The organism is uncultured Gilliamella sp. (genome assembly GCA_945271295.1).
Classification (GTDB): Bacteria; Pseudomonadota; Gammaproteobacteria; order Enterobacterales; family Orbaceae; genus Gilliamella.
This window is the reverse complement of sequence record CALYPG010000016.1, coordinates 1-57,671: the sequence shown is the minus strand read 5'-3', so window position 1 is coordinate 57,671 and position 57,671 is coordinate 1. Positions and strand designations below refer to the sequence as shown.

The window sequence follows — 57,671 nt, the reverse complement described above, 5'->3', positions numbered from 1 at the left end:
ATAAAAGAATCTAACCATACAACCATAATTTCGACTAACTATTATTTAGTTCATATTTTGTAATACTCTTTCCATTTTAAAAAATCCAAATCCCGTAATTATCTTAATATTTCTATATTAGTTAGCATGTTCTTTTTCAGCTACGCACATTATGCGAAGCCTTATGCTGTTAAAACCCGATATTATTACTCTCTTTAATTTAGCGACATCAAGCAGGTTTGCCACTATAATTGTGGATTTAAATCAAATCATTAAAAGTAGACTTAATTATACATAGTTATTATGCGACATTGAGAGAGTTATGAATCGAGAAAATAACGATAAAAATCCAGCCAATCATTATCAAGATAATGGTAATGATATTAGCCATATTCAACCAAAATCAAAGCGTACATTACTATTTTCAATCATCCATAAATTAATACCTTTTTCAATGCTTTGGGTGAGTTTGATATTAATGTATGGAGTAATTTGTATGTATACTAATGCCGTTGGCCAAGATGAGTTTTATCGATTTATCTTTTTTTTGCGTCATCCAATAGTTGTTGCTATAAATAGTTTAGTACTATTTGTTGCTCTATTACACTCTATACTATGGTTCAATTCTACTACTAAAATATTACCTTTAAATCAGGGTAATCAAAAATCACGGGCATGGTTAATGTCTGCTGGTTTGTGGATCGTGACAATAGCAATATCAATTTTTTTACTTCTATTGGTATTGAAATAAGTGGTATTTAAATAATGAAAAATCAACAATCAGAAAATAAACAATCAAATAGTAAAGTTGCTAAGGGATTATTCATACTTGGTGGGACCTGGGCAGCAATTTTTTCACCAATTGTAATTGCTATCATGGCGTTTATTATCCCATATGGAAATGCTCCAACCCGTTCTTATATTCTTAAATTAGTTAACACTGAACTGGGTAAAGTGTTTTTATTACTAATGATTACATTGCCAATTTGGTTTGGATTACCAAGAATATTAACCATATTGCATGAATTTAAAATTTATCCAAAACGCGAAAAGTTACTTATTTATACATTAGCACTCGCCTGGACAACGCATGCAATTTACATTTTATTTATTCGAGCCTAATAGGCTTAGTTGAGATATAAACACCTACAATAGTGTTATAAGAATAATACAACTAGTTTAATCAATTAATAATAGGTCAGTTCTCTAACAATATTAATGTGTTTATTTTCTTGATTCGCCCTGACTTTACTAGCTGTAAGCCAATCATGTTTATCATTAAAAGTTAAAAATTGCGTAATATATTCTGTCTTGTCATTATTACCAAAGAGATTTACAGAATGTATCGCCGTTAATTGTTTATTTTCATCATAGTGATATAAAAAGGTACTTTCATTTTTTGTATTATTACTAAAATTATACAATACGCGACCTAATTGGTTATTCTGGTATTCAAAATTATAAGTTGATGATCCCTTTTGATTTGTTCCAGTAAATTTGCCATGTGTATCAATTTCTTTAAGTTGCCATTGAACATTTTTGTTAATAAGGCAATTATTATCATTATAATTATATGTATCTGTTTCAACAAAAACGAAATCTACAGACCTTTTTGCTTGTTGTGACTCAATAATCTTGCCTTGAGTATCTGTCTTAAATTGGATAAGACTAGTGGTTTTATCTTCGACATCTTCAATGAAATTTTCCCAACCTAAATTATTTTTTCGCAGATTTTCAGAATAAAGCTTCTTATTTTCTTCTGAATAAATATCATATTTACTTTTGATAATCTGCCCATAGCGATCATATTCAAGCTTTTGTATAACTGTTGAATTTGGCACATTATTCGCTAAGGTTGTCGTTGTAGTTCTAACCTCTTGTTTAATTCCTTTAGCGGGTGAGTCGATATAATCAACTATTTGAAAAATATAATTATTCGCTGAGACGATATTTTGGCTTATATCATCACCACAGGTTAACGCCATTACCTTAATTGAAAACAAGGATAGACAAATCAATATTAAAAAGGGAAATATTCGTTTTTGCATAATTGACCTACTCAGTAGATTAATATATTTACTCATAAAAATAACTCATTTACTATGCTGTATTAATAGTTACTTAAATTACTATTGTATTTATTCCTTGCGCATTAATAAGGCATCCTCCCAATTGATATTTCTTGTCTGTTTTTGATCCTCTTTTAAATCAATTTTATCCTGATATATCAGCGATTCAGTTGTAACTTTAGATCGGCGTGGTTTATCTAAAAATGACAGCAAAGTCTTGGTATACTCATTTTCAGGTGAATAAAAGATCTTTTTACGCGAACCCTGTTCAATAATTTTGCCATCTTTCATAACAACAACTTGATGACACATGGAATAAATTACTGACAAATCATGGCTAATAAACAGATAACTAAATTGGTACTTCTTCTGCAATGATTTTAACAAGTTAATTATTTGTCGTTGAATAGTGTGATCTAACGATGATGTTGGTTCATCTAAAATGAGTAATTCCGGTTGTAAAATAAGTGCTCTGGCGATCGCTATTCGTTGACGTTGCCCTCCTGAAAATTCAGTAGGGTAACGAAATCGCATATCAGGATCTAGACCAACTTCTTGCATAATATCAACAACAGCTTTTTCGCGTTCGGCTTTACTGAGTTTTTTATGGGTAACTAATCCTTCACTAATTATTTGTTCAACATTAAAACGAGGGTTAAGTGAAGAAAAAGGATCTTGAAACACAACTTGCATACGTCTACGAAATGGTAATAGTTTTTTTCCTTTTAGATTTTGTATTGGATGGCTATCAAATAAAATATCTCCTCGGGATTTAATCAAACGTAAGATTGCTAATGCTGTAGTACTTTTCCCCGATCCAGATTCACCAACAATACCCACTGTTTCGCCTTGATGTATAGCAAAACCAATATTATCAACAATTTTTTTCTTTTCACTGCTAAATAAACGTTTTTTGCTAATTACTTCTACATTAAGATGATTAACATTCAGCAGTATTCCTGGGGTATCAGGTAATGGCACGGGATCACCGGTTGGTTCAGAATTTAATAGTGTTTTAGTATAATCATGTTTAGGACGCAAAAATATGCGTTGCCGATTATTATACTCAACAATTTGCCCTTGTTGCATTACTGCCACTTTATCAGCTAACTTTTTAACAATGCCTAAATTATGCGAAATAAACAACATACTCATGTTGAGTTCATTTTTTAATTCCTTAAGCAACTGGATAATTTGTGCTTGTACCGAAACATCTAGTGCGGTAGTGGGTTCATCAGCAATCAATAATTTTGGATGAGTTAAAATTGCCATTGCAATCATCACTCGCTGCCTTTCACCACCAGATAATTGATGTGGATAAGCAGATAATTTATTTTTAGGCTGTTTAATCCCAACACGATCTAGATACAGTAAAATCTCGCCTCGTGCAGCATTACGCCGCATACCACGATGTAATGACAAAACTTCATAAAGCTGTTTTTCAACTGTATGTAAGGGATTAAGTGATACCATAGGTTCTTGAAAGATCATACTTATATGGTTACCACGTACTTTACGTAGTTCTTCCTCTGGTGCATTAAGTAGCGATTTTCCTTCAAACAAAATATCACCGGTTGGATAAATAACTCTTCCTTTAGGCAATAAGCGCAATATTGAAAGTGCAGTGACACTTTTACCTGAACCAGATTCACCAACCAATGCAAGTGTTTCTTGCTCATATAAATCAAAACTAACATTAGTCACAACTTGTGATTGTTCTTTTGCATTTTTGCTAAACGCAATACTCAAATTCTGAACAGACAATAAAGGAGAACTCATTGATATACTCCTTTGTTTGGATCAAAAGCATCTCTTACTGCTTCACCAATAAAAATAAGAAGTGATAGCAATGTGGCTATAATTAAAAAAGAACTAATGCCAAGCCATGGGGCTTGCAAATTATTTTTGCCTTGGAGTAATAAACGACCAAGCGAAGGTGAATCAATTGGTAGACCATAACCTAAAAAGTCTAAAGAAGTCAAAGCGGTAATTGAACCACATAAAATAAATGGTAAAAAAGTTAGTGTTGCCACCATTGCATTAGGTAACATATGACGGAACATAATTTTACTATCACTCACTCCCATAGCTTTTGCAGCACGAACATAATCAAAGTTACGGGTGCGTAAGAATTCAGCACGCACAATACCCACTAAGGCCATCCAACCAAAAAGAACGGTGATACCAAGTAGCCACCAAAAATTAAGCGGTAAAATACTAGCCAGTAAAATAATCACAAATAATTCAGGTAAGCCACTCCAGATTTCAATCAGTCTCTGACCAATTAAATCAACTTTACCACCATAATAACCTTGAATAGCTCCAATTATCACTCCAATAATAGAGGTTATGAATGTTAGGAAAATAGCAAAAAACATTGAAATACGAAAACCATACAAAATATTAGCTAACACATCAAAACCAGCATCGGTGGTCCCTAGCCAGTGAGTTGTAGATGGAGGGGTTGGAAAAGTACTTGAAGCATCAGTAATTAACGTATTATAACTATAGCGAAATGGTGCCCATAAAATCCAACCATTCGCTTCTATTTTACTTTGGATTGCCGGATCTAAAAAATTGGTTTGGGTTTCAAGTTGCCCTCCAAATTCTGTCTCAGGATAAAAATGAAAAATAGGCGAATAATAATTATTCTGATATTTAATAAATATCGGTCTATCGTTAACAATAAAATCGGATAACAAACTAATTACAAATAAAATAGAAAATAGCCATAAAGAATAATAACCACGGCGATTATATTTAAATCGTTGCCAACGTTGCTGGTTAATAGAATAGTTTGTGGTCATCAATTGCGAGCCTCAAAGTCAATTCGTGGATCTATCAACATATAAGATAAATCTGATAATAACTTAGTGATAAGACCAATTAAGGTAAAAATATACAGTGAACCAAAAATTACCGGATAATCACGTTGAATAATAGCTTCATAGCCTAATAACCCGAGTCCATTGAGTGAAAAAATAATTTCAATCAATAATGAACCTGTAAATAAAATTCCAACAAATGCTGCAGGGAAGCCAGACACAATCAATAATGTGGCATTACGAAACACATGTTTATACAAAATTTTCCGTTCACTTAATCCTTTGGCGCGTGCAGTAATAACATATTGTTTGCGAATTTCATCTAAAAATGAGTTTTTAGTCAACATTGTTAGTGATGCAAAACCACCAATAACCATAGCTATAGTAGGCAAACAGATATGCCAGGCATAATCTTTTACCTTCCCCCAAAAATCAAGATGTTCAAAATGGCTGGAAATCAGTCCACGTAATGGAAATACATCCCAATAGCTACCTCCAGCAAATAATACGATTAACAAAACAGCTAGTAAGAAAGGCGGTACAGCATAACCAATAATGATTAAAGTACTTGACCAAAAATCAAAAGCTGAACCGTCTTTTATCGCTTTACGAATACCTAAAGGAATTGAAATTAAATAAACAATGATAGTACTCCAAAGTCCTAATGAAATTGAAACGGGTAAGCTTTTAGCAATTAACCCAAGTACCGATTCATTTTTAAAAAAGCTATTTCCAAAATCAAAAAGCACATACTTTTTAAGTGTTTCAATATAACGTTCAATAATTGGTTTATCAAAACCATATTGTTTTTCTATCATTGCCACAATTTGCGGATCAAGACCGCGAGAACCACGATAATTAGATTCGTTTTTAGGTTGCTGTAATGGTACCGCTGAACTATCCCCTCCGAGTAATAATCCCTGACCAGTTTGCGGGCCGTTCTCAATCATGGATAATGCTTGGTCAACCGGTCCGCCAGGTGCTACTTGCACAATAAAAAAGTTGATCGTTAAAATCACAAATAAAGTAGGAATAATCAATAATAAGCGACGAATAAGATAATTTAGCATATTAATGTTCCCGATTCTTTGACAGGTTGGCTGCTTTATCAAAATCATACCACCAACTATCGATGCCAATACCATAAGTCGGTTTTATAGTAGGTTGACCAAATTTGTTCCAAAATGCGTAATAAGTTTTACTGTTATACCACATCGGGATCATTGGATATTCTTGAGTTAATATTCTATCTAATGCCCGCCCAAGCGGAATTAATTCTTCTTGGTTATCCAAATTCTTAATAATTTCTGTAATGATGTTATCAATAGCTTCATTGTGTAAACCTGAACCATTCCAAGATGAATTAAGGTATTGGCTACCCCAACTGATCATTAAGTTTGAAGTTGGGTAATTCACCGCATAATAATTACGTGGCGCCATATCATAATCTCGTTCACGCAAGCGACGAATAAATTGCGCATGATCCAAGGTTGTAATTTTCATGGTGATCCCTAAACGAGCCAAATTTTGCTGAAAAGGAATAGCATATTTAATGTCATCACCAAGATCAGCAATTAATTCAAACTCAAAAGGCTGCTGTGTTTTAGCATCGATAAGTTTCCCCCCTTTAATAATCCACCCAGCTTGTTTTAATAGTTCACTGGCTTTCAGTAAATTGTCGCGGTTAAACCCCTTGCCATCACTTTTGGGTACATAATAAGCATTACCAAACACGCGCTCAGGAATAATATGCTTATAAGGCATTAACCATTTGAGTTCTTGTTCAGTTGGTTTACCGATTGCGGCATATATAGTATTTTCAAAAAAGCTGTAAGGCCTTTTATAGCTTTCATAATAAAAAGCCCGGTTTAGCCATTCAAAATCAAAAGCTAAAGTTATTGCTTCGCGAATTTTGATATCTTTAAATAGATCTTTTTGCAAATTGAAAGCTAACCACCGACTATCTATAGCTGTTTCAACGGGTTTTTCTTGTTTTATAATCTCGTTGGCATCAAAATATTTACCTTGATATTGAGTAAACCAATTTTTAGGTTGACTTTCACCACGGAAATCATATTCACCTACTTTAAACGCTTCCAAAGCAATACTATTATCCATATAGTACTCAATACGTTTTTCATCAAAATTATTTAAGCCTTTATTAATCGGTAAATCAGTAGCCCAGTAATTAGGATTACGTTTATAAACTACGTATTGCCCCATTTTATAATCACTAATATAGTAAGGACCACTACCAATTGGTGGAGTGCTAATTGGTTCCGAAAAATCATGATTTTGCCAAAAATGTTTGGGAATAACCCACAGATTACCAACAAAGGAGAGTAATTTTTCTCGGTCTGTTATCGGCAAATCAATACGAACCCGATAAGTATCAATCGCTTTAACTGTAATACCCTGATTATAAACACGATACTGTGAAACCCCCTCAGTCATAAATTTATGAAAAGTAAAAGCCACATCTTCAGCAGTAATTGGTTTACCATCTTGAAAACGCGCATCGGGGTTAATAGTAACTTCCGCCCATCGATAACTATCTGAATATGTTATCGATGTGGCTATAAGTGGATAAAAGCTAGTAATATCGTCGGCAGTATTGGTAAAAAGACTATCGTACAAAGAGGCCGAATTTCGTTCAGGAACACCTCGACTAGCAAATCGATTAAAATTATCAAAATTACCTATTTCAGCTAGTTTAATGATTCCACCTTTGGGTGCATTGGGGTTAGCATACTCTAGGTGCTCAAAATTATCAGCATATTTAGGTTTACCTAGTAGTGAAAAAACTTTTTGATGATAAATTTTCTCTGTTGTTTGGTGTAAACCCGTGTTTGCAGATGATAAAGTTGGTTCCGTTGTATCTATTACTGGTTCTAATTCAGATGAAATGGGTGGTTCTTGATCAGCATAAACTGGCACAGAAAAAATGACTAATCCACTCATACTACTCAATATGAGCAATGCTTGCATTATTTGTTTAATTTGACTAATCACCCTAAATTTAATTCCTGTTTTGATCAATAATGAAATGTTTGTTTTATTATTCAGATTTTATCAATAATTATTGAAAACGATAGTACCAACACCCAATAATTTATCTATTTTGCCAAACTTCAATCGAATGAGCAAAAACAAATTGCTTAGTTTGACAATTAGCGGGGATGATACACCTGTGGTAACGTTGGTTTATTAAAACCCCAATAGCTTAGCTCAACTGAACGTTAATTTATGTAAAGATGTTTCAGGTTAAGCATACGTTTAAGTATAAAATCAATGCTGAATTCAACATCTAAGTATGAATCCAAGCTCGATGGTTTTTGTTACATTTCAGTTCCCGATAATTGGTTAATTCATACCTTTTAAATATTTAAGCAATGACTTTTTTCTTAAAACCCTACTCTTTTTAGGCAAATAATCTGGTATCCTTCTTTACCAATAAGTTGTTTATATTCCATGATGCTATCTCAACTTTGAGCAGTGACAGATTAATCATCATAAATGTTTTAATTTTTTATTATCACCATGATTTTTTTTATCAAGATTCGCTTTTGATATTAGAATTTAAGAAATAAAATTGAACAAAATCTTTTAAGATAAATTTAATATTTCTTTTTATCTTAGAACAGATTATATTAATTCATAAAAAATTTATACCTATTAACCATAAATTTGCAATTTGACGGATAAAATCAAATTAGAGGTGATAACATGATCAAAATTGTTCCTTTTCAAGCATGCTATCAAGCGCAGTTTAGAGCATTAAATGAAGAATGGATAAAAAACTATTTTGAAATGGAAGAATCAGACTATAAAGCACTAGATAATCCACAAGAATATATTTTGGATAATGGTGGTTATATCTTTATTGCTTTATTAGAAAATATACCTGTTGGTAGCTGCGCTTTAATCAAAATGCACAATGATAATTACGATTATGAGCTAGCTAAAATGGCGGTATCACCTAAAGCCCAAGGTAAACAAATTGGCTTTCTTTTAGGACAAGCCGCATTAAACCAGGCCAAAAAACTTGGAGCTAAAAAAATTTATTTAGAAAGCAATACCAAATTAAAACCAGCAATAGGCCTCTATCGAAAATTAGGATTTAAAGAAATTATTGGCTTACCATCACCTTATCAACGTTGTGATATTCAAATGGAGTATGTGTTGTAAAAAACGTTTTGCTTAAAAAGTAGTAAAAAGTGAAATTTTACTGACTAACTTAAATAATACTATAAAACCTAAGATTACGACTGTTTAACTAAAGTTAATATATTCAATATTGCTGTTTTCGCCTGATGACTGTTTTTCCAACAACTAGATCCTGTTAGTAATGCGCCTTTGTTAAGAATTTCTTCTAATGAAGAGTTGCGTAATTTAGCAAAGGAATCGAGTTCCATTTGTTCAAGGCGCTCGATTATTTTGGCTCCAACAAACTTTAATGCCACCAGTTGATTATATTCCTGTTTTGAAAAAGCCATAATTTCCCTCTTCAACAATGTTGAATTAAACTGTCTAACATTATCTCAAATTGCGGTATTTAATTTTTTCCATTTCCTAATTTTGGTTCTAAATGATTTAAACGGTGCGACTGAATTAATATGAATAAACTTTGCAACAGTCCATGCTTCAGGATAGGGTTTAGTCCAATTGCGTTCATCTTTGATAAAGAGCGTTGCTTCACTTAAAGATTCAATCCAATCATTCCATATGTTAATTTGTTGTTTAAATGACAGGATTAATTCTTGTAAGGAGAACCCTTGATAGGTTTTATAAAATTCTTGATAGAGATCACCTAAGCGATTCCATTTATAACCGGGAGCTGGTAATACCGGAGAATTGCCAGCAAGCTCCTGATCATCCCAAGATTTAACTAAATTTAACCAGCCGAGTTGATAAGCAAGCATTTGTGAAGGTGTTCGATCGACGCCGTCAACTAAAACATCTTTTTGCGACTCAGGGATCGAACTAAATTCATCGATAAATAATTGTGCTGTTTTATTAATTTCATTTAATAATTGCTGTTTATTAATATATTCCATGTTCAAACTCTATTTATTGTTCTTTATCATTAAAATATTTTAATTCTTCATTAATAAAATATCTAACCAAATCGGCATAAAGGTCTTTAATAATATCACCATTTAATCCTAACTCTATAGCCCACTGTTTGCGCTGTTCTAGCATGCTATTAAAGCGCTCTTTTGCTTGAACTTCGGTAGTATTTTTTTTGAATTTACTTGCAGCTTTCACATAGGTAAATCAAGTAGCCAATAGTTGGATAACACTATGATCAATGTTATCGATTTCAGTACGAATCTCCGTCATATCAAGGCATTGTTCTGGTGTTTTCATAATATTGTATTTCCTAGTAATGACCTGTAATTGTGTCTAAATTAATTAGCAAAACTAGTTTTGACACAATTATTTACATTAATGAATATTATTCACAAAACAGTTTTTTAAATTCCTCATCGGAAAGCATTTCACCTTTTAAGCAAGCTGACGGATTATTTTTCCAGTAAGGGAGCAACGTCATGTTTTTTCTAACGACTTTTTCAGCATATTCTTTAGAGAAATTTTCTTCATTAATAAAATACTGTACACCACCTTTAAAAATATCCTCACATGACTTTACTTGTTTTTGGTCATCAACACAATAAATGCAAAAATCGCCATCCGTATTATGGAGTGCTATAAATTCCTCTTTTTCAAGAGGCATTGAACAAGCTGCACAAAATTTCATCTTCATTCCCTTTTTAGTAATTAGCTATAAACTTGATTTATGGTTATACAAAATTATATAAATAATAACACTATTGCTTATATAACAAAATTCATTATTTTAATTAAAATATTTAGATTTTTATTAAAAATATATATCACGCTATTTTTGTATATATTTATTGTGAATGTATAATTATTAAAGTTGTAACAGTATTTTCTGATTTCACAATTAAATATCGTTTCAAGTATCCCAAAAACGCAATTTAGCGATTTTTTTATCAATAAACAAAATGTTGATGAGCTAACTATTTAGCAAGTAGAGGAGCGATAAGTGGCTGTTAATGATGTTTACCGAGAAGTATATAAAGGATTGAATGATAGGATATATGCGGATTTTGATAATGAGCGAGTTATAGACTTAGATATTGTTGGTTTAACCCAGACAGATGAAGTAATCAACTTTCTTGGCGATACTGTTTTTTTAAAAGACGGTGACTATATATATTTATATATGCCAATTGATGAAACTTTGCCAGAATATGTTTTCTCTGAAGGATATGTTATTCCTAATCCCTATAAATTTAAACCCTATAAATGGTGTTGTAAGTTGACATCAAAACTTGAATATATTGAAGATTATGAATTTTCATGGTTTCGAAAAACCGATGATTACCCTTGGTGAATTAGCGAACAGGCAATTTGATAAGTGGTTGTCATTTGCAAAATCTAGAGGTTGGCAAATAGTTTAGCAAAGAGACTTATAATCATTATTTAGAAGTAATAGCAAGTCATTTAATTATTTTCAATCCGAGAACATATATTCTACTGGTTATATTTTATTGGTTGTTTTGCAATCAACACAAATTTTGCATTAACAAGCATGCTCTCAACTTTTAAGGTATCTAGTAAGTGTAAAAAAGCGATTATTTTGCCTGATAACAGGAAAATTATATTATGTATCAAGAATGGAGTTTTATTAATTTGCCAGATATGAATTGGATCTATCAACAAATATTTGTTGAGGATAATCGATTATATGTTGTTTTTGGCGTTATTGGCGATCAAGATTTTGAACTATCTTTTTACAAAGACTATAATTCTTATAATGCTATGGAGAAATCATTTTTAGCGTTTAGAGCCTTTACCGATAAAAAAGAAATCAAAGAAACTCCGCCTTTATTTAGAAATATTCGAAGGGCCTCAGACAAAGCACAATGCGAAGCTCGGTTAAATTTAATTGAAAAAGCGATAGATGGTCAGCTAGATTTACCCGACGAAGGCATAGGGTTTTACATGGTAGAAAACGTTGATCTTGAAGCTTGTCGTAATTCATGCCTTAAAGATTTAAAAGATTTAGAATGGAGTTTTTTAAACTTGTCAGATATGCCAAACATTGATCAACTAATATATGTTAGAGGCTATAGATTATTTGTGGAGTTTGGTGTAATTGGAAATAATGATTTCGAAATTTCTTATCAAAAAGATTATGACAGTTATGATGCAATGAAAAAGTCATTTTTAGAATTTATATCCCATATAGATAAAAAAGCAATTCAGCCTCCCCATTCTCTATTAAAAGATTCGAACACTAAAACAGTGAAAGTACAATTAAAAGCACAGTTAGATTTAATTGAAAAAGCAATAAATGGTCAATTAGATTTACCGGATCATGGTAATGGTTTTTATTTAATGAATAATGATCTGGAATATCGCCGTAAATGGTGCCGTGAAGATTTAGAAAAATTAGCTTAGCAATAAATTGCGGTTACAAGATATGGTGTGGTTTTTCTAGCCATAATTAGAATCTTTTAGGTATACGGTATATAGATATACCATATCAATATAACTAATCATATAACTAAAAAATATGAATGTAAATGTATCTTACTGATACTTACGGAATACTAAAATAACCTTTAAAGCTTGTTATTACTGGGTTTGGTGTGCTTTAGTGGGTTTAAAAGAATCTTGCGAAATAGTTAATTGGTGGTCCAATATTAACCGCATAGAACATAATTTCATTAATGCGCTGACAAAGTCTTTTGATTGTTTCTAACTTGCCGTTAGCCCTCAATGGCTCCATTGTTTTCATAAAGTCTTTGGCTTTTAATTTAAAAATAGACTTGTCACCAATATAAGGGAATAGATGTAGTTCTAATGATTCCCACGTTCTTTTTAGTGTACTTTCTGTTAACCCTTTACCACTTTTGACCTGAAACCAATCAGTGGAAATCTTTCTAAAGGTGCTACTTATTTCTTCTTGTTTTCGCTGTTTCTGCTCGGCTTTATGCTCTTGTGGGTCTATGCCTTGCATAATTAACTCGCGTGCTTCGTCGCGTTGTTTTCGCGCTTGCTGTAGTGAAACTTCGGGATAACTACCAAAACTGACCGTATTCCTATTATTCGTTATAGGACGATAATATCTAAATTGCCATATTTTTGTCCCTGTTGACTTGATAAGCAAAAGCAAACCATTTCCATCATAAATAGGATAATCCTTACTTTGTGGCTTGGCGTTCTTAATTTGTGTATCAGTCATTGGAGCTATTTTTTAGGCATACTTTCACCTTTTAGGACTATGAAATTATAGGACTATGTCCGCGTAGTCCTTAATATAGTCCTAAAAAATATGAATGTAAATGTATCTTACTGATACTTACGGAATACTAAAATAACCTTTAAAGCTTGTTATTACTGGGTTTGGTGTGCTTTAGTGGGTTTAAAAGAATCTTGCGAAATAGTTAATTGGTGGAGCCAAGGGGGATCGAACCCCTGACCTCAACGCTGCCAGCGTTGCGCTCTCCCAGCTGAGCTATGGCCCCAATAAGAAAGGAACAAAAACTGCGACTAATAATATGCAACAAGATGAAATGTGTCAATCTATTTGATTTTATTTGTTTAAAATGCAATCAAATAACACTCTGCCAACTAAAATGGCAGAGCATAAAAAATTAACGCAAAATAGAAGGTTGATCAGCGCCTTCTGCTTCAATTTTTGGTGGCATAAAGTGTTCGCGCTTGACACCTAATTTAAGTGACATGTATGCAGCTACATAAATTGAAGAGATGGTACCAAGTAAAATCCCAACGCCTAATGTCTCAGAAAACCCTTTTAACATAGAACCACCAAAAATATAAAGAATAATAACTACAGCAAGTGTTGTTCCTGAGGTCATTAATGTTCGATGTAATGTTTGGGTTAATGAAATATTAATTACATCATAAGGTGAAGCTCGACGAATTTTTCTAAAGTTTTCACGAATACGATCAAATACCACAATAGTATCATTAAGTGAGTAACCAATTATTGATAACATTGCAGCAATAATAGTAAGATCTAACTCTCGACCAAACAGAGACAAATAACCGGCAGTGATAACTACGTCATGCGCTAACGCAACTACAGCACCAGTACCAAATCGCCATTCAAAACGGAAGGCTATATAGATCAAGATACATACTAACGCAGCACAAATCGCCAAAATACCGTCTTGAGCAAGTTCGGCCCCAACTGTTGGCCCTACAAATTCAATGCGTTTAATTTGGGCATTAGCATCAATATCTTTATGTATCAAATTGGAAATTTTAGTACCTAAAGCATTATCAATTGTTGATGATACCGTTCCGCCTTCTTGTTTGTCTGTAGCTAAACGAATAATGACATCTTTGCTGCTACCATAATATTGAACAACAGGCTCATGATAACCTGCTTCACGTAGACTTTTACGAAGGTCATCAAGGTCAATTGATTTTGTCACTGTCAATTCGACAGTTGTACCACCTGTAAAATCTTGGCCTAAATTAAAACCTTTGATAAAAATCACAACAAACGATGCCACAACTAATAACATTGAAATAACAAACGCAATGAAACCAAATTTTAAAAAATCGAGGACTCTGCGACCATGATTTAAATCTCTAACATCATGATTTTCTTTTTTATTAATAACCACAATAAACCTCTAAATTGATAACTTATTAACGCGACGACCGCCATAAATAAGATTGGCTAAGGCACGTGTACCAACGATTGATGTAAACATCGATGTTAAAATACCAATACCTAATGTAATTGCGAAGCCTTTTATTGAGCCGGTACCAACAGCATAAAGGATAACAGCAGTAATTAACGTCGTAATATTGGCATCAAAAATACTACTCCACGCGCCAGCATAACCCTCATTGATTGCATGCTGCACACCGCGGCCATTACTTAGTTCCTCTTTGATTCGTTCATTAATTAGTACGTTAGCATCAACCGCCATACCTACTGTTAGTACAATACCTGCAATACCTGGCATACTTAATGTTGCGCCAGGTAATAAAGACATCGCACCTACAATTAAAATTAAGTTAGCTACTAAAGCAAGGCTAGCAAAAACACCAAATAAACGGTACATAACTAACATAAAGATAACAGAAATTAATAGTCCCCAGACACAAGACTCTAAACCTTGGGTTATATTTTCTTGCCCCATAGAAGGCCCTACTGTTCGTTCTTCTATAATTTGAATTGGTGCAATTAAGGCTCCTGCGCGTAATAATAGTGACAAGTTTTTAGCTTCATCAATATTATTAATTCCTGTAACTTGGAAACGATCACTAAAAATACCTTGAATAGTCGCAACATTAATAACTTGCTCTTGTTTTTCTAGTATTGGTTTATCATTTTCGTCACGTTTACCTGTATCTTTGTATTCGACAAATAGCGTTGCCATCGCTTTATGAAGATTTTTTTGAGTAAAGTTAAACATGGTCTTACCACCAGCACTATCAAGCGTAATAGAAACCTCTGGTTGGCTATATTCATTGGCTCTAAATGAAGAGTCAGTTATATGATCGCCTGTTAATACCGTACGTTTATACAATAAAACCGGACGACCATTTGCCATATATTTAATTTCAGAACCATATGGTACACGCATCTCACCATTGATAATGGCAGCTAAATTTGGAGTGTTATCTTCATTTACTTGTCTAAATTCAAGTGTTGCAGTTGCACCTAAAATACGTTTAGCTAAAGCAGTATCTTGAATACCAGGTAACTCAACCACAATTCGATCGGCACCTTGACGTTGCACAATGGGTTCAGCTACACCTAACTGATTGACACGATTACGTAAAATCGTGATATTTTGTTGAACTGCATCACTTTTAGCTTGTTGTAAACGTTGCTCGCTTATAATGAGTACAATGCTATTCTCGCTTTGAGAAGTAACTTTAAAATCCTGTAAACCATTAATCTTTGTAATCGCCTTATTACGATCATCACTGTTATCAAATTGCATGATAATTTGTTGATTAATGTCTTTATTTATTGCCTTATATTTTAATTTACTGTTAGTAAACTCAACTTTTAAATTTTCAATAGATTGTTCTGTGAGTTTATTTAATGCTGTGGTCATATCCACTTCCATTAAAAAGTGAACGCCACCTCGTAAATCTAAACCCAATTTCATTGGTTCTGCACCAAGCATAGTAAGCCATTTCGGGGTTGCTGGGGCTAAGTTTAACGCCACTGTGTATGCATCACCTAATTGTTCTGAGATTAGTTCTTTGGCTTTAAGTTGCGTATCGTTATCGCCAACGCGAATTAAAATAGATTTATTTTCAAAAATAAACGACTTGATTTCAATATGATTATCAGCTAGTAATTTTTTTACTTTATCTTGCGTGGTTACAGTAATTTCGGCACCAGTTGCGCCGGAGATCTGTATAGCGGGATCTTCACCATAAATATTAGGAAGTGCGTAAAGTAGGCCGACGCAAATTACGGCGACCAACATAATGTACTTCCACAAAGGATAGCGGTTTAACACGACATATTCTCTTGTGGGTTTAGGTAATTAATACAATGAACTATAATAGATAACATCTTATTATAGCGATTTCATTGTTCCTTTTGGTAAAACTGAGGTGATAAAGTCACGTTTAATCACAACTTCAGTTGTATCATTTAACTCTAAAGCAATGTAGCCATTTTCATTAACTTTTGAAACTCGTCCAATAAGTCCACCATTAGTTAACACTTCATCACCTTTAGAAATCGCTGCCATCAATTCACGATGTGCTTTAGCGCGTTTTTGTTGTGGACGCATAATCATAAAATAGAAAAATAACCCAAACACTACTAGCATAATAGGTAAGAAATAAGGATTGGTTTCAGATGCTTGACCGGCATCGGCATAAGCTTTAGAGATAAAAAAGTCCATACTTGTCCTCTTAATTCAAATTCATTTTTAAAGTTCGGAATTATAACACAATAAATAAATCTATTATTAACTATTTCTTGTCAAAATGTTTCAGGATAACTATATGTTTAAGTATAAAAATATAATTTAATAAGGATTAATTCGTCGATAATATTAATTAAATTATCCGGATTAAGTTGTTAAATATTGTGCCATACTCACTAAATTAAATAACCATTTAGGATAAATACCACAAAGCATAATTATTAATGCAGATAAAACAATAAACAGTTCACTTAAACCAATAACTCGCCAATTCAATCGCTCAACTTGTTGATCATCTCGACTAACCGGTCTGATATAAAGGTTTATAATTAAACGGGTATAGAAATAAAGACCTAATGCACTACCAATAACAACAGCACCAATCAACCACCATAACTCAGCGGTTACCCCTAATAATACCAGTAAAAAGCGACCAACAAATCCAACAGTTAATGGTGCGCCTGCTAGCGATAACAATCCAATGCCCATTGCTAATGCAAGAATTGGACGACGCCAAAATAATCCAGACAAATCAATTTCATTTTCGTGATCTTGTAATTCTTCTGAATGTGATTCTAGGCTAATTACACCTAAAATACAGATATTGGCCAAAATATATCCAATTAAATACACACCTATTGTTTCTAATGCTAGCACTTGATACTGCACTGCAATTAGAGCAATTAATAAATAACCAAAATGTGCAATTGATGAGTAAGCTAATAACCTTTTCACACTACTTTGCATTAATGCTAATGAATTACCCCATAAAATTGAACAAAATGCCATAATTACTAAAATAATGCGGATGGTTTCATTATTCACTATAGGCGCAAGTAAAAATAACCTTGCTACAGCACAAAATACCGCCACTTTCCCTATTGCCGAAAATAACAGTGCAACCACTGTAGGCGAACCTTGATAGACATCGGGAAGCCAAAGTTGAAAAGGAACTAATGATAATTTAAAACCAATTCCCACTAGCATTAAACAAACGCCCATTAATAGTAATGTGCTTGGATAAGACATGGTCGATAATTGATAACTCAATCCACTAAAAGTAAGCTCACCGGTGCTGGCATAATAAAAAGCAATACCCAATAATAAAAATGCACTGGCAACTGCCGATAAAACCATATATTTAATGGCGGCCTCAAGCGAGTGAGTTTGTATATATTGATAACCAATTAATCCGACAAATGGAATTGATAATAGCTCTATACCAATAAAAAAAGACATCAAATGGCTAGCATACACCAGCGTGACACCACCTAATGTCATAAATAATAAGATGATATAAAATAAACCATGATGGTATTGTTCTTGCTTAAACCAACGATAAGCAAAGCAAGATACTATAATTGAAATCATCAAAATCAAACTAGTATAGAGCAATCCATATTCATCACAGGTAAAAAGTGCCGTAATATGGCTGGCTTTCCAATTAATTGAAAAATGGTCAAGTATTGAAATATTAACTTCGCCATCAAAAATTTGACTCTCTTCGGGTTGTAACGATTCTGTAGGAACGGCATCAATAGCGACAGTTGCTTCACTAGGTGAAGTCGCCTCAATGGGTTGGGTTGGTGTAGTGACAGATATTTGCATATTATCACTACTTATATCATTAATAACTTGAGAATTAACTGAAATTTTATATCCAATTATAAGAGTAAATATCAAAGCACAAATTAAGCTAACTATTGTCAAAATAGCACACCATTTCGTGTCTATTTTAAAAATTAATACTACGAACAATAATACTACAATAGCTAAGGCTAAAATAAACAAAGGCGATAGAGCAACCGCATGTGAGATTAACATTATGATAGCAAAACTTAAAATATACACAGACGATAAAGCAATCATATGTTATTAATCTCCCACTCGTTCTGCAACTATATATTGTTGGGTTTGATTCATAACAGAGTAAGACATATCTAAAACCTCTTGAGGATATAAACCAATAAAGACCAACAAACCTAATATACTGACTAATAAGAAAATATCTTTTTTAGCTAAAGAATGTTTTACGACTAATTCATTATCAGTAACACTGTAAAAAATCGGCTGCATTCTTACAATCAATGAAATGGAAAGCAATAACAAGCCAATAATAAGTAAAATAGTATAATAAGAAAATGAATCGTAACTACCAATTAGCATCATAAAATTACCCACAAAATTGGCAGTACCAGGGATGCCTAAAACAGCTAACATAAAAAACAATGTGAAAGTGGAAAGATATTGTACATGCTCTTTCAGACCAGTAAATTGGCTGATATTACGTGTTGAATAGCACTCAACTAATAATCCACTAATGATAAACATACCTATTATGGCAAGATTAACCGCAATCATCTGTATAACTACACCTTGAAAAGCAACCACAGAACTACTGTAGATTATCGCTGTAACAAATCCCATTAAAGCTATGTGGACATAAGCTATTAATTTTTTAATATCTGTCTGATTAAAGGCAAGTAATGCAGCATAAATAACCGTAAGTACAGCAAGTAATAGCATTACTGGCATGATAATCATTGACGCATTGGGGAAAAGAGGAATAACTATTCTTAATAGGCCATAGGTTGCAGTATTTAGTAATAAACCACTTATCATCATTGAGCCTGTTGTAGAAGATTCTATATGAGCTTGAATAAACCAACCATGAAATGGCACAAATGGAATACGTACGATAAAGGCAGCTAAAAATCCAAGCATCAATAAAAACTCTACATAACTTGAAATAGGCGTTTTAGTCAAAATTTGATAATCAAAAGTCCAATGGCTTGTCAGATTCCAATTAATTAACGCTAACGATACGATTGAAATTAACATTAATAAACTACTAATTTGAGTATAAATTAAAAATTTACTAGCTCCATTAAAACGTAATTGCGAACTTGAATCTCGCCTTCCCCATAGCGATATTAAAAAATAGATTGGAATTGCCACTGCTTCCCAGAAAAAGAACAGCAAAAATAAATCAGTTATCACTAATAGCATTATGACAGCTGATGTCATAAATAATACACAGAGATAAAATAGACCTAAATTACTCAGGTTCTCTTTTGTGGAATAGATAAGTGTTAACAATACTACAAATAGACTTAAAGTAATCATAATAATCGAAAAACCATCTAATACTAGATGGAAACGAATGCCTAATAATGGAATCCATTCGATGTCAAATTGTTGTAACCAACTAGCACCTTGTCGCAAAGCAGCTATTGCATCAACCCATAAAATTATTGCTATTAAAAGCGAAAGCACAATTGTTACAAAAGCAACAACGGTTGGTAATTTATTCCAACGAGTTATGGCGTGAGCAGACAGTTCTATCCGCTGTATATATACATGGCATAACCAAGCCAAAAGTCCGCCTATCACAGGTAAAAATACAAGCAATACCAACATCGATAAATCACACCTTTATTAAATAAAAACGAGTAACATTAAAATTATAATACTACCTATTACAATAGATACCATATACCATCTAAGATGACCATTTTCTAAGCTAACAACACTGGTATTTATTTTCTTAATCCCTTTTAAAATCCAGTTATCCCATATAGCTAGAGGATCTCTTCTGAAAATATTAGCTAAATAAGTATAAGGTTTGACAAATACAGTATGTAATAAAGCATCAAAACACCAATCACTACTACACAAACGCATAAAATATTTGACCATTGGTGTATTTAATATTTCTTGTACTTCACTATTTGGATGGGCATAGAAAGTATAAGCAATTAAAAAACTTAACAAAGTAACTGCTGCTAATAACAACTGAAATGGCAACTGGCCATCAGTTTTTAAATCTGCAATCGGAATAATTCCTTGTATTGGTAAAGGAAAATAGATAAACGTAGCAGTAGTAAATATTATTAATATAATCAAGAATAAATAACTTATCCATTTAGTATCGGATAAATCGCGAACCTTTTGTTTATGGTAAAATACCATAAAAATTAAACGCCAAATACTTAAGCTTGATAATAAAATGCCAAGTAAGCCAATTGTTCCTGCCACTAAACTTTTTTGAGTCATCACGCCCCAAATAATGTCACCTTTAATATAAAATGATGCTGAAAGCCAAGGCATTGAACTTAATGACATCATTATCAATAAAAACACCGCATATAAAAATGGAAAAGTTTTAGCTAAACCACCTAGTTTATTAATATCTCGTTCGCCATTACATTTTTTAATTAAAATCGCAGATGCCAACACCAGCAACGTACTTGTCATAGCATAATTAATCAAGCAATTAAGTGATAAACGCCAACTTTGAGTTGAAAAAGCCAAAAATAGATAACTAATTTGCGCTAAGTTAATATAAGTAACAATGCGTTTGATATCATTTTGCACTAAAGAAATAGTGCTAGCAAATAGTACCGTTAATGATGAAATGGCAGTCATAATAACTAGAGTATCACTCGACATCATAAACAAATTACTTAATCTTAAGATTAAATATACTCCTGCTAGTATAACAGTAGAAGATTGCATTAAGGCAACTGCTGGCATTGGCGCTAAAATTGTTTCAGTAAACCAAGAGTGCATAGGAAAAAGAGCTGATTTACTTATTGCACCTAACAATAACATTAACGTTATCCAAAATATAATTTCAGAATCAATCGCTAAATTATCATGTGCTTGGGTAAGTACATCACGGATATTTAAAGTAGCTAAGGTTTGATAAATTAAGAAAATACCGACAATAAAAAAAACATCAGTTAAATGCATAAGAACAAATGCTTTAACTGCTGCAAAACTATTACGCAGTTGTTTATAGTAAATACCAATCAATAAATAAGTACTTAAACTTACCCCTTCCCAACCAATTAACATAACAAAAAGGTTATCCACTAAGACGATAGTTAATATGCTAGTGATTAATAAATTACTATAAGCATAAAAAGTATAAATATCTTTTTTCGAGGTTAAATAACAAGCAGCAAAAAAATAGATTAACAAACCAAAAAAAACGATCATGACTAAAAAAGCTAATGATAGACCGTCTAGAACAACAGTAATAGGAATAATAAAATCACCAATCGAAAACCAGTGCCACAATGGTCGAGTGTAGATCAAAGTCATATCCGGCACACTATTAACACTATAATCAATACAGGCAAACAGGGTAATTAACGCAACCATCGACATAGTACTGATGCCAATAATAATTACATTAATTGACCGAATATGGCGTCCGAAGCAAACTAATAATAAAAAAGAGAGCAATGGAACAATAATTATTAAATAAAGTAAATTCATCCTTTCATTTCACTCAAAGAATCAATATTGAAGATCTTTCGACGATAGAGTAATTTCATCAACAGAGCAAGTCCAACACAAACCTGACCTAACACAGTAATCATAGCTAAAATAACTAACACTTGACCATCTGATTGTTGCCAATAGCTACCGGCCGAAACTAACGCAATAATTACGCCATTATTCATAATTATCAAGCTAAGTAACAAAAAAAAGAAATTACGGCGAATCATTACACCCAATAGACCTATCACGAATAAAACCGACGCAAAAATAAGACTATGCATAAGTGGAATCATATTACTACTCCGATAAAAGGCGACGCATAAAATGATAAGCAATAACAATTGCACCAAATAATAGAAAAATAGCAAGTTCAACCATCAAGATATATGCATATAAAGACATTTCATGCAGTAATTCATGTGTATCTTTTAGGCTTGTATAGTCAGTACTTACTATACCATAAATAAGGGCAACGAATAGAATAAAGGCTAAGATTAATGGTCCTAACCAAATTTTTGGGCTAATGCCTCGCTTACTATCTTCAACATTATCAACATGGATTTTTAGAATGCTTGCAACAGCCAAAAATAGCGTGGCTGTACCACCAATAAATAAGATAATATACAACAGAGCAGAGATGTAAGTACCAAGAAGAATAAATATTAAGGCTGATGCAAAAAGTGAAATAACAAGGTACAAAATAGCCTTATCGACACGTAAACAACTAATGACTTTTATACTCGAAAAAACTGCAATAATTGACGCGATGTAAAAAACAACGACCATTAAATAACCCAAGTTATATTTCTCATATTGTTAGTATATACTCAAATTACGGCAAGATACAATTTACTTACTACTTATCCATAAAAAAACAATTATAAACAAAATAATACACTAAAAAATTTTAAGTCAATGAGCCGCTTTTAGTATTTGACATATCACTATTAATATAATTAAAACAATTAAAAAAGTTAACAATATAAAATTTTATGATTTAAATTCAATGTAGTATTGTTATAAAGTATCTATCTTAGATACTGTGACATTCTATTATACTCAAACTACGTAAAAAAAAACTGCAATTGTAAGTTAAAAGCTACAAAAGCATACAACTGCGTGACTTTAGTATAATAAAAACAAGAAAGAGAACATAATGAACACCGAATACTCCTCTATGCGAAGCAACGTCAATATGTTAGGTACTTTGCTTGGTGATGCAATCAAACGTGCTACCGGTAATGAAACATTTGAGCTAGTTGAACAAGTCAGGCAATTGTCAAAATCAGCCCAACAAGGAAATAAACAAGCTCATAATGAGTTATTAAATTTAATCGAGAATCTCAATGATGATGATTTGTTACATGTCGCTCGAGCATTTAATCAATTTTTAAATTTAGTTAATATTGCAGCAGAATATTATGGTATTTCCCCGCATGGAGAAGCTTCTAATAGTCCGCAAAAAATGAAGGAACTATTTGCCACCTTAAAAAGCCTTAATTTTTCAAATCAGACCATTTACCAAGCGATTCAAAATTTATCTATTGAACTAGTTTTAACTGCTCATCCAACTGAAATCAATCGCAGAACGATGATTAATACCTATACGGCGATCAATAATTGCCTGTCACAACTTGATCATAACGATTTAGCCGATTATGAAATTGATCGTATTATGCGACGCTTAAAACAGCTTGTCTGCCAAGCATGGTATACCGATGAAATTAGAAAAAAACGACCTACTCCAATTGATGAGGCAAAATGGGGATTCTCAGTTATTGAAGATAGCCTATGGGAGGGTGTCCCATTATTTTTACGAGAATTTAATGATCAATTAGTTGATGCATTTGATGAGCAATTACCCGTTGATCATGTTCCGGTAAAATTTACTTCCTGGATGGGGGGGGATCGCGATGGCAATCCGAACGTAACAGCAAAAGTAACTGGCAAAGTTCTGTTACAAGCCAGATTGAAAGCTATTGAATTATTTTTAGCTGATATTCAAATATTGGTTCGTGAATTATCCATGACAGAATGTAGTCAATCTGTCATCGATTTGTTAGATGAACATAATAAATCAGCCTCTGAACCCTACCGAGCCATAATGAAACAACTTCGAGCTCGCTTGGTTAAAACGCATAGTTATATTGTATCTCTACTTAATAATGAACAAGTATTAGCACCTGCCGATATTTTAATTAAGAACGAACAATTATGGACGCCACTCTATACCTGTTATGAATCATTAATAGATAATGGCATGTCGACTATCGCTCATGGGCCTTTGCTCGATACACTACGACGTATAAAAAGCTTTGGTCTCCAATTAGTAAGACTAGATATTCGCCAAGATAGCTCTGTTCATACTGAAGCCTTAGATGCCTTAACTAAAGAGCTTAATTTAGGTAGCTATGCCAAATGGTCAGAACAAGAAAAACAAGAATTTCTATTAACCGAGCTGCAATCTAATCGCCCTTTATTACCGTATAATTGGCAACCAGATGAATTGGTTCAAGAAGTATTAGACACTTGTCGTGTTATTAAAAAAGCAGGCGAAGAATCCATTGCTTGTTATGTTATCTCAATGGCTAAAGCACCTTCAGATATATTAGCTGTTTATTTATTATTGAAAATTGTCAATTGCGAAAAGAATATTCCCGTTGCTCCATTATTTGAAACATTAGATGATTTAAATAATGCTAAAACTGTGATGCAAAGGCTTTTAGATATTCCTTGGTATCGAGAAAAAATCCAAGGTAAACAAATGGTCATGATCGGTTATTCTGATTCAGCCAAAGATGCAGGAACACTTGCAGCATCTTGGGCACAATATCGATCACAAGAAGAATTAGTAAACTTGTTTGAAAAATATAATATTAATCTTGTATTATTCCATGGTCGTGGCGGCTCAATTGGTCGAGGCGGAGCACCAGCTCACGCGGCCTTACTTTCACAGCCACCAGGTTCATTAAAAGGTGGACTTCGTGTGACTGAGCAAGGTGAAATGATCCGTTTTAAACTTGGCTTACCAGAAGTCACACTGAGTAGTTTAATGCTTTATGCTTCAGCAATTTTACAAGCTAATTTATTGCCACCACCAGAACCAAAACAAACATGGCGCGAAATTATGGATGAAATGTCAGATATTTCATGTCGTTGTTATCGTAGCTATGTGCGTGAACGTGCTGAATTTGTGGATTACTTCAGAGCAGTAACGCCTGAAGCCGAATTAGGAAGATTACCTCTCGGCTCAAGACCGCAAAAACGACGAACTGGTGGAGGTATTGAAAGCTTACGAGCTATCCCATGGATTTTTGCTTGGACGCAAAACCGCTTGATGGTACCATCCTGGCTTGGTGCGGGTAGTGCACTAAAATTGATTATTGATGAAGGTAAAAAAAATCTACTGCAAGAAATGTATCATAAATGGCCTTTTTTTAATGCTCGTTTAGGTATGCTTGAAATGGTATATGCAAAAGCAGCGCCTCACATCCATGAATATTATGAACAACGATTAGTCGATCCAATTATGTGGCCTATCGGCGAAGAGCTTCGTAATTTATTAACCCAAGATATCAATACTGTGTTAAGTATTACTGATGATATTAGTTTGATGGCAGACTTACCGTGGATTGCAGAATCAGTAGCTTTACGTAATACCTATATCGAACCTTTAAATTTACTACAAGCTGAATTATTAAGTCGTTCCCGTCAACATAATTACAATGAAAATACAACGGTAGAACAAGGATTGATGATTACTATATCAGGTATTGCCGCAGGTATGCGTAACTCAGGATAAAATAAAAGGGCATTAGCCCTTTTATTTTATTGTTAATAGTTCATCCAAATAAGCTTTAGCATCTATATCGCCCTGCTCACTGGCTTTGGTAAACCAATAAATGGCACGTCTTTCATTTTTCTCAATACCTTCACCTTCTAAATATTTCACCGCCAAATTATACTGCGCATCAGCACTTCCTTGCTCAGCAGCTTTAATATACCATTCCACCGCTTTTTCAACATCTTTTGGTACGCCACCACCCACATCATACATCACACCTATATTATACTGTGCATCAGGATTGCCTGCTTCGGCAGCTTTAGTAAACCAATGTGCAGCTTGAACATTGTCAGGTTTAGTTCCTGTACCTGTCGCATACATAATACCTAAATTATACATAGCAAGTACATTCCCTCGTTCAGCAGCTTGAGTATAAAAATAGTTGGCAGCGACGTAATCTTGAGTCAAACCATCACCATGTTCAGACATTAATCCTAAATAATATTGAGCTTCAGGATTATTACCCTTCGCGGCTTTGCTAAACCAATCTGCTGCAGTCATACGATCTTGCGTTACCCCATCGCCGAAGAAATACATAATGCCTAAATTAAGATAAGCATCAAAAATTCCTTGATCTCCTGCTTTAATAAAATACTCAATCGCTAGTGTAGTATCTTTTGGAACACCTTCACCATTTTGGTACATCAACGCTAAATTATATTGTGCGAATGCATAATTTTGATCAGCTGATAACTTGAAATATTTGATTGCTTCATTTAAATCAACATGGGTACCTAAACCATTTTGATACATATAAGCTAAATTATTTTGCGCTTTAGCTAAACCTTTTTCAGCTGCTTTTTTAAACCAAAATATTGCTCTGATATCACTAACTTCAACGCCTAACCCTTGTTTATAAATATTTCCTAAGGAGTATTGAGCATCGGCATTACCTTCTTCAGCTGATCTTCGCAAGGAAGGAATCAACGAACTAGGATCGGTAACAAACAACTCTGAATCTGATTGCGTTTTAGTTTCACTAGCCATCACACCATAACAAATGACCAGTAACAAAAACCCAAAAATTTGAAATCTTTTCATATTTTTATATTTATCATGTATTGAGTATTAATTATACATAATTGAGCTAGAAGGGAATAGTTTTGTTTGTTAAAAAATTTAATGTATTACTTGATTAGTATACTCAGATACAAAATACAAGTTATAAGCCAAGTTTATCCCAAATTTCATTGATATGAGCAACTATTTGAGGATCTTTTTTTATAGTCTTTCCCCATTCGCGTGTTGTTTCGCCCGGCCATTTATTAGTAGCATCTAGACCCATTTTTGAACCTAAACCAGATATAGGTGATGCAAAATCTAGATAATCAATTGGCGTATTATCAATAAAAGTTGTATCACGATGAGGATCCATACGGGTTGAAATCGCCCACATAACATCTTTCCAATCGCGAGCATTAATATCATCATCACACACAATCACAAATTTGGTGTACATAAATTGACGCAAATAAGACCAAACTCCCATCATCACGCGCTTAGCGTGACCAGGATATTGCTTTTTAATAGTAACAATAGCAATACGATAAGAACAACCTTCAGGCGGTAAATAAAAATCAACAATTTCAGGAAACTGCTTTTGCAAAATTGGGATAAATACCTCATTTAACGCTAATCCCATAACTGCAGGTTCATCTGGTGGACGTCCTGTATAGGTTGAATGATAAATAGCATCTTTCCGATGAGTTAAATGAGTTACCGTAAAGACCGAAAATTGTTCGACTTCATTATAATAACCAGTATGGTCGCCATATGGGCCTTCTTGAGCGATTTCATTTGGATCAATATAACCTTCAAGAATAATCTCTGCTGTTGCCGGTAAATCTAAATCATTTGATAATGCTTTAACAACTTCTGTTCGTTTGCCGCGTAATAAACCAGCAAAAGCATATTCAGATAATGTATCGGGCACCGGAGTTACCGCAGCTAAAATTGTCGCCGGATCCGCACCAACAGCGACAGCTATTGGGAATTTTTCATTGGGATGGACTTGCTGCCACTCAGCAAAATCAAGGGCTCCACCGCGGTGCGACAACCAACGCATAATTAACTTATTTTTGCCAAGTAATTGCAGACGATAAATACCTATATTTTGCCGATCTTTATAAGGTCCTTTAGTAATAGTCAATCCCCATGACAACAATGGCGCGACATCTTCAGGCCAACAATGCATAATGGGCAAACGGGTTAAATCTACCTTTTCATCTTTATATACTATGTCCTGACATGGTGCAGATGAGCGATGCTTAACCGGCATATTTAAGATCTGTTTGTATTTTGGTAATACGTTAAAAAATTGTCGAATACCTTTCGGGGGATCAGGTTCCCGCAGAAAAGCCAAAAATTCTCCAACTTCACGTAATTGAGAGATATCTTCTCTACCCATTCCCATAGCGACTCGTTTAGCGCTACCAAATAAATTACAAAGAACAGGCATATCGAAACCGATTGGATTTTCGAATAATAAAGCTGGACCTTCACGACGTAATACCCGATCAGCAATTTCAGTCATTTCAAGATAAGGATTAATAGGGTAAGTAATTCTTTTTAACTCACCTTGCTGCTCAAGGTGAGCAAGGAAATCACGGAAATTTGCAAAATTCATCAAAATAACTCCTTACTACCTAGTTAACTTCTTTTAACATAAGACTAAAGTAGTTTTGCTATCCTATCTATTATAGTTTTTAGCCTTACTAACTAATCAGCTTCAAAATTTTCACTGTATATAGGTACTAGTTTATTTCGGTTACATTCAACAATTTTTGGTAATAAAGTTTGAAATTGTTTTTGGTCTATTTGGATAAATTCATTTTGATCTGCTTGATAAAATAAATATTCTTTTTGTTGATCATCGAACTGGAAAGAAGCAAGCCAATAGTTACGATCATCAGCATTCTCATTAGCAAAAATTTTAATGACAGTGTTTTCACGTTCTTCAAGCTGGTCGTGTAATTGGTAATCAATTAATTTTTCGACCAGGTTAGAATCACTTTCATCAAAAAAAATGTAACTACTCTCACTAGCTTGGCATTTTTTTATACTTATATCAGCGCTACTACTATTAATAAAGAACAATAAGCTAGATAGAACGATGGCACATTGACTCATTTTCATTTTTTACCTCCTTACTCATTTTAATCAAGTATTCAATTTTACCAATAGCCTCACTATTATTTGGCGATAAGGTGAGATTGGCTGCATCACCAAACTTCAACCATTGATAAGCTAAATGTTCAGTCAGTGTTGGGGTTATCTCATATAAAAGAGGAAGATAAAACCAATGTTCTTTATTTTTTTTTACATCTGGGGCGTATCTATGCCGGAACTGTGGAAAAATCTCAAATTCAACAATATGATTGGCATCTATTAACGTTAGATCTTGCCTAATAATGTCAATTCCTGTTTCTTCAAAGACTTCACGAATCGCTGTACTATATGGCAATTCATTATCTTCCAAACTCCCTGTAACAGATTGCCAAAAACAAGGGTCATCCTGGCGTTGTAACATAAGACAACGCATTGTTGTTTGGCAAAAAATAACCACCAAAACTGATTCTGGTCTTTTAAATTTTTGCATTAAACCATCACTGTTTTTTGCTAACTTCAATTCCCAGTTCGGATAAGGCGACTGGATTTGCTGGACTTGGAGCATCAGTTAACAAACATGTCGCAGCCGTTGTTTTTGGGAAAGCAATGACGTCGCGAATATTATCAGTTCCAGTTAATAACATGGTTAATCTATCTAAACCAAATGCAAGTCCAGCATGTGGTGGCGCACCATATTTTAACGCATCAAGTAAGAAGCCAAATTTTTCACGCTGATTATGCTCGTCAATACCTAAAATCGAAAAAACCGCCTGCTGCATTTCGGGTTGATAAATACGTACTGAACCGCCTCCAACTTCATAACCATTAATGACCATATCGTAGGCATTAGCCACCGCATTTTCTGGATTTTTGACCAGATCTTCCGGAGTAAAATCCTTCGGCGAAGTAAAGGGATGATGCATAGCACTGAGTCCTTCGTCAGTTTTTTCAAACATCGGGAAGTCCACTACCCAAAGTACTGCCCACTTACTCTCGTCAGTTATACCTAAATCCTTACCAACCTTCAAACGCAAAGCGCCTAACGCGTCACTCACAACTTTATAGCTATCGGCACCAAACAGCAAAATATCGCCATCTTTAGCATTCGCACGATTAAGTAGCGTTTCCATTTGCGATTCATTAAAGAATTTAGCTACAGGGCTTTGAACACCTTCAAGACCTTTGCTACGTTCATTTACTTTGATCCATGCCATACCTTTGGCACCATAAATTGAAATGAACTGAGTATACTCATCGAGTTGTTTACGGGTTAACTGAGCACCATTTGGCACACATAACAACGCAACACGACCATTGGCATCGTTTGCCGGTGTTGAGAACACCTTGAAATCAACATCTTTAACTAAATCAGCAACATCAATGATCTCAAGAGGGTTACGTAAATCAGGCTTATCACTACCAAAACGACGCATTGCCTCAGCATAGGTCATGATAGGGAACTGACCTAAATCAACGTTTTTCACATGTAACCAAAGCTCACGAATCATTTGTTCCATCACTTCACGTACTTGTGCTGCGGTCATAAATGAAGTTTCAACATCGATTTGAGTGAATTCTGGTTGACGATCAGCTCTTAAATCTTCATCACGAAAACATTTAACTATTTGATAATATCGGTCAAAACCCGACATCATGAGTAATTGTTTAAACAGTTGTGGTGATTGTGGCAGCGCATAAAATTCACCTTTATGAATCCTACTAGGTACTAAATAATCTCTTGCCCCTTCTGGTGTAGCTTTGGTTAGCATTGGCGTTTCAATATCTAAAAAACCATGCTCATTCATAAACGAACGTACAAAAGCAGTCACCTTAGCGCGAGTTTTAAAAATTGCTGTCATTTCAGGACGACGTAAATCAATATAGCGGTATTTTAAACGCTGTTCTTCACTGTTATTTTGATTAAAATCAAGTGGTAAGACGTCACTACGGTTAAAAATCATCAATTCTGTCGCCAAAATTTCAACTTCACCTGTCGCCATATCTTTATTAATTTGCTCTTCTGGCCTTGCTCTTACTTTACCTTTAATTTGGATACAAAACTCATTACGTAGTTCACTAGCTAATTGATATGCTTGTTGGTAATCAGGGTCAAAAAAGACTTGTACAATACCCTCACGATCGCGCATATCAATAAAAATCATACCACCTAAATCGCGGCGCTTATTGACCCAACCACATAATGTTACATCTTGATTAATATGAGATGCTTTTAACTGCCCACAATAAATCGAACGCATAAAATATCCTGTTAAATTTAACCCAATAAAAATTGTAGGTATTATAAATCAAATAAAACCCTTATAAAGGCATTTATTGTGATTTATTCACTAATCGTTTGAATAATTTTATTTATAACTTCAATATTGTTACCTGTATTATTAAAACAATTCATCATTATTGACGCTTCTATTCTAGGTTATGTATAGTAATGAGCTTAAAAAATTACTGGTTATAAATCATTTAATCATCAATAGTTTTCCAGCTGAAAATTTAATAAAGGAGTCTTTAAGTATGGAAATTTTAAAAGACTATAGAGTGCACTTACTTGCTCTCATAGTTGTGCTTATCTGTGAGTTTATTGGGCGAACGACAATCTGGATAGTCACGCTTTATCCAATGCTATATGCCATGATTATTGGTGGCATTATTAGCCTTCCAAAATTAAAAATCTTAAAAGAAAAAAATATGCACAATGCCAGTGCCGTGATGATTGTGACTTTAATGCTACTTATTGCCAAACTTGGGGTTGCAGTGGGTCCTAAAATTAATGATATTTTAAACGCCAAATTAGCACTAATTTTTCAAGAAGTTGGACACTTTGCCGGTACTATTTTATTGGGTCTGCCATTTGCTATGCTATTAGGTATGGGACGTGAAGCCGTTGGAGCAACTTATTCAGTAGCGCGTGAACCGAATATTGCTATCGTTGCAGATAAGTATGGCTTAGACTCACCAGAAGGGCGTGGCGTAATGGCAATGTATGTTTGCGGAACTTTATATGGCGCAATTTGGATGAGTATTTTAGCTAGTGTAATAGCAAAATTAGATATCATTCATCCCTATGCTCTAGCGATGGGCGCTGGTGTTGGTAGTGGTAGTATGATGGCAGCTTCACTGGCGCCAATTAGCGATCTTTACCCTACCATGGCTGGTGAAATTAAAGCCTATGCAACGGCCGCCAACTTAATGTCTAGTGTACTTGGTATCTATATTTATATTCTATTTTCACTACCATTTGCCTCTTTTATTTATAACACCCTTGCTCGTTTTCGACGTAATAAAACTGGAGCCTAATAATGAAAATTTTAGAAACAATTTTTTTACTTGTTTTAGTCGCTATTATTATGGCTGCTGGTAATACCGTGGGCTATAAAGTCGATTTTATTATCTCACTGCAAGCACTTGGTATCTTAGTGGTTATCTCAATTGTTGGGTTATTAATTAGTAAAATACCTGGCTTAAAAAAATTACCGGTAATTTTATGGGTGTCTGTAGTAGCAGCGGTAGCTTCATCACCTATTTTTCCTTATCACGAAATAATAGTATCAATTACAGATCAAGTTTCATTGCTCGCTGTGTGTACCCCTGTACTTGCCTATGCAGGACTTGCTATTGGTAAAGATTTGGCATTATTCAAAAGTATTTCATGGCGAATTATTCCTGTCTCTTTAGCGGTATTTTCAGGTACCTTTATTTTTGCAGCATTAATTGCCCAAATCACATTACATTGGGAAGGTGTTATCTAAGTTAGATAAGGAATTAATTATGACTAAAGAAGAACTCAAAATAATTGTTTGTCAGGCAATTGCCGCACGAAAATCAGATATAAAAGCTATCGCCGAAGCGATCTGGTCCGAACCAGAGCTTGGCTATAAAGAAACTAAAACAGCCAAAAAAGTTGAAGATGCATTTGAAAAATTAGGTGTGCCGTTTAAAAACAAATTGGCGTTAACAGGGGTTAAAGGCCGCTTAAAAGGTGGTAAAGGTAGCCAATATAGTGTGGCCGTTATTGGTGAGCTTGATGCCATTATTTGTGCTGATCACCCTGCTGCTGATGACTTATCTGGTGCTGCTCACTGTTGTGGTCATAATGCCCAAATTGCTAATATGATGGCTGTTACCATGGGACTGATTGATTCTGAAGCTATGCAATATTTAGCTGGTGATGTAGTTCCTTTTGCTGTGCCTGCAGAAGAATATGTAGAAATCACTTACCGTAATCGATTAATTGAAGAAGGTAAAATCAAATATATTGGTGGCAAACCTGAATTAATTTCACGAGGTGAGTTTGATGATATTGATATGGCATTGCAAATTCATTTAACTAGTGTTCCTATAGAGCGTGATAATGGTTTTATTGAAATATCGACTACCAGCAATGGATTTATTGGTAAATTAATAAAATACAAAGGTGAAGCAGCACATGCGGCGGCGGCACCTCACGCTGGTGTCAACGCATTAAATGCAGCCATGATGGGAATGATGGGCGTACATGCCATTCGTGAAACATTTCAAGAGAAGGACTATATTAGATTCCATCCGATTATTACTCAAGGTGGTGATTTAGTAAATGTGGTACCAAGTGATGTTAGAATGGAAAGCTATGTACGTGCAGGTAATGTACCAGCAATGATTGATGCCAATGAACGAATCAATCAAGCGCTTAAAGCTGGTGCTATGGCTGTGGGCGCAACATGTGAAATCAAGGATTTACCCGGTTATTTACCTTTACAAAACAATCCTACACTAAATGATCTATTACAAACCAATGCTAGTAATCTCATTGGTGAAGAAAATGTTTGGGTCGCCCCCCATATGACTGGTAGCACCGATACCGGTGACTTATCACATATTATGCCTGTTAGCCACCCATGGATTGGATCTATTCGAGGTGTATTACATGGAAAAGACTATAAAGTATTTGATGAGGATATGGCTTATATACGTCCGGCACAAATGATGGCGTGTACCATTATTGATCTGCTTTATGATGATGCCGAGCAAGCAAAAACATTAATGACTAACTATAAACCATTAATGACCAAAGCAGAGTATTTAACTTTTTTAGCTGGTTTTGATAAATAATTCTCATAGCTTGGCACCTTGTTGTGCCAAGTTTCTGCTATAATATAGTGTTTTTTAATAATAACTGTGTCTACTCCATGCAAGAGCTTAGTGATCAAGAACTTTTACGTTATGATAGGCAAATCACTTTACGTGGTTTTGATATTGATAAACAACAAACACTGAAAAACAGTTCAGCGCTCATTGTTGGCTTAGGTGGACTTGGTTGCTCCGCTTCATTGTATTTGACTTCAGCCGGAGTCGGAAAACTAACCTTAGTTGATTTTGATACAGTATCAAAATCAAACTTAAATCGGCAGATTTTATATACTGAAAAATCAGTAAATCAATATAAAGTCGAGCAAGCTAAACAAACATTAATCAATATCAATACTAATATAATCATTGAAACGGTTAATCGCAAGCTTGATGATATTGAGCTAACCTCACTTATTGAACAACATAATATTGTGATTGACTGTACTGATAATTTAACTACCCGCGAACAGATTAATCGTTGCTGCTTTACAGCAAAAACACCGTTAGTTTCAGGAGCAGCTATTCGTATGGAAGGATTATTAGCGGTCTTTACCTATCAAGATGACGAGCCTTGCTACCACTGTTTAAGTCGATTATTTGGTCAAGAGCAACTTACTTGTGTTGAATCAGGGGTAATGGCACCCTTAGTTGGTATGTTTGGTTCAATGCAAGCATTAGAAGCCATAAAAGTATTAACCAATTATGGCAATCCACTATCTGGCCGTTTGCTTATGATTGATGTCATGAATATGCAATTTAATCAAGTAACCATAGTTAAGCAAGCTAATTGCCTAATTTGTGGTTGTAACAGTAACAACTCGCCTAAGATCTCATTATGAAAAATAAGAGAATTATTTTAGCTCCTATGGAAGGGGTGTTGGATTATAATGTCAGACAAATTTTAACTGAAATCAATCAATTTGATTATTGTGTCACCGAATTTGTACGTGTCACTCATCACAAACTCACTAACCGGACTTTTTATCGACTTTGTCCTGAACTATATAATAAAGGTCAAACCACATCAGGTACGCCAGTTCGGGTGCAACTTCTTGGGCAATCACCAGAGTGGATGGCGGAAAATGCTATTAGAGCGATTGAATTAGGCTCCTTTGGTGTAGATATTAACTTTGGTTGCCCAGCAAAAACCGTAGTTGGCAGTCAAGGAGGTGCTTATTTATTAAAATACCCTGAGCAGATATTTAATATTGTCAAACAAGTTAGACAAGCTATTACTAAAACGCATACCTTATCAGTAAAAATTCGTTTAGGTTGGGAAGATAAATTACACTGTTTTGATATCGCTGATGCCATCGAATTAGCCGGAGCGGATGAAATTGTGATTCATGGCAGAACCAAACAAGATGGTTATCAGGCAGATAAAATTGATTGGCATACTATTGGACTAATTAAACAACGATTAACGATTCCGGTTATCGCCAATGGCGAAATTTTTTCAGAAATTGATGCACAAAATTGTATTAACCAAAGTCAAACTAATCATATTATGCTTGGTCGGGGTATTTTAACTATTCCTAATCTAGCTAATATGATTCGTTTTGATGAAAAGGCTTTTGACTGGCAAGCCGTAATGCAAATTCTTACCCGCTACGCTACGACTAATATAAAAGATGTTAAACCCCTCTATCATTCCGCGCGAATTAAACAGTGGCTTACTTACTTAAAACAGCACTACCAACAGGCGTCAACGTTACTTCAACAGATTCGAGTTTTAAAATCGCAATCAGAAATTTGCAATTTTTTAAACAATAATAGATAACAATAGTAAGTAATTTACCAACCACTAATATGTTGCAAAGCAACTCTAAGTGTAAATTTTATTTTGCTCATCCATATCTGCCTTTGGAGCAAGGGAAAAATGAAAATACTAATGGATTAATCAGACAATATTTCCCTAAGAAAATGCTATTTACTATGATTAGTCATAAAGAGGTTTTAATGGTTATGGCTCGATTAAATCATCGCTCACGAAACTACTTGGATTTAAAACACCTTATGAAGCCTTTTACTGACTGGATTCGCACTTAGATGTTGAATGTAGGTATTATTTTATACTCAAACGTTATGCTTTCCTGAAACTTTTTAACATGTTTTATTTCACCTATATCCTATTGTTATTTAGTCAATACGCTTAATGAAATGCTTTATTTTGAATCCCATTGCAATAAGTGAACCAAAATAGACCAAAATACCAACAATCACCAATAACAATAATCGTGCAATACGCATCAACATTGAACCAGTTGACCAATCAGGTAGTAACTGTGCACCAAACCATAATACCACTGACATGAATAAAACGGCTATAATCACTTTAATTAGGAATCCTCGCCAGCCAGGTTGTGGTTGATACAGTTGTTTTTTACGTAGTTGCCAAAACAATAATCCGGCATTAAAACAAGCAGCAAGACCTATTGATAGTGAAAGCCCAGCATGTTTTAATGGACCGATAAAAGCCAGATTCATTAATTGAGTCAAAATTAGAGTTAAAATAGCGATTTTTACCGGTGTTTTAATGTCCTGACGAGAATAAAAAGCTGGTGCTAATACCTTAATTAGAATTAGGCCAAGCAGTCCTATAGAGTAAGCAACTAATGCTCGTTGTGTCATTAATGCATCATTTAAAGTGAACTGACCATACTCAAATAGTGTAGATATTAATGGCCTTGAAATGACCCCTAAAGCAACTGTGCTTGGTAATGCTAATAAAAAGCACAGTTTTAATCCCCAATCAAGCAGTTCTGAATATTGCTGATGATCACCTTTAGCAAAGCTTTTAGCTAGCGATGGTAATAAAATAGTTCCTAATGCCACGCCTAGCACACCAGCAGGAAATTCCATTAGACGATCAGCATAATACATCCAAGATACTGAACCGGAAATTAAAAATGAAGCAAAAATAGTATTAATTATTAATGATATTTGGCCCACCGATACGCCCAAAATGGCCGGCCCCATTTGTTTTAATACACGCCAAACCCCACTATCTTTAAAACTAATACGCGGTAAAACTAACATACCAATCTTTTTCAAAGACGGTAACTGATAAAGTAATTGTAAAATGCCACCTACGCCAACTGAAACAGCCAACGCCAATACTGGAGGATTAAAGTATGGTGTTAGAAATAACGTAAACATAATCATACTGATATTTAGTAAAGTTGGCACAAAAGCCGGTACCGAAAAACGATTCCAAGTGTTTAATATTGCACCAGCTAGCGAGGCAAGAGAAATAAAAAAGATGTAAGGGAATGTAATTTGTAATAAGGTCGTAGCCAGTTCGAATTTTTCGGTTGATTCTTGTAAAAATCCTGGAGCAGTAATCATAATTACAAAAGGAGCAGCAACAACACCAATCAGCGTTACAATTGCTAAAACTAAGGTTAATAACCCTGCCACATATGCTACAAATGTGCGTGTCGCTTCCGGACCTTGCAGATTTTTATATTCGGCTAAAATTGGCACAAATGCTTGTGAAAAAGCGCCTTCTGCAAAGATACGTCGTAACAAATTTGGCAATTTAAATGCAACAAAAAAGGCATCAGTTGCCATTCCCGCACCAAAAAAACGAGCAATGATGGCATCACGCACAAAACCTAATACACGTGAAACCATAGTCATTGAACTAACTGTAGCTAAAGATTTTAGAAGATTCATGAATAGAGCCTAAAACACACAATGAGGTATAGTCTACAAATTATTCTTTTAAATCACCATGCTTTTTTCAATAAACTTAAGATTTTATACATCAAGGTAAATTGAAAACATGGTCACTTATAAATAATAATGCATGCAAAAATATTTAAAATTAAGCATACGTTTAAGTGTAAAAAATGATGCTAATAGTCAGTTTGCTTGCTTTAAAATTATGTGCTAAATTGTCGTTCCGAACAATATTTACACTAATCTTTATATGAATCAAACAACTAATTTGTCACCGGCAAAAAAAGGTGGCTTTTTAAATACAATAGAACGAATTGGCAACAAAATCCCCGATGTTACAACGCTTTTTTTCTATGCTCTAATTATTTGTTTTATAGCATCTTTATTACTTTCATTTGTGAGCTTTAATTACATTAATCCAGTTACCCAAGAAAAACTAACTGTGGTTAATATGTTAGCACCCGATCATTTGGTGACCTTTTTAACCAAAATGGTACAGAATTTTGTGACATTTCCCCCTTTAGGCATTACTATTGTTGCCACACTAGGTATCGGTATTGCTGAAAGCAGTGGTTATATTCATGTTTTGCTTAAAAAATTACTTGCGGTTACTCCTAAAAAATTAGTCACGCCTTCAATCATTTTTGTGAGTATGGTTTGTCACATTGCTTCTGATTCAGCTTATGTAATCTTGATGCCTGTTTCAGCAATGATGTTTTATGCGACAGGCCGTCATCCACTTGCGGGTATTGCCGCCGCGTTTGCAGGTTTAGCCGGTGGTTTTAGCTCTAGTTATACCCCATCGATCATCGATCCAATAATGCAAGGTTTTACACAAAGTGCAGCACAAATTATTGACCCATCCTATCAAGTTAATGTGTTATGTAATTACTTTCTAAGCTTTGGTGGTACTTTTTTCGTTTTGTTAGCTTGTTGGTTTGTTACAGATAAAATTGTTGAACCACGTTTAAATGCAACTATGCCTTTGAATAAGGATTTAAAATTGGATAATATTGCTGATTCTCCTGCAATAAGTCCTATTGAAAATCGCGCGTTTAAATTCGCATCTATAGTGTTTCTTATTATCGCCATTGGTCTTGTTTTATTATTACTACCAGAAAACTCATTATTACGAGCACCAGACGGCAGTATGACAAGTAATAAAGCACCTATTATGCAAATTATTGTGCCATTATTATTTCTATTTTTTTCTATTCCTGGTTTGATACATGGTTTTATAACCGGTACATTTAAGTCATCGCGTGATATTGTTAAATCAATGGAAAATATCACTAAATCATTAATTCCATTTATTGTCTTTGCTTTTTTCTGTGCTCAATTTTTATATGTTTTTTCACATTCACAAATTGGCACATTAATTGCGATTGCCGGTGCTGAATTTTTAAAGGCATTAAATATGCCATCAGTGGTAACGATTTTTGGTGTTATTATTTTAACGAGTATGTTAAATGTATTGATTACCTCAGCCTCTTCTAAATGGGCCATTTTAGCGCCAATTTTTGTACCAATGCTGATGTCTGTTGGCATTTCGCCTGAATTAACCCAAGCGGCTTATCGTATTAGCTCGGCAGTTAATGTTAGTACTCCGATGTTTGCCTTTTACCCATTAATCATTGCGTATTGTCAGCAGTATTGCAAAGATACTGGTGTTGGTACCTTAAGCTCAATGATGATTCCGTACACCGCAGCTCTACTCATTGCATTAACAATAAACCTACTATTATTTTGGTTCCTAGGCTTGCCAATTGGTTTTGATAGTGGTTATGTTTATCCGCCGGCAAATCTTTAGTTATAAAAGGAGTCATATATTATGAATATTACCGAACAATTAGTTAATCGTTTTCTACGTTATGTCAGTATCCCAAGCCAAAGTGCACTTGGGTGTGCTCATGTTCCTTCGACACCAGGGCAAACCGAGTTGGCTAAAGTGCTCAAGCAAGAATTAATTGAGCTCAATTTACAAGAAGCTCACTTAGATGAACACAGTATTGTGACCGCTAAATTAGCAGGAAATAATCCTAATGCCCCAAAAATTGGTTTTGTGGCACATCTTGATACTGTTGATGTGGCGTTATCGGATAAAATTAATCCTCAACGAGTTAAATTTACCGGTCAAGATATTTTATTGAATAAACAAAAAGATATTTGGTTTAAAGTTTCTGAGCATCCAGAACTGAATAAATACCTCAATGAAGAGCTTATTGTGACTGATGGTACAAGTGTACTTGGTGCTGATAATAAAGCAGCAATTGCAGTGGTAATGACAATGTTAGATCAACTACAACAGCAAAAGTACACTCATGGCGATATTTATGTTGCCTTTGTTCCGGATGAGGAGGTAGGGTTAAATGGGGCTAAAAAACTAGATTTAAATCGTTTTAAACCTGATTTTGCTTATACAATAGATTGTTGTGAACTAGGCGAAGTGGTTTATGAAACATTCAATGCAGGATCTGCAATTATTGAAATAGCGGGTGTATCAGCCCATCCTATGTCTGCAAAAAATGTGTTAATCAACCCTATCCGAGTGGCAAACGATATTATTAACTGTTTTGATAGCTTTGAAACACCAGAACATACTGAAGGTAAAGAAGGTTATTTCTGGTTTAATGACATTGTCGGAAATCAAAGTACTACAACCTTGAAGATGAATATTCGTGACTTTGATCTGGTAAAATATGAAGCTCGTAAAAAGTATATACAAGAAGTTGTTGATTTTATAAGCCGTAAGTACCCTCGAGCAAAAATTGAATGCAAAATTACTGATACTTATAGCAATATAGCTAATTATTTAGGTAATGATCGCCGCTCAATCGATTTAATTTATCAATCATTTGAACAATTAAATATTCAACCAAATACAATTGCTATGCGTGGTGGTACAGACGGTTCAGCACTTTCTGCAAGAGGATTAACAACGCCTAATTATTTTACAGGTGCACATAACTTCCATTCTTGTTTTGAATTTCTTCCTCTTTCATCTTTTCATAAATCATTTGAAGTTACGATGAAAATCATCGAATTAGCTGCAAAAATAAAATAATTCTTATAAAAAAGGGATTCCATTCCCTTTTTTCCTAACATACAAACTCATAATCTTAATCTTGTAGATGAACTCACGGGTAAGTTAATAGTTTATACGCTAATATTTTTAGATATTATTAATAATGATATAAAATTAAATAGTTATTATTTTTACTATATATTAATAAAGAGGAAATATTGGCTTGTGAATCTGATTATTGAGTATATTATCGCTTATCTGAAAGGTTAAATTATAGATTAGCATAAAACTTAGTGTATAGTTAATTCAATTTATCGGCAACACTTAGCTTTAAGCATAAAATTTAACTTCACTACATAAATGTTTTGTTCTTGGAAAATGTCCCTAATTTATGGTTTATCACACTGCAAAGAATACCGTTACATACAACTATGAGATTAAATAAAAAGAGTTAACTTGATAGTAACTTTACATGGTATAATATCAGAAAATAGATTAAATAATACGATTAGTGAATAATAAAAAATTAATAAATACAGTAGAACTTAACAGATTATTATAGAGTAAAATCAAATATGCCTAAGCTTAAAAAAAGAAAACTCTTTATAAGCCATGCGTGGTCTTATGATTATCATTACAATCAATTGGTCTCATGGCTTAATCTCACATCAAACTTTGACTGGGCTAACTATAGCGTGCCAAGTACAGACCCATTGTCAGATAAAACAAGAAAAGGTCTGAAAACAGGAATTACAAATCAAATTAACCCTGCTCAAGGAGTAATTATTCTTGCAGGAATGTATGCAGCTCATAGTGAATGGATTAAATATGAAATAGATGAGGCTGTACATTTAAAAAAAGTAATTATAGGTGTTAAACCATGGGGGCAGAAAAGAGTGCCAGCGGTTGTATCAGATAATGCAACAGTTATGGTTAATTGGAATAGTTTAAGTATTATCGATACTATTAGAGCTTATGTATAATGACAGATACTAAAAAAAAATGTTTTGTTGTGATGGGTTTTGGTAAAAAAACCGATTATGAAACAGGTAAAGTTGTAGATTTAAATGAAACATACTCAGAAATTATAAAACCAGCTGTAGAGGCAGCTGGTTTTAATTGTTTTAGAGCAGATGAAATTTCAGGTTGTGGTAAAATAGATATTCCAATGTACAACATGTTATTAAATGCTGATTTAGTTATTGCTGATATATCAACTGGTAATGTAAATGCTGTTTATGAGCTTGGTGTTCGACACGCTTTGAAAAGAAACCGAACAATCATCATGAAAGAATCAGATTGTAAACTCTCTTTCGATTTAAATCATATCTCAACATTTAACTATAGACATTTAGGTGAAGAAATTGGAGCAAAAGAAGCTAGACGAGCTAAAACAGAACTATCAGAACTTATTACGAATATTTTCAATGTTGATGAAGTAGATAGCCCTTTATATAGTTTTTTGCCAAACTTAAAAATGCCAATTTTAACTGAAGAAGAAATTGAAGAAATTATTGAAGATGCAAACGATATTGAAAACAATTTACTTACGTACATAAAGCAAGGTGAGCATTACTTCAAATTGTCGGAATTTACCAAAGCTGTAGATAACTTCAAATCAGCACATGAATTACGACCAAACGAAAGCTATATATTACAAAAATTAGTATTAGCCACATACAAATCAAAAGAACCATCCGAACTTGAGTCTCTACTTACTGCAAGAACTCTTCTGTCCAAACTCTCTCCAGAAATTTCAAATGACCCAGAAACAACAGGGTTGGCTGGTGCGATACAGAAACGATTATGGTTATTAACAAAAGATCCAGTCCAATTAGATAAAGCTATTGAATATTACTTTCGCGGATTTATTATCAAAAAAGACTACTATAATGGTGAGAATTTAGCCGCTTGTTTTGATTTAAAATGTGGAGTCGAATCTAACTCAGAACAAAAAACTTTTTACACAATAGCAGCTTTAAAAACCAGAACAACTTTATATGATCTACTTTCGAAATTAATAAATTCTTCCGATTTTGATGATAGACATGATAAAAAATGGATTTATGCGACAATGGCAAACATTTGTTTTAAATTAGAATATAAAGAAAAAGCAACTGATTATGAGAACTTATTTTACTCAATGACTCCAACTCAAGAGGAAGTAGAAACTTACACACAGGGGAAAACAACATAATAAATAAAGATTATTTTTAATAATTAATATCATTTCTATTTTTTCGTTTAATTAAAGTAATTTGTTTATTTGCAAACGAAAAGATTGATTTTGATTGTTCAATTGGTCATTTAGTTGACTCAATTCGTTGTTTTGTTTGCTCAATATTGATATCAGCTTGGTTAATTGATTTTTTTTGTATTTGTAACATCTGAATGATTTTAATCTGTTCAATCAAGTTGAATACGTTGCTCACATTATTGATGCTTTTAACTTTGATGAACATATTTCGCTATTTGATTAAGATTGTCACCAATTTTGGCTAAGCTAAGTAGTAATACCGATGCTACTTTTAGTAAAGGTTTAGACCGTTTAACTCCTAAGCACGTTTCATGCATCCATATTGCTAAACATGGTCTTGTTTTACGTGCGAGTAAAGCGAGATATTCGTCTAGTAATATTCAAAAAATAAGCAGCTTACTTCTTTTCATCTTCACCTTAAAAGAGTCAGGTAAATTTCCATGCAAGTTCACGTCAACGATAGCGATGTGTGTAATTACACTATGACTTTTTCAAATAGAAGTATAGCTAAATTATTAAATTGTTCTAACTTATGATTTTGCATTGTGAAAGGATATGAATATAAAATAACAAAAATAATTAATACTTAGATATTAAAAATGTTAAGTTTTCTCTAAAAGATATTGGTTGTATATTGTTGATGATAAGAGTATGCCAGCTCGAGAAAGATCTGGAGTTTCATTAACAGATAAACATATCGAATTAGAAAGTACAAAATCAGATACTCATGAATATTTAGATTTATTTCAAATCGAAATTTTACAAGAAGACTTCATCAAATTTATTTTTGACCAAATATAGCAATAAAATAAATGAGGATATTCTCTTTAGCTCATAAGATAGAGAGAGTTAACTCTATTCCTTATGTTACACGTAGCCAAGAGCCCAAAAATAAGCTTTCGCTGGCTGCCTAAAGAACAGGCTAATTATTTAATTGATAATTTATAGCTCCCCTGGATGAAACAAATTTGCTCTTTTGCTCGGTTAACTGGGATTAAGATCAGTGAAATTTTCACATTAACGTGGACAAATTTTAATTTATCAAATCGGCTTGCTGTAATAACCCATACAAATGCTAACAGGTAAAGCAAGATCACTTGTTTTGAATGAGTAAGCGATGCAGTTAATTGCTTCTTTATCACGTGATAGCGACTATGTATATACATGAAACACATAAACGGATATACGATATTGATGGACGTGATTTTAAAAGAGCATTGCAATTAATCCGAATTGATAATTTTCATTTTCACGATTAGTGTCATACGTGGGATAAGTTAGCATGTACAAGCTGGAACGCCTCTTTTTATTTTGAAAGAGACATATGACTGGGAGCCATTAGTAATGGGCAGAAAGTACGCTAATTTAAATGCTAGTCACATGCTTGATTTTACTTATAATATCACATTTACGTTATAGTCAATGTGTCATAATGAAATTGGGAAAGAGAATTTAGCAGTAAGTTATAATAATTTAATAAGATAAATGGTGGGTCGTGAGCGATTCGAACGCTCGACAAACGGATTAAAAGTCCGCTGCTCTACCGACTGAGCTAACAACCCATTTTGATTTGATTTACTATCACCTTAATTATTAAGGTTACAAGCAATTTCGGGTTGCTATAATACTTATAATTATCTGGCTACGCAACCATTTTATTACTATTTTTTGTTAAAAGATGGTAAATTAAACATTTTTTAAAGGGAAGCTAACTTTTTTTTGGCCAAATTAACCGTTTTTTTGTCTTTTGCGTATTTATTTACCACTTGTTGGAAAACAGCTTTAGCATTTTTTTTATCGCCTTTACTGAGTAATATTAATCCAACTTTATAAAGACTATCAGCAGCTTTTGGCGAAGATGAATAATTTTTTACAACTGTTGCAAAATGAAAGGATGCATTGTCTTTCTTACCTTGTTTAAAATACAGTTGACCTAGCCAATAGTTAACATTAGCTCGATAACGAGACTTTGGGTAATTTTGTAAAAACTTTTGGAAGGCAGCAATTGATTCATTAGGCTGCTTGTTTGTATTTATAAACTGCATTATAAAGTTATAATCTTTCTTGTCATTACCCGATGTTGTCCAATTTGCCAAATCTGAAGAAGTAGAGGATGATTTAGAAGACGACGAACTTGATTCCTCTATTGAAGAATCATCGTTCGTAGTTGATGAAAATGTAGAACCATTTGTCATCTGTTGCAAAATCATTTTTTGACGTTCAATCGTTTGATTAAGTTGGTATTGAGTTTCCTCTAATTGACCACGAAGTGCATCTACATCTGATTGTAAATCATTTATCTTTTGTTGACTTTGAATTAATAATTGCCCTTGGGCCTGAACAGTTCGCTCTATCTCTGAACTATCTGTTGCACAACCATAACCGGCAAATAAAAGAAACAAGAATAATGTAAATATTTTTTTATACATATTTGTAGACTCAGAGTGAACATGAAAACGAACGGCCGATTAAAAATAATCAGCCGTTATTGATGTAATAATTAATATGTAATTATAGCTCGACGATTTTTAGCATAGGCTGCTTCATTATGACCTAACACAGCTGGTTTTTCTTTACCATATGATACAATTGCCATTTGATTTGCTGAAACACCATTACCTTGTAAGTAAGATTTAACAGCAGAAGCACGACGTTCACCTAAAGCGATGTTATATTCTGGGGTACCACGTTCATCGGCATGACCTTCAATAACTACTTTTAAGAATGAATGCGCACGTAAAAATTCTGCATGAGCATCTAACAATTTTGTATAATCAGATTTAACATTATATCTATCATAATCAAAATATACAGTACTCATTTCTTGTAATTGTTGAAGAAGTTGTTGTTCTGCCGCTGTTAGCGAACCATTATTTGCAACTGTGCTACTACTTTTGGTAGTTGAACACGCAGTTACAGCGATTAATGGTAAAGCAATCGCAGCGATTTTGATAAATTTAGAAACTTGCATTGTATTAACTCCTTTATGTTTGAATAAATTATTTATCACTTATATTATATGTATCTAACTGACTGAAGTAACGTTAGGTTACCAAACAGTAAGAATAGATACATATATTATAACGACCTTAAACTTTGTACAATTTTAATATTAATAATATTGATTAAATTTAAACCATTCCTTATAAATAAGGAGACCATGCAGGAAATTTCACCTGCCCATCAGTTGCTGGTAGTTTAGCTTTAAAATTGCCATCTGTTGAAACAAGATTTAAAATCGTTCCTAATCCTTGTGAAGAACTATAAATTATCATAGTTCCATTTGGTGCAATACTTGGGGTTTCATCTAGAAATGTATCAGTTAATTGTTGATAAGTACTAGTTTTCACATCATATCGAGTAATATGTTGTTCTCCATTATTAGTTGAAATTAATGCAATAAATGACCCATCAGGAGAAACACGCGCATTTTGATTTTGTGTGTTATCCCATGTTAACCTTTCTGGTGTTCCACCATTTACATTAATGGTATAAAGTTGTGGGCGACCAGCTTGGTCAGAAGTATAAACAATTGTTTGATTATCTGGCATCCAAGATGGTTCAGTATCATTAGTCCGTCCAGAAGTTATTTGCGTAATTTTTTTAGATCTTAAATTCATCATATATAAATTTAAACTTCCACCCTTAGATAAAGCAAATGCCAATTTACTCCCATCTGGAGAAAAGGCTGGAGCACCATTGTGTTGCGGGAAAGACGCAATTGTTTCAACTGTTCCGCTATCTAAAGTCTTTAATACTAATGCTGAATGATGTCCTTCAAAAGTAACATAGGCTAATTTTTTACCATCAGGTGACCATGTTGGTGACATTAATGGTTCTTTAGAACGATGAACAGTAATTTGATCATAACCATCATAATCTGCAACACGAAGTTCATGGCTATATGGCTCGCTATCAGTTCTAACTACATATGCAATTCTAGTTCTAAAGGCTCCTTTAATACCAGTTAATGATTCAAAAATTTCATCACTAGCGGTATGAGCGGCAAAACGAAGCCAGCGTTGTTCAATAGAAAACTGATTCTGCGTTAAAATGGCACCTGGACGATCAACTATATCAACTAATTGATAGTTAATAATGTATTTTCCAGAAGCATCGGGTTGAATATTTCCTACAACCACTGCGGACACACCTAGTTTACTCCACATACTTGGCGAAATATCTGAAGCTGTGGTAGGTCTCTGGGGCATATTAGCAATGTCAATAGGATTAAATTTACCACTGTTTCGTAAATCAGAGGCAATAATTTCTTCGATAATTTGTGGCGGTTTACCTGAACCAGTCCATTTAAAAGGCACTACAGCAATGGGTTTAGCAGAACTAATGCCATCAGTGATAATAATATGAACTTCTGCATTACTACTCATTGCATATAATAAAACAAAACAAGTTATCAAAAAGCGAGATGCAAATTTGATCATTTTAAATTCCTTAATAAAAACCGAGTTTAAAAGTCTAAAAATATAAAATTTAGTAAATGATAGGTAAAAATTTCGAATTATTAATATGTTACCACTAATTAGCATGGCAAACTAGATCTCATAAAATATAAATACTATTTAACTAGAAAGATAGCTGATATAGCCTAACAAGTCCATAACCCCAAAAGCAAAAGATTGGTTAAATATTAACTAATCGCATCATTAATGAATACGTTGTAACTAACCATTAATCAACTAATATCTATATGCATTATGCACAAATAAAAAACAATTAAGCCAATTAAAGATATTTTCTTTTTTTTACGAAATGACTAAATTACATTGTCAATTTAAATGAACAGTTGCTAAAAGCAATTAATAATTACTGTTGACAGACCTCACAATAAAAAGTGTTACGCTGTCCAATTTTTTGCGATTTTATTTCGTATTGACAAATTAAACAGGGTTGACCTGTTCGACCATATACTTGAAGTTTTTGAGTAAAATAACCCGGTTTTCCATCCGATTGAAGAAAATCTTTAAGTGTTGTTCCACCTTGTTCAATTGATTTTGTAAGTACTTGTTTAATCGCTTTAACTAATTTTTTCAGTTCAAACAATTGTAACGAACTGACTTTACGGCTTGGATTAATGCCTGCCATAAATAGTGATTCAGAAGCATAGATATTACCTACACCAACGACAATATGGTTATCCATAATCCAACTCTTAACTGGTACTTGTCGATTTTTTGTCTTTGATAATAAATACTCTGCTGAAAACTCATCACTCAAAGGTTCTGGTCCCAAATGCTTTAATTGAGATACATCTTCAATGGAATTAGTCCAAAGCCAACAACCAAAACGTCTTGGATCAGTATAACGAAGCGTGACACCGTTACTTAAAACAAGATCCACATGATCATGCTTAGTTATTTCCTGCTGATTTAATAAAATGCGCAAACTGCCTGACATGCCTAAGTGAATAACAATCCAATTGTTGGTCAATTGCAATAATAGATATTTAGCACGCCGTTTGACATCTAAAATAACTTGTCCTTGTGCTTGTGTTATCTCTTTAACAATAGGCCAACGTAACTTAGGTTGTCGAACAATAATTTGTTGAATAGTTTGCCCTTTTAAATAAGGCAAAATACCTTGACGACTTGTCTCAACTTCTGGTAATTCAGGCATTTTGTTTTCACTTAATTATTCAAAATATCAGTTAGCCAAGTTGGGGCTTGTTGACTAGATTCTGACTGACCACTAAATGAACATAAACTATCTGGGTTGATTGTCCATGCCGGTAATATTCGCGCTCCACTGCCATTACATTGCCAATGACCATCACTATCAATTGATAACATAAAAATATTTTGTGGTACAGGGAGTATCAATTTTTTAGGTGGATTATTTTGTAAGTATTCACTATAAATTTTCAATGCACCAGTTGCACCTGTTAATTTCATCGGCGAATGATCATCAAGCCCAATCCAAATAACTGCTACATTTTTGCCATCAACGCCAGTAAACCAACTATCTCGTGAATCATTACTTGTTCCTGTTTTAGCAGCTAATTTAAATGTTCCATATTTTGCTTTTAAAGAACGTGACGTACCTGATTCAACCACTTGTTGCATTGCATAAGTCGTCAAGTAAGCTGATTGTTGCGAAACCGATTGAATTTGTTGTGGATAACTCTGATAAACCAGTTCACCTTTCTCGGTCAAAACATATCTTAAAATGGTCAAAGGGGAACGTTGACCATTATTGGTAATAGTTTGGAACATCTGTGCTGTTTCTAATGGCGTTAATTCAAGGGCACCAAGTAATCTTGACGGTAAATTAGGAATACGATCAGGTGGTACACCCAGTGCTTGTAGCGTATTTTTGGAAGCATCAAGCCCAAGTTCCATACCTAGATTAACTGTTGGTACATTAAGTGAAAGGGCTAGAGCATCAACTAACATAACTCGATCACGGAATTTACGATCGTAGTTTTTGGGTTGCCAATAACTACCATTATCAAGTTTAATCGAAAGAGGACTGTCATTAAGCCAGGTATTTAACTGATAATGATCTGGTTGTCCAAGTGCTGTCAAATAAGTCGAAGGTTTAGCTAGCGAACCTATTGCACGCCGTGTTAACCAAGCCCGATTATATCCAGGATAGCGCGGTTCAGCACTACCAATAATCGATCGAATTTCTCCAGTCTCTCGACTTACAATCACCATTGCAGTTTGTAGATCTTTATTGGTTGATTTTCGAAGAATTTCAATTTCGTTAGTTACTGCTTGTTCTGCTGCAGCTTGTGCAACAGGATCAAAAGTAGTGAAAATCTTCATACCAGAAAGATGATCAGCTTTGTCACCTAATTGTTTACGTAATTCACTTCTAACTACTTGCATAAATGCTGGCTGTGGTGAAATAACTCCACCTTTAGGCAGAACAGAAAGTGGACGCTGAGCTAATAAATTATATAATTCCTCATCAATAATACCTTGTTGTTGAGCAAGCTTTAATACCACATTGCGTCGTTCAATGACTTGTTTTGGTTGTGTCCATGGGTTATATAATGAAGCTCCTTTAACCATACCAACTAATACTGCTTGCTGGTCTAATGAAAGTTCATTTACTGGACGACCAAAATAATAAAGACTAGCTAAAGGAAAACCGTGGATCTCTTCGCTACCAGCCTGCCCAAAATAAACTTCATTTAAATAAAGTTCTAAAATCCGCTCTTTACTATAACGAGCATCTAAAATTATAGCCATAAAGGCTTCGTTTATTTTTCGCCTTAAACTACGTTCATTTGTTAAAAAGAGATTTTTAACAGTTTGTTGCGTTAAGGTGCTGCCGCCTTCTGTACGGCCGGTCGTTAAATTAACAAAAATTGCCCTACCTATGGAGTATAGGCTTACACCATGATGCTCATAAAATCGTTTATCTTCTGTTGCAACCAACGTTTGTAGCAACGAATCCGGAAATTCTTTTAATGGTACAAATAAGCGCTGTTCGCCATTAGGTGAATGCATCATAGTAATCAATTTTGGATCAATTTTAAGTAAACCAAAATCACGTTTTGTATCTAAATTGGTAATACGGTCAATTCGATTATCATAGAAAGTAATTTTTACACGAAATGCTTGTTCTTCACCATCTGGAAAAGTAAAAGGTCGGCGATAAATTTCGACGCTATTATTGCTAACAATAAATTCTCCAGGTCTGGTTGCTTTGATATCTTGTTGACGATATTGCGCACCAACTAAAATAGTTACAATATCATTCAAACTATATTCACTATCAGGTTCCAAATCAATAATTTGACCATAGACAGCTGCAGGCAACTCCCAAACATTCCCATCAATTCGTTCTTTAATTTGTTGATCAAGATAAATACCATAAATAATGGTTATAGCGGCAAGAATCAAAAAAAGTTTCAAACACAATGAGAAAATTCGTCTCCAAAGTGTACGTTTTTTAATTTTTTTTGTTTTTTTTGCGTTTTTTTTGGGGCTTGATTTAGTTGATGTATTCAAACTTCACACCTAGTAAACATTATTGAATAAAAAATGCCTTATAATAACACAATTTATAAAAGATACACTGATGATATTTTTGTAAAGATGTTTCAGGTTAACTATACGTTTTAGTATAAAAAGTTTTATAAACTAAGTTTAGACTTCACTTCTTTCGCTTTTTCTAAAAATACATTTTTTGATTTACCGGTTAAACCTTCTGAAATAGGTAAACTTGCCGTTAAAGGGTTGACCGGTTTATTGTTGATATGCAATTCGAAATGCAAATGAGGACCTGTAGATCGTCCAGTATTTCCAGATAATGCGATTTTTTCCCCTTGCTTAACTTGCTGTCCAGGTTTTACTAAAATTTTGTCCAAATGCATATAAGTAGTCATATATTGACGACCATGCCTGATAGCAATATAGTTGCCTGCCGATCCACTATATTTAGCAATCACAACTTCTCCATTACCAACAGAAAGCACAGGGGTACCGCGCGATACCGCAAAATCGACACCATTATGAGGGGTTACTTGACCTGAAATTGGATGTAAACGCCTCGGGTTAAAATGTGAGGAAACACGGGCTTGCTTCATTAATGGATAACGAAAAAAACTCTGAGATAAACTGTCACCATTGATATTATAATATTTACCATCATCGGCCAAAATGGCATAATAATCTTTGCTACCATTTTTAATCCGTACACCAATTAATTGACTATTAGTCAAGCGTTCCCCATGCATCTCTCGTTTTACAATTGCTACAAATTTATCAGCTACTTGTAAACGTCGAAAATCAAGTCTCCACTGTAATGCCCGAGTAATAATACTTATTTCGTTGTTTGTTAATCCACTTTTTCGCGCATCTGTAACAAAACTTGATTGAATTTCACCTTTAATAATCACATTTTCTGGAACACTTTCTACTGTTTCAGAACTTTCTATAAATTTATCACCAGATTTTTCATAAATACGAATATTATTGCTGGAAATTATCCAACTAAAACTTTGTAAATTATGATCATCATCAGTAGTCCAAGTAATTTGTTGTCCTATTCGTAAATTCGCAAGTTGTTTAAATTTTGTAGTTAATTGATAAATATCATTCTTATTAACATTATAACGTAACAAAATATCATGCAAGGTGTCACCGCGTGAAATAGTATATTGTACCGTATTATCTTTTTCATCAATAATATCATCTAATTCATCTTTAACAATCTCATCTTCAGGCTCATCTGAAGATTCAGTAACTTGTTCGGCGTCAGGTTTGCCATCCACCATTTCAATCCTAGCTTCTTCAATCTCAACAGATGAATGAGGATTATTAATTACTGTTGTTTCGGCCTGCGAAGATAAAGGAATATAGACTGTGCGTTCTAAATTGAGTGGACGCCATAACACAGCAAATAAGATAACAAAAACAAGGACGCCTAATACTGAAAAATAGGGTAATTTATAAAAGCTTTTTTCAATATTCGGAGATTTAATTTGTCGTGCCAAAATTAACCTTAACTATTTATTATCTAAACAATCCAAAAATTGCTGTGTTAATTGTAATAAAAATTGTGAATAAGAGTCTTTTGAAGGAATTATATCTGTCCCTAGTGGGTTCAATACGCCAATATGAACATCCGTTCCATCCACTAATTTTTCAATGACTGCAGAATTAAACTGCGGTTCTTTAAATACACAAACAGCTTGGTGTTCTTTTAGCTTTTGTTGAATAGCATAAATTTTTTGAACACCAGACTGCACTGCTGGGTTTATGATAAAACTACCTAGATTTTTTAAACCAAACTGTGATTCAAAATACCCATAAGCATCATGAAACACAAAATACCCCTTATTTTGTACGCTAATTAGTTTTTTTGCAATGTTTTGTTCTGTTTCAATCAGTTTTGTTGTGAATTTGCTCAGGTTTTCATCAATTATAGCTCTTTTATTAGGATATTGTATAATAAGTTTATCATGAATAGTTTGAGCTATAATTTTTGCAATTTTCGGCGATAACCAAATATGCTCATCATATTCACTATTATGGAAGTGGTCTTTGTGGTTATTTTCATGATGAAATTTGGACTCATTATGTTTTTGCCCGACTCGTAAAAAAGCTTTAACTTGAGGAAGTTGCATTAATTCAATTTGTTTTTTTTTATCAATATCTTTAAGAATTGTAGGCAAGAAAGTTTCTATATCTTCTCCAACCCAAATTACTAATTGTGCTGATTTGAGTTTAACTAAATCAGATGGCTTTAAAAAATAGGTGTGCGGAGAAGCTCCATCTGGTAGTAAAATATCAGTATCTGTTACCCCTGATGCTATAGCTTCAGCAATAAAACCAATTGGTTTTACTGAAGAAACTATTTTAGCATTAGCAATGATAAACATTCCATTAATGAGCAACAATAAAATTGAAATTATTGAGAACCTAAAAAAAGACCAGACATTCAAAATAATAAATTTTTTCATATAATCATCCGATATTTAAAAAGTATGTTAAAATACTATTTCAAATTGTTATGTTATAATATAACACAAGCTGTGGGTAAGCAAGGACCGTAATTAATATGACTCCATTAATTTCACTTAATAATGTCGCAGTTGAAGTTAATAATCAAAATATATTATATGATATTTCCTTAACAATTAGTCCTAGTCAAATTATTACCTTACTTGGTCCTAATGGTGCGGGTAAATCAACTTTGGTTAAAGTTATTTTAGGATTAATTGCCAACACTTCCGGAACAATAAAACGTGCACCAAATTTAACTATTGGTTATGTACCTCAATCAATCAATTTAAATCCCACATTACCAATTACAGTTAAACGCTTTATGCAGCTGAATAAACAATTAAAAAATAATAATATCATTAATATGTTATCAATGGTTAATGCTGATTATCTAATTGATAAATCAATGCATCAATTATCTGGAGGTGAATTACAGCGAGTATTACTTGCTCAAGCACTGGCTAAAAAACCAGAATTATTAATTCTTGATGAGCCAACACAAGGGGTTGATGTTAACGGTCAAGTTTTATTATATGATTTAATTATTAATGCCAGAAATCAATTCAATTGTGGTGTATTAATGGTTTCTCATGATTTGCATTTAGTGATGGCAAAAACAGATGAAGTCATTTGTTTAAACCACCATATTTGTTGTTCTGGTTCGCCAGCTATTGTTTCAAATGATCCTGAGTTTATTACACTTTTTGGTCAACAAAATGCAGCCAAAATTGCTGTATATCAACATCATCACAATCACCAACATGAATTTTGCAAAAAAAATCAAGATAATCAAAGAAGAATTGTTAGACCTAATTTTGGAAAGGATAAAAACAATGATTGAGTTATTACTACCTTCTTTATTAGTTGGATTATGCTTAACAATAATAACAGGTCCATTAGGTACTTTTGTTGTTTGGCGCAGAATGTCTTATTTAGGTGATACTTTATCACATGCAGCATTTCTTGGTATTGCTTTTGGCTTTCTACTCCATATCAATTTGTTTTATGCAGTAATTTTTATTACCCTCATTTTAGCATTAGGACTACTTTGGTTAGAATCACAAAAACAACTGCCCATTGATACTTTACTTGGTATTTTAGCACATAGTTCATTATCATTAGGAATAGTCGTTATTAGCCTAATGAAAAATATTAGGGTTGATTTAATGGGGTATCTATTTGGTGATCTTATATCAGTAACTATGACCGAACTTTACCAAATTATTGGGTGCGTATTTGTAATAGGTCTTTTATTAGTTTGGCGTTGGAACCATTTTTTATTTATCACTGTCAGCGAAGAATTAGCATTTACCCATGGCATTAACATACAATTGACTAAATTAACCTTAACGCTTTTATTAGCTTTAACAATTGGTATCGCTATGAAATTTGTAGGTGCACTAATTATTACTTCTTTACTTATTATCCCCGCCGCTACCGCTAAATACTATTCAAAAACACCAGAAAAAATGGCAATAATTGCTATAGTATTAGGTATGCTCTCAATTATTGGCGGTTTGTATTTCTCATTCATTTATGACACACCTACAGGTCCATCTGTTGTATTAAGTAATACCTGTTTATTTTTTGTCACGCTACTTATCACCAAACTATTGCCAAATTAGTAAAATTGGTTATTTTTCAAAAATAGAATTTTCATTGGGAGATAGTTCTCAATATGTGACTAATTCAATCTAAATTATGCCATAACAAAATTAGTATACTAATACTCATATTTTTAGATTGATCATATTATGTCACTTGCTATCATCTATACTCGAGCGTCTTTTGGTATTCAAGCGCCACAAATTAATGTCGAAGTTCACATTAGTAATGGATTACCTGGTTTTGTTTTAGTCGGTTTGCCAGAAACTACCGTTAAAGAAGCAAAAGATCGTGTACGTAGTGCTATTATTAACAGTGGCTTTACCTTCCCTTCCAAAAAAATTACCGTTAATCTTTCCCCAGCGGATTTACCTAAAGAAGGCAGTCGTTTTGATCTTCCCATCGCTGTTGCTATTCTCGCTGCAACAGAACAAATTCCAATTGATCATTTATCAGAATATGAATTTCTAGGTGAGTTAGCACTTTCGGGAGATATTAGAGCTGTGAAAGGAGCGATTCCGGCTGCCCTCTCATCCAAAAGAAAAAACAGAACATTAATTATTTCTGCTGAAAATCAGTCTGAAATATCTTTAATTCATAATAACAATACATTAATCACTAATAATTTATCTGAATTATGCCAATATCTAGTTAATGAAATTAATTTACCTAGCGTTGAATATCGAGAATATCAAGAATATGATAACCAGAAAAATAATTTAGAAGATGTAATTGGACAAGAACATGCTAAAAGAGCTTTAGAAATTGCAGCTGCTGGAGGTCACAATTTACTTTTAATTGGACCGCCTGGAACTGGTAAAACAATGTTGGCAACACGCTTAACGTCTTTATTACCACCACTATCAGATAATGAGGCACTGGAAAGTGCAGCAATAACGAGTTTAGTTAGTCTAAATGGATCTATCAAAAATTGGCGTAAACGTCCATTTAGATCGCCTCATCATAGTTCATCTGCAGCCGCACTTGTTGGTGGTGGCAGTATCCCTAAACCAGGTGAAATATCACTTGCTCATAATGGAATACTGTTTTTAGATGAACTACCCGAGTTTAATCGTAAAGTTTTAGACGCATTACGTGAACCAATTGAATCGGGTGAGATTACTATTTCAAGAGCAAATGCTAAAATAAAATTTCCTGCAAAATTTCAACTTATTGCTGCGATGAACCCTAGTCCAACAGGACATTATCAAGGAACACATAACCGAACCACACCACAACAAATTATTCGATATTTGAATCGGCTTTCAGGACCATTTTTGGATAGATTTGATCTTTCTATTGAAGTACCTTTATTACCACAAGGTGCATTAAGCAAAAAAGCAGTCTCGGTAGAATCAACACAATCGGTACAAGAGCGTGTATTACGAAGTAGAGATAAACAACTAACAAGAAATAAAAAGCTGAATAGTCAATTAACAGCAAAAGAAATTCAACTTTATTGCCAATTATCCGATGCGAATAGTGAATACTTAGAGCAAGCTCTATTAAAGCTCGGGCTTTCAGCTAGAGCCTGGCATCGAATATTGAAAGTATCCCGGACTATAGCAGATTTAGATTTTTCCGAAACTATAGAACGACAACATATTTCAGAAGCATTAAGTTATCGTTCTATGGATCGTTTATTAATTCAATTACACAAAAATATAGGCTAAACTAAGCAAGTTTAATCATCACTGTCAACAAAGTCATCACTTACATCTACTTGAGGTTTACCACCTGATAAAGTATGAAAGCGCTTAGGTTTATTTATACGAGCAAGATATTTAAGCCATACTTTTTCAAAATCAGTAGATGCTTCTTTTTTGCCTTTACATACAGAAACAAATGATTTCTCTTCTGCTGTAGCAGGTTTTTTTATTTCTGCATCAAGATCTTTAAAAGCACAACCATATTTTTCTAAAATTTGAGCTTCTTTAATAGTAAAATCACCATGACGAGAAAATCCTCTCGGATAATTCTTATTATCAAAAAAACGTTGTTGACTTATAAAACTCTCAGCCATTTTCTATCCTCTAGATTATAAACATAATTGGGCAGGAATTATAATTAACTAAGTTAATCTGTAAACATTTTTCTGTAATTTATGTAAGTAGAACTAACTAATTGACTAAAATTAAAACAAATTATTAATGTGTGGCAGGGGCGGAGAGTCTCGAACTCCCAACACCCGGTTTTGGAGACCGGTGCTCTACCAATTGAACTACGCCCCTAAATAAGGTGGCGGAACGGACGGGGCTCGAACCCGCGACCCCCTGCGTGACAGGCAGGTATTCTAACCAACTGAACTACCGCTCCACCGTATTTTGGTATGTATTTTATTACTACTTTTTAATTTAAAAGTCTGGCGGCACCCTACTCTCACATGGGTAATACCCACACTAC

General features: G+C 33.8%; 50 protein-coding genes, 4 tRNA genes and 2 pseudogenes. 20 read left to right on the top strand and 36 right to left on the bottom strand.

From position 1 onward, the window contains the following. Positions 1–301 precede the first annotated feature (301 nt). Together Q0K76_RS08940 and frdD are read left to right on the top strand one after the other, a co-directional pair. Positions 302–730, top strand: a complete 429-nt coding sequence (locus Q0K76_RS08940; RefSeq protein WP_294614557.1) for a hypothetical protein — start codon at positions 302–304, stop codon at positions 728–730. 14 nt (positions 731–744) lie between these two features. Then, positions 745–1,101 carry a fumarate reductase subunit FrdD gene (gene frdD, locus Q0K76_RS08935; RefSeq protein ID WP_294614554.1) on the top strand — a complete coding sequence of 119 codons (357 nt, stop codon included), beginning with the start codon at positions 745–747 and terminating at the stop codon, positions 1,099–1,101. Between the two features lie 65 nt (positions 1,102–1,166). Here the strand turns inward: frdD and Q0K76_RS08930 are convergent, their stop codons facing one another. The 5 genes from Q0K76_RS08930 to Q0K76_RS08910 all read right to left on the bottom strand — a co-directional run bounded on the left by Q0K76_RS08930 (position 1,167) and on the right by Q0K76_RS08910 (position 7,834). Then, positions 1,167–2,027: a hypothetical protein gene (locus Q0K76_RS08930; RefSeq protein WP_294614551.1), complete on the bottom strand. Its 861-nt coding sequence runs from the start codon at positions 2,025–2,027 to the stop codon at positions 1,167–1,169. Between the two features lie 90 nt (positions 2,028–2,117). Further along, positions 2,118–3,827 (bottom strand): microcin C ABC transporter ATP-binding protein YejF, encoded by a 1,710-nt coding sequence (yejF, locus tag Q0K76_RS08925; RefSeq protein ID WP_294614549.1) that lies wholly within the window; start codon positions 3,825–3,827, stop codon positions 2,118–2,120. Next, complete coding sequence (locus Q0K76_RS08920; RefSeq protein ID WP_294614546.1) at positions 3,824–4,855, bottom strand: microcin C ABC transporter permease; 1,032 nt, start codon at positions 4,853–4,855, stop codon at positions 3,824–3,826. The genes yejF and Q0K76_RS08920 overlap by 4 nt, the downstream gene beginning before the upstream one ends. Further along, positions 4,855–5,943 (bottom strand): microcin C ABC transporter permease YejB, encoded by a 1,089-nt coding sequence (locus tag Q0K76_RS08915; protein WP_294614543.1) that lies wholly within the window; start codon positions 5,941–5,943, stop codon positions 4,855–4,857. The genes Q0K76_RS08920 and Q0K76_RS08915 overlap by 1 nt, the downstream gene beginning before the upstream one ends. Before the next feature lies 1 nt (position 5,944). Continuing rightward, on the bottom strand, positions 5,945–7,834 hold the full coding sequence (locus Q0K76_RS08910) for an extracellular solute-binding protein (protein ID WP_294614541.1): 1,890 nt from the start codon (positions 7,832–7,834) through the stop codon (positions 5,945–5,947). A gap of 768 nt (positions 7,835–8,602) precedes the next feature. Between Q0K76_RS08910 and Q0K76_RS08905 the strand changes: the two are divergent. Next, positions 8,603–9,061: pseudogene (locus Q0K76_RS08905) on the top strand (GNAT family N-acetyltransferase); the annotation flags it as partial. A gap of 74 nt (positions 9,062–9,135) precedes the next feature. Here the strand turns inward: Q0K76_RS08905 and Q0K76_RS08900 are convergent. The 4 genes from Q0K76_RS08900 to Q0K76_RS08885 all read right to left on the bottom strand — a co-directional run bounded on the left by Q0K76_RS08900 (position 9,136) and on the right by Q0K76_RS08885 (position 10,634). Next, complete coding sequence (locus Q0K76_RS08900) at positions 9,136–9,369, bottom strand: hypothetical protein (protein ID WP_294614535.1); 234 nt, start codon at positions 9,367–9,369, stop codon at positions 9,136–9,138. Positions 9,370–9,414: 45 nt separating this feature from the next. Continuing rightward, complete coding sequence (locus Q0K76_RS08895; RefSeq protein WP_294614533.1) at positions 9,415–9,930, bottom strand: ClbS/DfsB family four-helix bundle protein; 516 nt, start codon at positions 9,928–9,930, stop codon at positions 9,415–9,417. Positions 9,931–9,943: 13 nt separating this feature from the next. Continuing rightward, positions 9,944–10,141 (bottom strand): hypothetical protein, encoded by a 198-nt coding sequence (locus Q0K76_RS08890; protein WP_294614530.1) that lies wholly within the window; start codon positions 10,139–10,141, stop codon positions 9,944–9,946. A gap of 190 nt (positions 10,142–10,331) precedes the next feature. After that, positions 10,332–10,634 (bottom strand): zinc ribbon domain-containing protein, encoded by a 303-nt coding sequence (locus Q0K76_RS08885; protein WP_294614527.1) that lies wholly within the window; start codon positions 10,632–10,634, stop codon positions 10,332–10,334. A gap of 312 nt (positions 10,635–10,946) precedes the next feature. Here Q0K76_RS08885 and Q0K76_RS08880 point away from each other — a divergent pair, with 312 nt between their 5' ends. Next, positions 10,947–11,297, top strand: coding sequence for a hypothetical protein (locus Q0K76_RS08880; RefSeq protein ID WP_294614525.1), 351 nt, complete (start codon positions 10,947–10,949; stop codon positions 11,295–11,297). 272 nt (positions 11,298–11,569) lie between these two features. Beyond that, on the top strand, positions 11,570–12,367 hold the full coding sequence (locus tag Q0K76_RS08875) for a hypothetical protein (protein ID WP_294614524.1): 798 nt from the start codon (positions 11,570–11,572) through the stop codon (positions 12,365–12,367). 205 nt (positions 12,368–12,572) lie between these two features. Here the strand turns inward: Q0K76_RS08875 and Q0K76_RS08870 are convergent, their stop codons facing one another. From Q0K76_RS08870 to Q0K76_RS08825, 10 genes are all read right to left on the bottom strand, one after another. Beyond that, positions 12,573–13,154 (bottom strand): integrase arm-type DNA-binding domain-containing protein, encoded by a 582-nt coding sequence (locus tag Q0K76_RS08870; protein WP_294614521.1) that lies wholly within the window; start codon positions 13,152–13,154, stop codon positions 12,573–12,575. 207 nt (positions 13,155–13,361) lie between these two features. After that, a tRNA-Ala gene (locus Q0K76_RS08865) sits at positions 13,362–13,437 on the bottom strand. 129 nt (positions 13,438–13,566) lie between these two features. After that, entirely contained in the window at positions 13,567–14,562 is a 996-nt protein-coding gene (gene secF, locus Q0K76_RS08860) for a protein translocase subunit SecF (protein ID WP_363322451.1), read from the bottom strand. A 15-nt stretch (positions 14,563–14,577) separates the two neighbouring features. Next, complete coding sequence (gene secD / locus Q0K76_RS08855; protein ID WP_294614515.1) at positions 14,578–16,434, bottom strand: protein translocase subunit SecD; 1,857 nt, start codon at positions 16,432–16,434, stop codon at positions 14,578–14,580. A gap of 60 nt (positions 16,435–16,494) precedes the next feature. Further along, positions 16,495–16,827, bottom strand: a complete 333-nt coding sequence (gene yajC / locus Q0K76_RS08850) for a preprotein translocase subunit YajC (RefSeq protein WP_294614512.1) — start codon at positions 16,825–16,827, stop codon at positions 16,495–16,497. A 171-nt stretch (positions 16,828–16,998) separates the two neighbouring features. Continuing rightward, complete coding sequence (locus Q0K76_RS08845; protein ID WP_294614509.1) at positions 16,999–18,459, bottom strand: NADH-quinone oxidoreductase subunit N; 1,461 nt, start codon at positions 18,457–18,459, stop codon at positions 16,999–17,001. 267 nt (positions 18,460–18,726) lie between these two features. Further along, complete coding sequence (locus Q0K76_RS08840) at positions 18,727–20,271, bottom strand: NADH-quinone oxidoreductase subunit M (protein WP_294614506.1); 1,545 nt, start codon at positions 20,269–20,271, stop codon at positions 18,727–18,729. An 18-nt stretch (positions 20,272–20,289) separates the two neighbouring features. Then, positions 20,290–22,137, bottom strand: a complete 1,848-nt coding sequence (locus Q0K76_RS08835) for an NADH-quinone oxidoreductase subunit L (protein WP_294614503.1) — start codon at positions 22,135–22,137, stop codon at positions 20,290–20,292. Further along, positions 22,134–22,436, bottom strand: coding sequence for an NADH-quinone oxidoreductase subunit NuoK (gene nuoK / locus Q0K76_RS08830; RefSeq protein ID WP_294614500.1), 303 nt, complete (start codon positions 22,434–22,436; stop codon positions 22,134–22,136). The genes Q0K76_RS08835 and nuoK overlap by 4 nt, the downstream gene beginning before the upstream one ends. A 4-nt stretch (positions 22,437–22,440) precedes the next feature. Continuing rightward, the gene (locus tag Q0K76_RS08825) at positions 22,441–22,929 is read right to left on the bottom strand and encodes an NADH-quinone oxidoreductase subunit J (protein WP_294614497.1); all 489 of its coding nucleotides are present in this window, start codon (positions 22,927–22,929) and stop codon (positions 22,441–22,443) included. 370 nt (positions 22,930–23,299) lie between these two features. Between Q0K76_RS08825 and ppc the strand changes: the two genes are divergently transcribed. Beyond that, a complete protein-coding gene (gene ppc, locus Q0K76_RS08820; protein WP_294614494.1) occupies positions 23,300–25,945 on the top strand; it encodes a phosphoenolpyruvate carboxylase in 2,646 nt (881 codons plus the stop codon). 21 nt (positions 25,946–25,966) lie between these two features. Here ppc and Q0K76_RS08815 read toward each other — a convergent pair whose 3' ends face one another. From Q0K76_RS08815 to aspS, 5 genes are all read right to left on the bottom strand, one after another. Then, positions 25,967–27,028, bottom strand: a complete 1,062-nt coding sequence (locus Q0K76_RS08815) for an SEL1-like repeat protein (protein ID WP_294614491.1) — start codon at positions 27,026–27,028, stop codon at positions 25,967–25,969. Between the two features lie 121 nt (positions 27,029–27,149). Then, positions 27,150–28,613, bottom strand: a complete 1,464-nt coding sequence (ubiD, locus tag Q0K76_RS08810; protein ID WP_294614489.1) for a 4-hydroxy-3-polyprenylbenzoate decarboxylase — start codon at positions 28,611–28,613, stop codon at positions 27,150–27,152. A gap of 92 nt (positions 28,614–28,705) precedes the next feature. Then, entirely contained in the window at positions 28,706–29,122 is a 417-nt protein-coding gene (locus Q0K76_RS08805; RefSeq protein WP_294614488.1) for a hypothetical protein, read from the bottom strand. Then, entirely contained in the window at positions 29,088–29,585 is a 498-nt protein-coding gene (gene nudB, locus Q0K76_RS08800; protein ID WP_294614566.1) for a dihydroneopterin triphosphate diphosphatase, read from the bottom strand. The genes Q0K76_RS08805 and nudB overlap by 35 nt, the downstream gene beginning before the upstream one ends. 7 nt (positions 29,586–29,592) lie before the next feature. Further along, on the bottom strand, positions 29,593–31,353 hold the full coding sequence (gene aspS / locus Q0K76_RS08795) for an aspartate--tRNA ligase (protein WP_294614485.1): 1,761 nt from the start codon (positions 31,351–31,353) through the stop codon (positions 29,593–29,595). 274 nt (positions 31,354–31,627) lie between these two features. Here aspS and Q0K76_RS08790 point away from each other — a divergent pair, with 274 nt between their 5' ends. From Q0K76_RS08790 to Q0K76_RS08765, 6 genes and pseudogenes are all read left to right on the top strand, one after another. After that, on the top strand, positions 31,628–32,410 hold the full coding sequence (locus Q0K76_RS08790; protein ID WP_294614482.1) for a DUF3100 domain-containing protein: 783 nt from the start codon (positions 31,628–31,630) through the stop codon (positions 32,408–32,410). Positions 32,411–32,412: 2 nt separating this feature from the next. After that, positions 32,413–32,862 (top strand): hypothetical protein, encoded by a 450-nt coding sequence (locus Q0K76_RS08785; RefSeq protein WP_294614480.1) that lies wholly within the window; start codon positions 32,413–32,415, stop codon positions 32,860–32,862. Positions 32,863–32,881: 19 nt separating this feature from the next. Further along, positions 32,882–34,201, top strand: coding sequence for an amidohydrolase (locus Q0K76_RS08780; protein ID WP_294614477.1), 1,320 nt, complete (start codon positions 32,882–32,884; stop codon positions 34,199–34,201). A gap of 77 nt (positions 34,202–34,278) precedes the next feature. Beyond that, the gene (locus tag Q0K76_RS08775) at positions 34,279–35,058 is read left to right on the top strand and encodes a molybdopterin-synthase adenylyltransferase MoeB (RefSeq protein ID WP_294614473.1); all 780 of its coding nucleotides are present in this window, start codon (positions 34,279–34,281) and stop codon (positions 35,056–35,058) included. Next, complete coding sequence (gene dusC / locus Q0K76_RS08770) at positions 35,055–35,999, top strand: tRNA dihydrouridine(16) synthase DusC (protein WP_294614470.1); 945 nt, start codon at positions 35,055–35,057, stop codon at positions 35,997–35,999. Before Q0K76_RS08775 ends, dusC begins: the two co-directional genes overlap by 4 nt. 86 nt (positions 36,000–36,085) lie before the next feature. After that, positions 36,086–36,211, top strand: a pseudogene (locus tag Q0K76_RS08765) (IS30 family transposase); the annotation flags it as partial. A gap of 147 nt (positions 36,212–36,358) precedes the next feature. Here Q0K76_RS08765 and murJ read toward each other — a convergent pair. Continuing rightward, positions 36,359–37,897, bottom strand: coding sequence for a murein biosynthesis integral membrane protein MurJ (gene murJ / locus Q0K76_RS08760; protein ID WP_294614467.1), 1,539 nt, complete (start codon positions 37,895–37,897; stop codon positions 36,359–36,361). Positions 37,898–38,153: 256 nt separating this feature from the next. Here murJ and Q0K76_RS08755 point away from each other — a divergent pair, with 256 nt between their 5' ends. The 5 genes from Q0K76_RS08755 (at position 38,154) to Q0K76_RS08735 (ending at position 43,986) form a co-directional block, all read left to right on the top strand. Further along, positions 38,154–39,713: an AbgT family transporter gene (locus Q0K76_RS08755; protein ID WP_294614464.1), complete on the top strand. Its 1,560-nt coding sequence runs from the start codon at positions 38,154–38,156 to the stop codon at positions 39,711–39,713. A 21-nt stretch (positions 39,714–39,734) separates the two neighbouring features. Next, positions 39,735–40,967 carry a peptidase T gene (gene pepT / locus Q0K76_RS08750; protein WP_294614461.1) on the top strand — a complete coding sequence of 411 codons (1,233 nt, stop codon included), beginning with the start codon at positions 39,735–39,737 and terminating at the stop codon, positions 40,965–40,967. Positions 40,968–41,503: 536 nt separating this feature from the next. Next, positions 41,504–41,911 carry a TIR domain-containing protein gene (locus Q0K76_RS08745; RefSeq protein ID WP_294614458.1) on the top strand — a complete coding sequence of 136 codons (408 nt, stop codon included), beginning with the start codon at positions 41,504–41,506 and terminating at the stop codon, positions 41,909–41,911. Then, a complete protein-coding gene (locus tag Q0K76_RS08740; RefSeq protein ID WP_294614455.1) occupies positions 41,911–43,125 on the top strand; it encodes a tetratricopeptide repeat-containing protein in 1,215 nt (404 codons plus the stop codon). The genes Q0K76_RS08745 and Q0K76_RS08740 overlap by 1 nt, the downstream gene beginning before the upstream one ends. A gap of 711 nt (positions 43,126–43,836) precedes the next feature. After that, positions 43,837–43,986, top strand: a complete 150-nt coding sequence (locus Q0K76_RS08735) for a hypothetical protein (RefSeq protein WP_294614452.1) — start codon at positions 43,837–43,839, stop codon at positions 43,984–43,986. Between the two features lie 685 nt (positions 43,987–44,671). On the opposite strand, the gene Q0K76_RS08730 is transcribed toward Q0K76_RS08735, so the two are convergent. From Q0K76_RS08730 to znuA, 8 genes are all read right to left on the bottom strand, one after another. Further along, positions 44,672–44,747: transfer RNA gene (locus Q0K76_RS08730), tRNA-Lys, on the bottom strand. Positions 44,748–44,882: 135 nt separating this feature from the next. Then, complete coding sequence (gene ybgF, locus Q0K76_RS08725) at positions 44,883–45,614, bottom strand: tol-pal system protein YbgF (RefSeq protein ID WP_294614449.1); 732 nt, start codon at positions 45,612–45,614, stop codon at positions 44,883–44,885. Between the two features lie 71 nt (positions 45,615–45,685). Then, entirely contained in the window at positions 45,686–46,156 is a 471-nt protein-coding gene (gene pal, locus Q0K76_RS08720) for a peptidoglycan-associated lipoprotein Pal (RefSeq protein WP_294614446.1), read from the bottom strand. A gap of 172 nt (positions 46,157–46,328) precedes the next feature. Continuing rightward, positions 46,329–47,624, bottom strand: a complete 1,296-nt coding sequence (gene tolB, locus Q0K76_RS08715) for a Tol-Pal system beta propeller repeat protein TolB (protein ID WP_363322450.1) — start codon at positions 47,622–47,624, stop codon at positions 46,329–46,331. 385 nt (positions 47,625–48,009) lie between these two features. Further along, positions 48,010–48,819, bottom strand: coding sequence for a bifunctional DNA-formamidopyrimidine glycosylase/DNA-(apurinic or apyrimidinic site) lyase (gene mutM / locus Q0K76_RS08710; protein WP_294614438.1), 810 nt, complete (start codon positions 48,817–48,819; stop codon positions 48,010–48,012). 11 nt (positions 48,820–48,830) lie between these two features. After that, positions 48,831–51,164: a bifunctional glycosyl transferase/transpeptidase gene (mrcB, locus tag Q0K76_RS08705; RefSeq protein ID WP_294614435.1), complete on the bottom strand. Its 2,334-nt coding sequence runs from the start codon at positions 51,162–51,164 to the stop codon at positions 48,831–48,833. Between the two features lie 125 nt (positions 51,165–51,289). After that, positions 51,290–52,651 (bottom strand): murein DD-endopeptidase MepM, encoded by a 1,362-nt coding sequence (gene mepM / locus Q0K76_RS08700; protein ID WP_294614431.1) that lies wholly within the window; start codon positions 52,649–52,651, stop codon positions 51,290–51,292. 12 nt (positions 52,652–52,663) lie between these two features. Then, the gene (gene znuA / locus Q0K76_RS08695) at positions 52,664–53,620 is read right to left on the bottom strand and encodes a zinc ABC transporter substrate-binding protein ZnuA (RefSeq protein ID WP_294614428.1); all 957 of its coding nucleotides are present in this window, start codon (positions 53,618–53,620) and stop codon (positions 52,664–52,666) included. 98 nt (positions 53,621–53,718) lie between these two features. Here znuA and znuC point away from each other — a divergent pair, with 98 nt between their 5' ends. The 3 genes from znuC to Q0K76_RS08680 all read left to right on the top strand — a co-directional run bounded on the left by znuC (position 53,719) and on the right by Q0K76_RS08680 (position 56,941). Continuing rightward, positions 53,719–54,504 carry a zinc ABC transporter ATP-binding protein ZnuC gene (gene znuC, locus Q0K76_RS08690; protein WP_294614425.1) on the top strand — a complete coding sequence of 262 codons (786 nt, stop codon included), beginning with the start codon at positions 53,719–53,721 and terminating at the stop codon, positions 54,502–54,504. Continuing rightward, positions 54,497–55,288 (top strand): zinc ABC transporter permease subunit ZnuB, encoded by a 792-nt coding sequence (gene znuB / locus Q0K76_RS08685; protein ID WP_294614422.1) that lies wholly within the window; start codon positions 54,497–54,499, stop codon positions 55,286–55,288. Before znuC ends, znuB begins: the two co-directional genes overlap by 8 nt. Positions 55,289–55,417: 129 nt before the next feature. Further along, positions 55,418–56,941 carry a YifB family Mg chelatase-like AAA ATPase gene (locus Q0K76_RS08680; RefSeq protein ID WP_294614419.1) on the top strand — a complete coding sequence of 508 codons (1,524 nt, stop codon included), beginning with the start codon at positions 55,418–55,420 and terminating at the stop codon, positions 56,939–56,941. An 11-nt stretch (positions 56,942–56,952) separates the two neighbouring features. Here Q0K76_RS08680 and Q0K76_RS08675 read toward each other — a convergent pair whose 3' ends face one another. The 3 genes from Q0K76_RS08675 to Q0K76_RS08665 all read right to left on the bottom strand — a co-directional run bounded on the left by Q0K76_RS08675 (position 56,953) and on the right by Q0K76_RS08665 (position 57,584). After that, entirely contained in the window at positions 56,953–57,291 is a 339-nt protein-coding gene (locus Q0K76_RS08675; protein WP_294614415.1) for a DUF413 domain-containing protein, read from the bottom strand. Positions 57,292–57,423: 132 nt separating this feature from the next. Then, positions 57,424–57,499, bottom strand: a tRNA-Trp gene (locus Q0K76_RS08670). Positions 57,500–57,507: 8 nt separating this feature from the next. Further along, positions 57,508–57,584: transfer RNA gene (locus tag Q0K76_RS08665), tRNA-Asp, on the bottom strand. Between the last annotated feature and the right edge of the window lie 87 nt (positions 57,585–57,671).

What these genes read in the sequence shown, in the direction of transcription:
- Q0K76_RS08940 (WP_294614557.1), top strand. Translation starts at nt 302, where the DNA reads ATGAATCGAGAAAATAACGATAAAAATCCAGCCAATCATTATCAAGAT.
- frdD (WP_294614554.1), top strand. Translation starts at nt 745, where the DNA reads ATGAAAAATCAACAATCAGAAAATAAACAATCAAATAGTAAAGTTGCT.
- Q0K76_RS08930 (WP_294614551.1), bottom strand. Translation starts at nt 2,027, where the DNA reads ATGCAAAAACGAATATTTCCCTTTTTAATATTGATTTGTCTATCCTTG.
- yejF (WP_294614549.1), bottom strand. Translation starts at nt 3,827, where the DNA reads ATGAGTTCTCCTTTATTGTCTGTTCAGAATTTGAGTATTGCGTTTAGC.
- Q0K76_RS08920 (WP_294614546.1), bottom strand. Translation starts at nt 4,855, where the DNA reads ATGACCACAAACTATTCTATTAACCAGCAACGTTGGCAACGATTTAAA.
- Q0K76_RS08915 (WP_294614543.1), bottom strand. Translation starts at nt 5,943, where the DNA reads ATGCTAAATTATCTTATTCGTCGCTTATTATTGATTATTCCTACTTTA.
- Q0K76_RS08910 (WP_294614541.1), bottom strand. Translation starts at nt 7,834, where the DNA reads ATGAGTGGATTAGTCATTTTTTCTGTGCCAGTTTATGCTGATCAAGAA.
- Q0K76_RS08900 (WP_294614535.1), bottom strand. Translation starts at nt 9,369, where the DNA reads ATGGCTTTTTCAAAACAGGAATATAATCAACTGGTGGCATTAAAGTTT.
- Q0K76_RS08895 (WP_294614533.1), bottom strand. Translation starts at nt 9,930, where the DNA reads ATGGAATATATTAATAAACAGCAATTATTAAATGAAATTAATAAAACA.
- Q0K76_RS08885 (WP_294614527.1), bottom strand. Translation starts at nt 10,634, where the DNA reads ATGAAATTTTGTGCAGCTTGTTCAATGCCTCTTGAAAAAGAGGAATTT.
- Q0K76_RS08875 (WP_294614524.1), top strand. Translation starts at nt 11,570, where the DNA reads ATGTATCAAGAATGGAGTTTTATTAATTTGCCAGATATGAATTGGATC.
- Q0K76_RS08870 (WP_294614521.1), bottom strand. Translation starts at nt 13,154, where the DNA reads ATGACTGATACACAAATTAAGAACGCCAAGCCACAAAGTAAGGATTAT.
- yajC (WP_294614512.1), bottom strand. Translation starts at nt 16,827, where the DNA reads ATGGACTTTTTTATCTCTAAAGCTTATGCCGATGCCGGTCAAGCATCT.
- Q0K76_RS08845 (WP_294614509.1), bottom strand. Translation starts at nt 18,459, where the DNA reads ATGCAAATATCTGTCACTACACCAACCCAACCCATTGAGGCGACTTCA.
- Q0K76_RS08840 (WP_294614506.1), bottom strand. Translation starts at nt 20,271, where the DNA reads ATGTTGGTATTGCTTGTATTTTTACCTGTGATAGGCGGACTTTTGGCT.
- Q0K76_RS08835 (WP_294614503.1), bottom strand. Translation starts at nt 22,137, where the DNA reads ATGAATTTACTTTATTTAATAATTATTGTTCCATTGCTCTCTTTTTTA.
- nuoK (WP_294614500.1), bottom strand. Translation starts at nt 22,436, where the DNA reads ATGATTCCACTTATGCATAGTCTTATTTTTGCGTCGGTTTTATTCGTG.
- Q0K76_RS08825 (WP_294614497.1), bottom strand. Translation starts at nt 22,929, where the DNA reads ATGGTCGTTGTTTTTTACATCGCGTCAATTATTGCAGTTTTTTCGAGT.
- ppc (WP_294614494.1), top strand. Translation starts at nt 23,300, where the DNA reads ATGAACACCGAATACTCCTCTATGCGAAGCAACGTCAATATGTTAGGT.
- Q0K76_RS08815 (WP_294614491.1), bottom strand. Translation starts at nt 27,028, where the DNA reads ATGAAAAGATTTCAAATTTTTGGGTTTTTGTTACTGGTCATTTGTTAT.
- ubiD (WP_294614489.1), bottom strand. Translation starts at nt 28,613, where the DNA reads ATGAATTTTGCAAATTTCCGTGATTTCCTTGCTCACCTTGAGCAGCAA.
- Q0K76_RS08805 (WP_294614488.1), bottom strand. Translation starts at nt 29,122, where the DNA reads ATGAAAATGAGTCAATGTGCCATCGTTCTATCTAGCTTATTGTTCTTT.
- nudB (WP_294614566.1), bottom strand. Translation starts at nt 29,585, where the DNA reads ATGCAAAAATTTAAAAGACCAGAATCAGTTTTGGTGGTTATTTTTTGC.
- aspS (WP_294614485.1), bottom strand. Translation starts at nt 31,353, where the DNA reads ATGCGTTCGATTTATTGTGGGCAGTTAAAAGCATCTCATATTAATCAA.
- Q0K76_RS08790 (WP_294614482.1), top strand. Translation starts at nt 31,628, where the DNA reads ATGGAAATTTTAAAAGACTATAGAGTGCACTTACTTGCTCTCATAGTT.
- Q0K76_RS08785 (WP_294614480.1), top strand. Translation starts at nt 32,413, where the DNA reads ATGAAAATTTTAGAAACAATTTTTTTACTTGTTTTAGTCGCTATTATT.
- Q0K76_RS08780 (WP_294614477.1), top strand. Translation starts at nt 32,882, where the DNA reads ATGACTAAAGAAGAACTCAAAATAATTGTTTGTCAGGCAATTGCCGCA.
- Q0K76_RS08775 (WP_294614473.1), top strand. Translation starts at nt 34,279, where the DNA reads ATGCAAGAGCTTAGTGATCAAGAACTTTTACGTTATGATAGGCAAATC.
- dusC (WP_294614470.1), top strand. Translation starts at nt 35,055, where the DNA reads ATGAAAAATAAGAGAATTATTTTAGCTCCTATGGAAGGGGTGTTGGAT.
- murJ (WP_294614467.1), bottom strand. Translation starts at nt 37,897, where the DNA reads ATGAATCTTCTAAAATCTTTAGCTACAGTTAGTTCAATGACTATGGTT.
- Q0K76_RS08755 (WP_294614464.1), top strand. Translation starts at nt 38,154, where the DNA reads ATGAATCAAACAACTAATTTGTCACCGGCAAAAAAAGGTGGCTTTTTA.
- pepT (WP_294614461.1), top strand. Translation starts at nt 39,735, where the DNA reads ATGAATATTACCGAACAATTAGTTAATCGTTTTCTACGTTATGTCAGT.
- Q0K76_RS08745 (WP_294614458.1), top strand. Translation starts at nt 41,504, where the DNA reads ATGCCTAAGCTTAAAAAAAGAAAACTCTTTATAAGCCATGCGTGGTCT.
- Q0K76_RS08740 (WP_294614455.1), top strand. Translation starts at nt 41,911, where the DNA reads ATGACAGATACTAAAAAAAAATGTTTTGTTGTGATGGGTTTTGGTAAA.
- Q0K76_RS08735 (WP_294614452.1), top strand. Translation starts at nt 43,837, where the DNA reads ATGCCAGCTCGAGAAAGATCTGGAGTTTCATTAACAGATAAACATATC.
- ybgF (WP_294614449.1), bottom strand. Translation starts at nt 45,614, where the DNA reads ATGTATAAAAAAATATTTACATTATTCTTGTTTCTTTTATTTGCCGGT.
- pal (WP_294614446.1), bottom strand. Translation starts at nt 46,156, where the DNA reads ATGCAAGTTTCTAAATTTATCAAAATCGCTGCGATTGCTTTACCATTA.
- mutM (WP_294614438.1), bottom strand. Translation starts at nt 48,819, where the DNA reads ATGCCTGAATTACCAGAAGTTGAGACAAGTCGTCAAGGTATTTTGCCT.
- znuA (WP_294614428.1), bottom strand. Translation starts at nt 53,620, where the DNA reads ATGAAAAAATTTATTATTTTGAATGTCTGGTCTTTTTTTAGGTTCTCA.
- znuC (WP_294614425.1), top strand. Translation starts at nt 53,719, where the DNA reads ATGACTCCATTAATTTCACTTAATAATGTCGCAGTTGAAGTTAATAAT.
- znuB (WP_294614422.1), top strand. Translation starts at nt 54,497, where the DNA reads ATGATTGAGTTATTACTACCTTCTTTATTAGTTGGATTATGCTTAACA.
- Q0K76_RS08680 (WP_294614419.1), top strand. Translation starts at nt 55,418, where the DNA reads ATGTCACTTGCTATCATCTATACTCGAGCGTCTTTTGGTATTCAAGCG.
- Q0K76_RS08675 (WP_294614415.1), bottom strand. Translation starts at nt 57,291, where the DNA reads ATGGCTGAGAGTTTTATAAGTCAACAACGTTTTTTTGATAATAAGAAT.